The organism is Sphingobacterium sp. MAE (genome assembly GCF_056711605.1).
Genome location: NZ_CM160044.1, coordinates 2,997,419 through 3,055,089, shown reverse-complemented (window position 1 = coordinate 3,055,089; position 57,671 = coordinate 2,997,419). Strand labels below are relative to the sequence as shown.

The following is a 57,671-nucleotide window of genomic DNA, read 5'->3' as shown; positions in this document are numbered from 1 at the left end:
ATGGATTTAATCACTGTCAAAGTTGAAGTGTTGCATACAGGTTTATAGATTAAAATTACACGATTTTGCTGCGAAAAAAAATACTGCCAACCAGATGAGTCCTTTAATTAGGAAAAAAAGGAAAGCACCTATTCCTACATTTTTGATCCATTGTCTATTTTTATTTTGCATAGTTGATTTATTTGTTTAATGTAATTTTATTCAACCTCTGTTTTATTTTCTTTTACTAATATAGATAGCTGTATGGTGAATTGAGCCAATAGGAATACTGATTTCTTTTTGATCTAATAATTCTAAGTTATTTAATTTTATCGGATCACCAAAATGCTTTTTTTCTTTACATATACAGTGCTATGTACTTTTCTTAAATACCAAAAATTAGTGGAGTCGAAAATCTTTAAGTGATCAAGATAAATAAGTGATAGTAAGTGGTGTTATAAGTAAACTTTATCTGGTGTAATTTATGTGCTTGATCTAATATGGACTGCTACTATTGGGTTGTTTTTGTATATAATTGTTCTGCTGAGTTATTTTTGAATACGGAAAGATCACCCTTTTATGTTTGAAAAATAATTATGATCAGCGGATTAAAAGGTGATCTAAGTATGTACATGATGATCTATGTATGGATAAATAATCAAGATCAATTTATTCAATTTCCTTTGCAATAAGTTTGTTGTATTAATTTTGTTATCAAAAAAAATGGCAAATTTTGTTATTTTTATCATGCATTAATATGAATTGATGATGTATATCAAAATGGTTATGAACATATGTTTGAATTATTTGCCATATATCACTTGGTAACTATTGTTCTATTAAGAGGTGCAACTAAAATTAGTTTCAGAAAACGGATTGTTTAAAATATGCTGAAATTTTATAACAATGTGGTCATTGATGCGTTTTAAAGAAGAAATTGATTAGTCATATTTATATTCAATAGTTTATGTATAAACCCGTTCAAGTTAATCGGAAAGATATTTATTTTAGACCTGATACGAAACGTGTTCTCGCCCGTTTTTTTTCATTAGGTGATGAGCGGTCGGTTAAAGTTATCCATCGTGTATTGCAATTGTCCGATGAAAAACAAAAGGAAGTTTTTGGACAAGTATTGCGTAGTTATTCGCAAAGACATCGCAGTATTGTTAAAGTTTTTGAGCGGAATTTTGATCGCGTACGTCATTTATTAGAGCGATTAGATACGCCAACGGATAAAATATCAATGACCGCAAAATTATTAATCGGCTCATATTTTACGATGGAATATTCAATTGAATCGGCTGCACTATTTAATCCTTCTATTGTTGAGCATCCGGATCAGAGTGAGCTTTTTAAAGGTGAGAAACGAGTCATTATTAGTTTTAGAGCTACAGGTGAGGGTCATGTATCATCTATTGTTTTTCGATCTGGATATATAGATGTTGAAAATAACATTCATCTGGATGTGATGGGAACGCTATTGGATAAGCCTATTAATATCAAGAATCACCGGTACAATAAGAGTAGTTTTATATCAAAGCTTATGGAGTTACATCCTAATGGAGCGTTGGCTATGGAGAAGCTCACCCAAAATTTAACTGAAACTTTTACTTATGAAGAACTGAAACGTTATGTCGAGGAGATAAGAGCAGGAATTGAGTATACAGCAGATAATGATGGGATCTTGAAGCAGGCTATATGGTTGGCTTCATCACACTATGAGATGACATTCTCCTTGGATACGGCTATATCGGAAAGGGTTATCTTTCCAATTTCTGATACGGAGAAAAGGGGTATTGAAGACGCCCGCTTTGTTCGATTTATAACACCAAAAGGAGAAGTTATTTATTATGCTACCTATACTGCATACGATGGATTTAGTATTTTACCGAAATTATTGACGACAAAGGATTTTTATCATTTTACGGTGAAGCCTATTCACGGTGAAATTGCTAATAAAGGTGCGGCTATTTTCCCAAGAAAAATCAAGGGTAAATATGCGATGCTATGTCGTATAGATGGTGAAAATAATTATATCGCTTATTCCGATTATATCAATATATGGAATGAAGCAATTCATTTGGTTCAAGAGCCTTCGAGTCCATATGAATTTATACAGATAGGAAACTGTGGTTCCCCGATTGAAACCACAGCTGGATGGTTGATCATTACTCACGCAGTTGGTCCTATGCGTGAATATGTGATCGGTGCTTCTTTATTAGATTTAGAGAACCCACATATTGAAATAGGCCGCTTAAGTCTCCCAATTTTAACACCTAATGATATGGAGCGGGAGGGTTATGTGCCTAATGTAGTGTATTCTTGTGGTGCAATCGTTCATAATGATCAATTGATCATGCCCTACGCTATGTCTGATTATGCATCGACTTATGCAACGATCAACTTGAACGATTTAATTCAAGCTATTCTTCAACCTGAAGTTTAATCTTTAATTCTTTATAAATAGTTATATAGGATATAAAATAACATAATGTACTTTCAGCTCCTTGATTTCGATTAATACCATAGGTCTCTAGCCCATCGCAACAACCTTTCGTATGATGATCGTAAAGAGGGAGCTTAAGGTCATTTTCACCTAAGAACCATTCGAAAGAACGAATCATTTTTTCAAAATATTCGTCGTTTTTGGTGATTTCAAAAACCTCTCTGAATAGGAGTACAGTGGCTGTGACATCAATAGGTTGTTGACCAAATTTACTCATATTTTGATTTTGTTTAGCCCATTTTTGATTTCCGATGATGGATAAAAATCCGTTTTGCATAATGATATTTTCCAAAAAGTAAAAAGTCGTAAATCCGATTTCTTTCAGTTTATCATCGTTTAAAAATTTATTAGACATGAGTATAGCTAAAGGTATAATAGCATTGTCATAGGCAAGTACAGGTTCAAACCATTTCCAGTCTTCATCAGCGCTGGCTTCATATTCATGTACTAATTTGAACGCTAATTTACGAAGTAGCTCGGTGATCCGTTCATCATTGGGTTGTTGTTTTAGATATTCAGATATACCCATCATCGTATAGGCAATTGCACGAATTGATTTTAAATTTTCAAAATGCGGTACTGCTTTAAAAAAAATGAGTGAACCTAATTGATAAAAATCATTGTATGGTGCTGTATTGAAAAGATAACCTAATGCCCAAATAGCTCGACCAAAGGAGTCTTCCGATCCAGTCTCTTCTAAAAACTCATTTTGAAAATTCATGAAATTATGAAAGAGACCATCTTCTCTTTGCGCATAATAAATATAACTTAGATAAGTCGAAATTCTTTTCTTTGTTGCTTTCTCTCCAAATGCATCATGTTGCATTAAACTTACGAGAAGTGCTCTAGCATTATCATCTAAACAATACCCTTCTCTGTAATTTGGAGTTGCAAAGGTAGCGTGTTGAATAATGCCGACATGGTTTGTCAATCGATCTAGATGATCCCATCTAAATTTTGGAAAACTTTCCAGGCGATCTATTTTTGTTTTGGTATCGGGACTCAAAGGTGCTAAAAATAGATTTTGGAATAATTTGGTATAGGAATGCCCTAATTTATTCCAAGTCGTCTTTTCGCCATGATGGCGAGCTTTAATTCTAAGATCTTCAAGTTTTTTTGGATTGTCAAATAGATCAATGAGAATATTTTTTAATTCTTTATAATTTTTAAAATCAAATAAAATACCTCTTCCATCAGCCAATAAATCTTTAGCATGCCAGTAAGGTGTGGATAATACTGCAGCTCCAGCTCCCACCGCGAATGAAAGTGTACCACTTGTTATTTGGGCCTCATTAATATAAGGTGTGATGTAAATATCACAGGCTGTCAAGTAAGTTGTCAATGCCTCAGTACTAACAAAATCATTAACAAAAAGGACATGCTGCTCTAGCCCTTTTTCTTTTATGAGTTCGATGAGATATTCTCGATATTCTTCGCCAGATTCCAACAGGACATTAGGATGTGTTTTGCCTACTATAAGGTAGATCGTCTCAGGGTATTCTTGAACTACTTTAGGAAGTGCTTGGATAACGGTTTCAATTCCTTTATTACGGGCTATAAAGCCGAATGTTAGGATAATTTTTTTGTTAGCTAATTGAAGTTGCTCTTTTGCTATATCTTGTTTGTAATCGAAAGCTGGGACTCCATGGGGTATCAATCTAATTTTGTTTTCATGTACATGATAGATTTTCTGAAGTAAATCTATCGCATATGAACTCATCACGACAATGATAGATGCTCGTTTGGCAATTTCTATCAGAATTGCTCTTTCGTCGATATTTGGTTTTTCTAGTATGGTGTGTAAATTCACTAATAAGGGCATGTGAAGCTGATTTATTAATGAGAGAATATAAACGCCACTATTTCCTCCGAATATGCCATATTCATGCTCCAATACCACGCAGTCGTATTTGTTTTCATTTATGAAATGAGCAGCTTGAATATAATCTAATTGCTGATGAGTATTAATTTGGAATACGACTTCCTCTGGATAGGAGTATGGTTGATCGGAAAGTGCGATAACGTGCTGCGTGATCGCTGAATCTTGGTGGTCTATGGATTGTATTAAATCATTTGTAAAAGTTGCTATTCCACATTGTTTCGGCAAATAAGTACTAATGTAAGCTATTTTCATGTTTATTTTGTAAATTTTATTGTGAAATTAAATTGTCTTGTATGATGATCTTAAGGATACTATTTTCTGTGATAAGTTCTATGATCAATGGAAGCGTGTATTATACTAATGCTTATTTTTTGTATAATACTAATGCTTATTTTTTTTAAATTTATTTTGAATAGTGAAAATTGTGACTAACAAAATGATGATTGTCTTTGATCCGATTAGTAAACAATTAGATAGGGTGAAAGTTTTTGAATTGGTTCAAGATACTGCTTTTAATTTAACATTAGCAATATCATTGTAAATCGTTAATTATAGTTTGTGAACTGAATTATTTTATATTACCTGAAAACAATTTCATCGTTTGTATGTTATTTAGATAGTACTTAATTTAAAAAAGGAGATTTTATTATGAGCGAATTAACATGGAAAGGTCGTTGGAACGAACTAAAAGGAAAAGTTAAACAGCAGTATGCGGATCTAACAGACGATGATTTATTGTATGCTGAAGGAAAAGAAGATGAGTTATTAGGTAAGCTTCAAAAGAAAACTGGTAAGACTAAGGAAGAAGTTGAAGATTGGTTGGACAAATTGAAATAGTAAAAAGAAAAATAATTTTTTGACATATAAAATAGGCTGTGTAGTATATATACAGCCTATTTTATGTGATCTATTTTTAATACAAAATCAGTGTTTTAACAACAAATTACATGTTTAACCATGAATAATCGCATGTAATTGAGCGTGTTAAATAAATTATCTACAAGATCTTTTAAAAAAAAATAGCTTAATATTCAATAAGTTACATTTGACTATTAAAATTTTCCCTCATTTGTGAAAAAAAACTTTTATCTTCGTATAGCCCATCCCAAAAGGGCATGTTTTTCATAGGTAGATGAAAAAGTCGAGTTTTCCTAACTCGACTTTTTTTTGTTATACTCCTTACATGTTTTCTGATTCTGTTGCTGCGATGAGAGGTACAATTTTCATTGATTTTTTAGATGACTGTAATAACTGTTTTTTCAAAAATTGGCTATCGACATTTAAATTGCTAAAGCTGTATGAAATTTTTAATATTCGAAATTATTGAAAACAGAAAAGCCTCACTAGAAGTGAGGCTTTATTAAGCAATTAAGCAGTGCTCCCAACTGGGCTCGAACCAGTGACCAAAAGATTATGAGTCTTCTACTCTAACCAACTGAGCTATAGGAGCGGTTAATTTTTTTTGTCAAAATGCAACGTTTAGCGCGTTTTGACGATGCAAATATTGATATTTGTATTGATATTTCAAAATAAAAAGATGAAAAAAATTAAAAATATTATCCTGGATTATGGTGATGTGATCTTTATGATCGATTTTTTGAAGATGGAAGCAGCCTTTAGTGAGTTGGGTATCAAAAATGTACGTGACTATTATGGACATCGTTCGCAAACAAAACTTTTTGATGAATTTGAACAGGGGAAAATTTCATCTCAGGACTTTAGAGAAGGGATTCGCACTATATCAGGTATTTTTTCATTGACAGATCATCAAATTGATTCAGCTTGGAATGCCATGTTGTTGGGTGTACCTGATGGAAATCATGATTTACTGTTAGCATTGAAAAATAAATATAGGTTATTTTTGCTGAGTAATAATAATGAGATCCATTATAATTGGATTATGAACCATCTGAAAAGTAAGTTTGGTCTGGAGAATAATACCAAATTTTTTGAAAAGGATTATTATTCACACTTAATGGGTATGCGTAAGCCCAATGCCGATATTTTTGAATACGTATTATCGAAACACGAATTAAACCCAGATGAAACGGTATTTATTGATGATAGTCCACAACATTTAAAAACGGCTCAAGGATTGGGGATACAAACTTATTTGTTGACAAAACCAGATACTTTGCAAGCGCTAGTTTATAGAGAGGGATTATTAGAAAAATAGTAAAATATATATTTGAAATTACCAATCATAGTTGTACCTTTGCAACACTTTAAAATTAAAAGGCTACGAAAGGAGGTATATACAGAGCATGATTATCGTAAATGTAAAAGAAGGAGAATCTTTAGATAGAGCATTAAAACGTTTTAAAAAGAAATTCGAGAAAACTGGAGTTTTAAGAGAACTACGTTCACGCCAAGCTTACGAGAAGAGATCTGTAACTCGTCGTATTCAAGTTAAGAAAGCGATTTACAAACAAGGATTAAACCAAGAGGTTTCAATCTAAGGTTTCTTAGAAGATATAAAAAAGGGGAAAGTTTACTTTTCCCTTTTTTTATGCGCTTTATTTTGCTAAATTGGATACAAATAGAATGAAGTATGTATTTGAAGGAGTTTGAGCGATATTTGCAATTTGAAAGACGGTATTCAAAGCATACCTTAATTGCTTATATCCATGAGGTCAATTTATTTTTAACCTTTCTCGAAAATGAAGATTTGATTTTTGAGCAGGTTAATCATCGTGATATGCGCCACTACTTTTCATTGATGGCAGAAGCGAAAAAATCGGCTACTACTGTCAATCGAAGTATTTCTTCTTTACGTACTTACTACAAATTTTTACAGCGGGAGGGGATCGTGAAAGGCAGTCCTATACAGGTGAAAGCTTTAAAGACACCTAAAAAGCTTCCTGTCGTTGTTGAGAAAGATAAGTTACTGCTTTTATTAGATCAAATGGAAGTGAACGTTCATGATTTTGAAAGTAGGCGAGATAAATTGGTGGTTGAATTACTTTTTGGGACAGGTATTCGACTTACTGAATTATTACAAATTCAAGATCGAGATATCGACTATTATAATAAAAATATCCTTATATTCGGTAAAAGGAATAAAGAAAGGCTTGTCCCGATCAACGAAACGTTAATAAAGGAGTTACAACTTTATTTGCAAGCTAAAAGTTTGTATATTGAAAATAATAAATCAAGTTTCTTAATCGTTACTAAAGAGGGAAAACCAGCATACGAGAAATTGATCTATAGAATAGTGCATAAATATCTATCGATGGTTTCTTCACAAAAGAAGAGAAGTCCGCATATATTAAGGCATACTTTTGCAACTGCATTGTTGAACAATGGAGCTGATCTTAATGCAATAAAAGAGCTCCTCGGGCATGCTGGGCTTGCAGCAACGCAAGTATATACGCATAATTCTGTGGAGCGGTTAAAGTCTATTTATAAACAAGCTCATCCAAAAGCTTAAAAAAAGGAGGAAAAATGAACATTACTGTGCAATCAATTAAATTTAATGCTGATCAAAAGCTAATTGAGTTTATCCAAAGAAAAACAGGTAAATTGAATCAGTTTTTAGACTCAATCATTGGTGGAGAATGTTATTTGCGTTTAGAAAATGTAGATGATGAAGCTAATAAGGTATCGGAAATAAAAATAAATATACCCGGAAGTCAACTTTTTGCGAAAGGACAAGCTAAAAGTTTTGAAGAAGCAACTGATATTGCAGTAGAATCCTTAAGAAGACAAATTAATAAACATAAGACCAAAACAAAGACACAAGCAAGTAATCATAAAGAAATTTTGACTACTGAGGAAGAAGAGTATTAATGAAGTAAATATTAAAGAGAAAGGACTAATCGACGAGGTTAGTCCTTTTTGTGTTTAGATTGTTTTAAAAATTTGGTATGCTACTACCTGCTCACAGTAATTGCTATTTATAATTATTAAAAATAATTCATCAGTTACTTGGATTGATTATAAATAATGGCTATTTTTGTCTCATCATAATAAATAAGGAAATGATCGATACAATCTGTCCATTAGCACATGTAGAAGAGGTTTTTAAAACTGAAACTGGAGCGATATATCAATGTAGTCGTAAAAATTGTTATTGGATGGAATTTGCTGGTTCGACTACTTCATTTTCTGTTTCTGATTTTTTAAAATTTAAAAAATTTATTGATCAAATTGATATTGAAAAAATGTTAATTGATACTGCAAGGTCTTCGGATTTTACTTTGGTGATGCCTTATCGTACAGAACGATGCTTTCTACTGGCTGTCCAAGATATTTTAAATTTAAGAGAACTGTTGGATGGTGCTAAGTTTATGATTGAATTAAATAGTGTCATTAAGGCTTGTTTACGAAGTTCCTTAGTCTCCGTATTGGCATAAAAACCTTACTTATAATTATACTGATTCTAAACTATTTAAGTTTTTTACCGCTAATTTAGACTTAATTTGTATTGTATATTTTTTATACAAAAATCAGTTTCCAGCCGTATATTTGTATTGTTCAAGTAGGTCAGGTATTATCAAACTTGATCTTTAATATTGGAATTAAAACTTACAGATATGAAAGATTTATTAAAACTAAAATCTTCTTTAACAGAGGAAATTGAAAATATATTAAATGCTCAAATTAAAGTTGAAGCACACTCTTCCTCCTTATATTTAGCAATGTCATCATGGTGTGACGACCAAGGTTTGGAAAATGCTGCTGAATTTTTTGCTAAGCAATCCAATGAGGAAAGAGAGCATATGTTGAAAATATTTAATTATATCAACAATAGAGGCGGACGTGCAATATCTCCTGAAGTGACAGGTATACCTTCTGATTTTGATTCTTTTCGAGGAATTTTTGAATCTGCATTAGAGCAAGAGATGTTTGTAACTGAGCAATTTAATAACATCGCTGATAGATGTATGAAAGCAAAGGATTATGTTACTTTCAACTTTTTACAGTGGTTCTTATCGGAACAAGTTGAAGAAGAGTTTGTTGCAAGAAGAATTTTAGAATTGTTTGATGTAATAGGTGAAGAGGGTACTGGTCGTTGGGAAATTGACAAACACTTACTCAAGGTTACTTTTTCAGGTGAATAATTAATATATTCTAGTAAAAATAAAAAAAGGTGGTTTATTTATAATAAACCACCTTTTTTTATACAATAATTCAATATTGCTCGTTATGGTTGTGCGAAATATTGTGTATATTAACATACTAATAGAATAAGTTGTTTTGATGTCGGATAAATTCGAAATATCAGGTAGTAATCATAAGATCATTTTATTTATCATTCTTTTTTTTGTTGTAAATAGGGTTGAGGCTCAAATGCAAAAAAAGGAAGTGTATGGCTTTGTTGTGGACAGTGAGGGTCAGCCGCTTGCAGGTGTAAATGTTCGATTGACAACTTCGCTGGATACTATTGTGGCAATCACTTCTAAAACAGGATTCTATAAGTTTTTCCAAGTGAAGGGTAGTAATATCCGGTTGAACTATAGTTCACTTGGACTGCAGATCGTAGATCGATCTTATCCTCAATACAATACGACTGATCGGGTAGTCGCGGAGACGATCATACTAAAACCTCAAACCTCTGTTTTAAAAGAGATTGTTATTAAGAAATATAAGCCTATCACCTTTAAAGAGGATACTGTACAATTTAATATGGCAGCATTCCAATTTGATCGGCGAACGTTATTAGAAGATGCGTTAAAGCAAATTCCAAATTTTCAAGTTTCAAGAGATGGTTCTGTATATGCTTTTGGAAAACCGATTACTTCTGTACAAGTAGATGGTAAGAAGTTTTTTGGTGGTGATGTACTGACTGCTACCCGAAATCTTCCTGCAGATTTTATCAAAAATATTCAAGTAATTGACTTTTATGGAGATGAGGCTAATGCAAAAGGAACAAAAAGCGCAAATTCAGAGAAGATTTTAAATATTATTTTAAAAGACGATAAAAAGAAAATCACTTTTGGGCAGGTAACAGGAGGATTGGGCAACCAGGAACGCTATCTTGCTAGTGCGGGTATTAATAAATTTAATGATGGACAAGAATTATCTTTTGTCGGTTCTATTAATAATACTAATACTAATTTATTTTCTTTTGGATCTCCAAATGGTGGTGGTTCTCGTGATCGGGTTATGGGTGAATTGGCCGACTTTGCAGATCCTACCGATGGATTTAATAATGTTGGATCTTTGGGAACTAGCTTTTCAAGTAATCTAAGTGATAAAATTTCGGCTTTTGGACGTTATAGCTTTACAAATACGAAAAATACTACTAAAGGAAATTCCTATCTACAATCGGTTTATGGTTATAATACCATCAGTAATCTGGAAGATTACGTCACTAAGACTGTCGACAATACTCACCATATGAACTGGGGGTTTGATATTAAACTATCTGAATCGGATATGTTAAAAATATCCCCAACATTTTCTTGGAATAAATCGAAAGGTGATGAAATCCGTGATCGCCATATTAAAAATAGATTGATTACGAACAAAGGTGAATATGCCTCTGAAAATAATAGTACAAGTCCTAATGCAGAAATAGATATCTTGTATGCTAAAGTCTTTAAGAAACCAGGTAGAAAGGTAGTATATAACTTGCATCTGGGTTATAATTCTCTTGAAAAAAATGAAAACATCGTTGATAAAAATACAATTATCGATAGTACATTTAATGAGATAAATACGAAGAATACTTTTTTAAATCAATTTGTTAAGAGTAATAATCAAAATCAAGATATAAAAAGTTCACTATCGATCATAGAACCTGTGGATAAAGGGGGAGTATTGGAATTAAATTATGATTTTAATTATACCGCAATTGATGCAAGGCGTTTGGTTCATGAACGGAGTAATGAACAAAATGAATTATTTCGTATTGATTCGCTTAGTTTAAGCTATGATTATGCATTTTCATCCAATAGGGTTGGAATGAAATATCAACAAGATATTTTCTCTAAATTTAAATATAATATTGGATTTGCTGTGCAACCTACTGAGCTGACAGGATATTCACGTGATAAATCTATTAAAACATCATATAGTAATGTAAACTTAATACCTGCAGCAGGCATCAAGTGGAAATTTAATGAAAATACTGACCTATCTATTGATTATTTGGGAAAAAACAATCAACCCAATTTCTATCAGATCCAACCGATAGTAGATAATACAAATTCTCAAAATATCATTGAAGGAAATCCCGATTTAAGAGCTGAATTTGCCAATCGTATTTTAGCAAAATATCGTAAATCGATTGTTACCAAGGGACAGTATTTTGAGGGTAGTCTTGCATATAATTTTGTATCTGATAAAATTGTTTCTAACCGGACTACCGTTCTGAATTCTACAGTACAAAAGACTACTTTTTTAAATACTTCTGGTTATTACGATGTGAAGGCCTACTATCTATTTACTGCGGCTCTGTTTAATGATAATATACAAATGAGTCTGAATGGTAATGCAGATTATTATAATAATGTGACTTATATCAATGATAGGCGCAATGATGGCGGGCATTTCTTATATTCGCAATCCCTTCAATTCCGCTATATGTTTAATGATTTATTTGAAGCAGAACTCAATGGTAATTACTCTTTAAATAAGGCTTCATATAAACTGCCTTTTAATGATCAAATCATAGCACATACTGGTGTTCTAGGTTTAGGTTCTAAGTGCTATGTAAGTGAACATAGTTCTTTTGGTGTAGAAGTATCTCAAAGATTAAATGCAGGATATTCATCTTCGTCTTGGACAAATATTAATCCGACAATTATTAATGCTTACTTTGAGTATACGTTTATGCGCAACAACTTAGCTATGCTTCGAATTCAGGGTTTTGATTTACTAAATCAAAATTCAGGAATTACGAGAGATGTAATAGGGAATGATATTTTGGATGTCCAAAATGAAAGATTGTCACGTTATTTTATGGTTTCTCTAAATTTCCGTTTACAAAAATACCCTAAAAAATCATAATGAAAGCAGTTGTTATAACAAAATTTGGTGGGCCTGAGGTTTTAGAGGTGCAAGAGGTCGATAAGCCAACGTGTACTGGGTACGAGGTTTTAATCGAAGTGAAGGCGGCGGGAATGAATCGGCCAGACGTTTTTCAAAGGAAGGGAAATTATAGAGCTCCTGATGGTGCTCCTGCTGATATTCCAGGCTTAGAAGTAGCTGGAGAAATTGTGGGAATAGGAGATTTGGTACGTGAATGGAAGATTGGAGATCAGGTTTGTGCGCTTTTATCTGGAGGTGGCTATGCTGAATATGTCTCTGTTGATCAGGGGCAATGTCTACCTATACCTAAAGGGTTTAGTTATGCGGAGGCAGCTGCTTTGCCCGAAACCTTATTTACAGTTTACCACAATGTATTTAAGAGAGGCACTTTGAAATCTGGTGATAATTTTTTAGTGCATGGAGGAAGCGGTGGTATTGGATCTATGGCAATACAGTTGGCAAAATTGTCTGGAGCAAAAGTATTTGTTACGGTAGGATCAGATGCTAAAGCATCATACTGTAAACGAATAGGTGCAGATGTTGCGATTAACTATAAAAAAGAAGATTTTGAGGAAATCATTGGTAAAAATCAAATTGATGTTGTGCTAGATAGTATCGGTGGTGATTACTTTGCTAAAAATATAGAAATATTGAAGGAGGATGGTCACTTAATTTATATCAATGCGATGCAAGGTGCAAAAGTAGAATTGAATCTTTTTAAATTGATGCAAAAACGTATTTATATATCTGGCAGTCTCTTAAGAAGTAGAAGTATTGCGTTTAAGAAGGAGGTGCGTAATGAAATTATTGATCATGTTTTTCCATTGTTACAACTAGGGTTATTTAAAACCAATATATACAGAGTATTTGAACTTGAAAATGCACAAACAGCTCACACGATATTGGATTCTGGAGATTTTACGGGGAAGTTAGTTTTTGTTTTTTAATAGTTTCTCGAAATCTCTCTTTGATATTGCAAAGGGGTAAAGCCAGTTGCATCTTTAAAGTACTTATGGAAACTTACAAAGTTTTGAAATCCGCTTTCAAAGCAAATCTGTTTGACATTCAGTGTCCGCTCGGCCAATAATCGGCAAGCATATCCAATACGCATCTCAATAAGATACTGAAATAGGGTCTTTCCAGATTTGGCTTTAAAATAACGACAAAAAGAATTGGTTGTCATACCGGTCATGGAAGCAATATCTTCAAGTCGAATGTGTGTTCTATAGTGTTGCGTAATGTATTCCATAATTACGTTCATTCTTCCAAAATCAAGATCTTGTCTATCAATAGGGTAGTTTTCACTGGATAATAAATGATATTCTTCTGACTCTGAAATTAAAGTTAAAACTTCTATTAATGCTATTATTTTAGTTGAATTTTGACTTTTTAAAAGTTTTTCTATAAGTGATTGTGCTGATTTTAATATTGATTTATTTAATTGAATTCCTCTTTTGGATTTTTTGAATAAGTTCTTAATTTTATGATTTTCAGGTAGATTAAAAAATTGCTCGCCTAAGAAATTTTCTTTAAAATGTGCTACTCTAATATCTGCTGGTTCGGGATTTGGACCATCCAAATAATGACTATCAAATAGCCAATAATGTGGTAAATTGGGACCAACCAAAACAATATCTCCACTTGAAAAATTGTTAACACTGTCACCAATAAATTGTGTACCAGCTCCTTTCTCAAAATGTATTAATTCCAATTCTTCATGATAGTGCCACAGATTATGATTCTGTGGTACGATATCATTTCTTACGCTGAAAGATTGTACATTGCTGTTATTGACTTTTAATAGCTGAGGCTTCATTTATTAATAAATATATGCACATTTTTTTGATTTATCGGCATGATGAATGATAATATAGTTTATTAATTGGGTAAAATACTTAAATTTTGTTCCATTATTTATTCTTTATTTTACATAAACCAATGATAAATTATATTCTATATGTCGATCAGTAAAAGTAATAAACTAGCAATTGTTCTTGTAACGTCCTTATTCTTTTTTTGGGGATTTGTTCATAATCTAGACCCTATTTTAATTCCACATCTGCGCAATGCTTTTAGTTTAACGCATTTACAGGCTTCTTTAGTAGATTCGGCAGTTTTTATTGCATATTTTTTACTGGCTATCCCTGCTGGTATAATCATGAAGAAATATGGTTATAAATCAGGGATTTTAATCGGCTTGATACTTTTTGCCGTAGGTTGTTTTCTTTTTATACCTGCGGCTAATCAGATTAGTTATATTTTCTTTTTAGGGGCTTTATTTATAGTTGCTTGTGGCTTAACAATCTTAGAAACTGCCGCAAATCCATATGTAACAGTATTAGGGGATCCTAGTAAGGCAACTCAACGTTTAAATTTTGCTCAATCTTTTAACGGTTTGGCGGCATTTATTGCTCCAATTCTTGGTGGTAAATTTATTTTAGCAGAACAACCTAAATCCGATACGGAGATAGCTGCTATGACTGAACAGGTTAAAATTGCTTATATTCAAGCAGAGACTGCAACAGTTAAAGGGCCTTATTTGATTTTAGGTTTAATTATATTGATTGTAGCGGCTATTCTTTTTTTTACAAAACTTCCTGATATAAAAGATGACGAAGGAGAGCAAAAGTCAGGCTTTTTTCATGCGTTCAGACATCTGAATGTAAGATGGGCTGTGATTGGTCAATTTTTTTATGTTGGTGCTCAAGTTTGTGTATTAAGTTTTATGGTATTATATGCCACAGATGTGGCCGGCATATCTCCATTAAATGCTTCAAAATATGCGAGTTTTGCTGGTTTGGCGTTTATGTTAGGTCGATTTGTCGGGACATTTTTTATGAAATATATTAAGCCATTGACATTATTGATGATATACTCTGTAATTTGTATTTTATTGTCATTCATTGTGATATATGGTTCAGGTGAAGTGACAGTGTATGCTTTAATTGCGGTTGCTTTTTTTATGTCAATTATGTTTCCAACTATATTTGCAGTAGGTGTTGAAGGTATTGGAGCAGATACAAAGTCTGCGTCGAGTCTAATCATTATGTCAATTGTAGGCGGAGCAGCGCTACCTCCAATATTGGGGTTAATTTCAGATAAAACCGGAGATCTCCAGCTTGGATACTGGGTGCCCTTAATCTGTTTTGTCGTGGTATTGTTATTTGCATTAGCAAATAGAAAATCAAATAATCAAATTGTAAATTCTACTCATGAATAATATTAGTAATATCAAACAGTATACGTTTGCTTTGGATTTAGTCAATGATCCAAAGCTTATAATGGAATATGAAAACTATCACCGTGCCGTATGGCCGGAAATTGAACGATCGATATTAGAGGCTGGAGTCACAAAAATGCAAATCTTTAGATTTGAGAATCGATTATTTATGATTATGGAGGTAGATGACTCTTTTTCTTTTGAGAAAAAAGCACATATGGATACGAATAATCCCAAGGTGCAGGAATGGGAGCAATTAATGTGGAAATATCAAAGTGCTATTCCAGGTGGAAAAGAAAATGAAAAATGGGTATTAATGAATAAGATATTCGAATTGAAAAAATAAGATGATAAAGGATAAGAAAACGTATTTGCAGATTCATCCAAGTGATAATGTGTTGGTGGCTTTACAAGATTTGCCTCAAGGCACAGTGATTGAATGGGATAATAAAAGTTTCGCATTATTGGAGCATGTTGCTGCTAAACATAAGTTTACCATTCATCCATTGTTTAAGGATGATGATATCTATATGTATGGGGTATTGGTAGGAAAGGTAAATTGTGATTTAAAAACAGGATCATTAATATCAACGTTGAATTTAAGACATGCTGCAGATGATTTTAAATTAAGTAAAAGAAACACTTCTTGGAATAAACCAGATGTTAGTGTTTTTAAAGATCGGACTTTCAATGGTTTTCATCGTTCTAATGGAGCTGTTGGTACTGCTAATTATTGGGTAGTGATTCCATTGGTTTTTTGTGAAAATAGAAATGTTTTGACTTTAAAAAGCGCTTTTGAAGAAAAGCTCGGATATAAAATTAAAGCTAATGATTATAGTGCGGAGGTGGACGAGTTGATACGCTTGTATCAGTCGGGTGCTGATGTATCGCAAATTATCGCTCAAGATTTGAGCGCTTCGGTTGATCAAACTAGCGATCAAAGACTATTTGCAAATGTAGATGGTATTAAATTTTTAAATCATGAAATGGGATGTGGTGGTACAAGAATGGATTCAGATGCACTATGTGGACTGCTAGCGGGTTATGTGACGCATCCAAACGTAGCTGGAGCTACTATTCTGAGCTTAGGCTGTCAACATGCTCAAGCTTCGATTTTGCAAGCTGAAATCGCAAAAAGAGATCCACAGTTCGACAAGCCTTTGTATATTTTTGAACAACAAAAAGAAGGTACTGAAAAGGAGCTAATGCAAAAAGCTGTTAAATCAACTTTTGCAGGAATGATGGAAGCGAATAAATATTCACGTAAGCCTGCTTCTTTGGATAAATTATGTATTGGATTAGAGTGTGGGGGATCAGATGGTTTTTCTGGTATATCTGCTAATCCAGCTTTAGGTTATCTTTCTGATATGTTGGTGACATTGGGCGGGTCTGTTATTTTAGCGGAATTCCCTGAGCTCTGTGGTGTAGAGCAAGAGCTTAGTGATCGTTGTATAGATGAAGCTACTGCGGACAAATTTATGCAGTTGATGCGCGTATATAATGCAAAAGCAGAAGCAGATGGATCTGGTTTTTATATGAATCCTTCTCCCGGAAATATACGAGATGGACTTATTACCGATGCTATAAAATCTGCTGGGGCAGCAAAGAAAGGTGGAACATCTCCTGTAACAGCAGTAATTGATTATCCCGAATTGGCCAATAAACCAGGTTTAAATCTTTTATGCACTCCGGGCAATGATGTTGAGAGTACTACGGCAGAAGTCGCTGCTGGTGCTAATATTGTTCTATTTACGACCGGATTGGGTACACCAACTGGAAATCCTATTACTCCAGTAGTAAAATTATCTACAAATACTAAAACATTTGAGAAAATGTCTGATATCATAGATCTGAATTGTGGAACAATTATCGAAGGAGATGAGTCCATTGAGGAAGCTGCTCATCGCATTTTAGATTATGTGATTCAAGTAGCGAGTGGTGAGGTAACTCCTAAAGCAGTTCTCTTGGGTCAGGATGATTTTATTCCATGGAGGAGGGGTGTATCTTTATAAGATAGGATGAGCTATCAGATTGCCTTATATGTAATATACAATTTGAAATTTTAAAAAAGATACCATTTGAAAAGTTATATTTTCGAGCAGCAATTTTTTCCTGATTGAAAATTATTATGATAAACACAACAATATGTCAAAATTAAAAAATAAGGTCGCTATAATAACTGGTGGTGGAAGTGGAATTGGACGTGCCATAAGTTTGCTCTTTGCTGCAGAAGGTGCTACCGTTCATATCTTGGATCTAAATGTGGAAGGAGCACAAGAAGTTGTTGCTGAGATATTATCTGGTGGAGGACAAGGATTTGTCCATAGTTGTAATGTAAGTATTCAAGAAGACGTTTTAGCCATAGTAGATAGCATAGGTAAAATTGATATCTTAGTCAATAACGCAGGCATAGCACATGTAGGAAAATTAGAAAATTGTACAACAGCAGATTTTGAAAGAGTATTTAATGTAAATGTTAAAGGTGCTTATAATGTGCTCTATGCAGTTGTTCCAAAGATGAAAGAAAATGGGGGTGGAGCTATTTTGAATTTAGCATCGATTGCTGCTTGGGTAGGTATTAGCGATCGTTTTGCTTATTCAATGAGCAAGGGTGCCATTTTTGCCATGTCACTTTCTGTTGCACGTGATTATATGGCTGATGGAATTCGTTGCAATAGTATTTCTCCTGCCCGTGTGCATACACCATTTGTAGATGGGTTCATTAGTAAAAATTATCCAGGGCAGGAAGCTGAAATTTTTGAAAAATTATCAAAGAGCCAACCGATAGGCCGGATGGCACAACCAGAAGAAATTGCAAAGTTGGCTTTGTTTTTATGTAGCGATGATGCCGGCTTTATCACTGGAAATGATTATCCCATTGATGGTGGTTTTATTAAATTGAATAATTAAGATTAAAATAATGGAGAGGCTTTTGAAGTCAGGGTTTATAATAAAAGTTTAAAGATATGAAATTAATACGTTTTGGAGAGCAAGGGAAAGAGAAGATAGGTGTGCAAATCGATGGTATAAATTACGATACCTCGGCTTTTGGTGGTGATTATAACGAGTCATTTTTTGAAAATGACGGTTTAGCTTCTTTAGAGGAATTTGTAAAAGCAAATTCAGGTAAATTAATTCCTGTAGCTGATACAGAAAGAATTGGAGCTCCCTTTGCAAGACCTTCAAAAATCGTTTGTATTGGATTAAATTATAAAGATCATGCAGAAGAGACTGGTGCAGCAATACCTGCAGAACCTATCATCTTTATGAAATCGACTACTTCTTTATCAGGTCCTTACGATCAGGTGATGATACCACGGGGTTCTGTAAAAACTGATTGGGAAGTAGAGTTTGGTATTGTGATAGGTAAAAAAGCTTCGTATGTAGATGAATCTGATGGTCTAGATTATATAGCAGGTTATGTGCTTCACAACGATGTTTCGGAACGTGAATATCAATTAGAGCGCGGTGGGACATGGGACAAAGGAAAAGGTTGTGATACATTTGCACCTATGGGACCATATTTGGCTACTAAAGATGAAATTAAGGATATTAATAATGTCAATATCTGGTTGAAAGTTAACGGTCAGATGTATCAAAATGGCAGTACAAAAAATTTAATTTTTTCTGTTCCATTTATTGTGAGTTATGTATCTCAATTTATGACATTATTACCAGGAGACGTAATTTCTACAGGAACACCAGCAGGTGTTGGCCTAGGCTTTAATCCTCCTATATATCTAAAGGCTGGTGACATCATTGAATTGGGGGCTGATGGGTTAGGGGAATCGCGCCAAGAAGTCATCGCTTATTCTCGTCATTAATCTCATTTTTATGCGTATAGATGCTCATCAACATTTTTGGCAATATGACCCCAGTCGTCATAGTTGGATTACGAATAAAATGCAGGTTTTAAAAAAGGATTTTCTTCCATTAGATCTAAAATTTATTTTAGAAAAAAAATGAATTTGACGGTTGTATTGCTGTACAAGCAGATCAATCCGATCAAGAAACTAAGTTTTTAGTACAACAAGCAAAACAATATCCATTTATTAAAGGTGTGATTGGTTGGGTGGACTTACGTGCGGGTAATATTGATGAGCGATTGCATCAATATAAAGATGAATCACTTATTAAGGGTTTTAGACACGTTGTGGAAGGAGAAGAGGATCCCGACTTTCTAATACGGGATCATTTTCTTAAAGGCATTGAATTTTTATCAAAGTATGGTTATACTTATGATCTATTAATCAGACCTCGTCATTATGATGCTGCTTTAAGATGTGTTCAAAGTAATCCAGATCAAGTATTTATTTTGGATCATATCGCTAAACCTCCAATAAAATCACGCGAATTTGAAGAGTGGGCATTATTCATTGAAGAGTTAGCTGCTTTTTCAAATGTGAGTTGTAAAGTTTCAGGTTTGGCGACTGAGGCCGATTGGTCAAGTTGGCGTTTGGATGACTTTAGCCAATATTTAGGTCATGTATTTGATACTTTTGGTAAGCATCGTATTATGTTTGGTTCAGATTGGCCGGTATGCTTATTAGCTGCTTCTTATGAAGAAAGTGTTGCCATTGTGGAATCTAAATTAGAAGCATTTACTACAGTTGAACAAGAAGCGTTTTGGGGAATGAACGCATTTACAATTTATAATTTATAATATGAATCTAAATCTAAAAGATAAAGTTATCATAGTTACAGGAGGAGCAAAGGGGATTGGTAAGGCAATTGTTTTGGGTCTAGCTCAAGAAGGTGCTATCCCTGTGATTGTTGGCCGTCGACAAGTGGATAATAATCTGGTTAAACAAGAAGTAGAGGCTCTTGGTCAGCAGGCATATGCGGTGCAAGCTGAACTCTCTGATCCAAAAGATTGTGAAATTGCAGTTGCAGAAACACTTGATCGTTTTGGCCGCATTGATGGTTTGGTCAATAATGCAGGTGTGAATGATGGGGTAGGTTTGGCATCTGGAAATTACGAGAAATTTGTTTCCTCTTTACATAAAAATCTTATTCATTATTATTTAATGGCTCATCATGCTTTGGATGCTTTGATCGTATCTAAAGGAAGTATTGTCAATATTACTTCAAAGACTGCTGAGACAGGTCAAGGAAATACATCTGCATATGCCGCTTCTAATGGAGGTCGGAATGCATTAACGCGAGAATGGGCAGTCGAACTGCTTCCATATCAAATTCGTGTCAATGCCGTAGTGGTTGCAGAATGTGCTACACCACAATATGATACATGGATACAAACTTTAGACAATCCTGTAGAGACTTTAAAGAAAATTACTGATCGTATACCTTTGGAGCACAGAATGACTACCGCAGAAGAAATTGCACATACTGCATTATTTCTTTTGTCTGATAAATCAAGTCATACGACAGGGCAATTGATACATGTAGATGGTGGTTATGTCCATCTTGATCGATCAATTATAGCCGAAAAATAAGAAAATAATAGAAAAGGGCTTTTAATAATTATTAAAAGCCCTTTTCTATTGTGTTATTCAGGATTAACCTAATTTACCTACTTCTTGAACCAAGTCAACAATTTTGTTTGAATAACCCCACTCATTGTCATACCAAGATACAACTTTCACAAAGTGATCATTCAATGAAATTCCAGCTTTAGCATCAAAGATAGATGTACGTGCATCACCTAAGAAGTCAGATGAAACAACTTCATCTTCAGTATAACCTAAGATACCTTTTAATTCACCTTCTGAAGCTTCTTTCATAGCAGCTTTAATATCTTCATAAGAGGCAGCTTTTTCTAAACGTACTGTTAAATCAACAACAGAAACGTCTGCAGTAGGAACACGTAAAGACATACCTGTTAATTTACCTTTTAATTCAGGTAAAACCAAACCTACTGCTTTAGCAGCACCTGTAGATGAAGGGATGATGTTTTGGTAAGCACCACGTCCACCTCTCCAGTCTTTTGCTGATGGACCGTCAACTGTTTTTTGAGTTGCAGTTACAGCATGTACAGTTGTCATTAGACCTTCTACAATTCCAAATTTGTCATTTAACACTTTAGCAACCGGTGCTAAACAGTTTGTAGTACAAGAAGCATTAGAAACGATGTGTTGGTCTGCTTTTAATTCTTTATGGTTAACGCCCATTACAAAAGTAGGTGTATCATCTTTTGCAGGAGCTGACATAACTACTTTTTTAGCACCAGCATCAATGTGTTTTTGAGCTAATTCTTGTGTTAAGAAGAAACCAGTTGACTCGATAATAACTTCTGCACCAACTTCATTCCACTTTAAGTTTGCTGGATCTTTTTCTGCAGTAACACGAATTGTTTTTCCGTTAACAACTAAGTTTCCGTTAACAACTTCTACAGTACCATCAAATTTACCATGTGTTGAATCGTATTTCAACATATACGCCATATAATCTGGCTCGACTAAGTCATTGATACCAACAACTTCAACATCTGGACGATTTACCGCAGCTCTGAATGCTAAACGACCAATACGGCCAAATCCGTTAATTCCAATTTTCATATTATTAATTTTTATTGATATAATACTTGATAAGATTATGAATAGGTTCTTTAATAATTGTTCCTATTGATATATTAAATTCTTCTGTTGCAACCTCTTTTAAAAGGTCTTCAAAATTTGCAGCTACAGAGCCTGTAAAATTGATGTCATTATCAGGATGTTCTTTATATAGCGGCTTGATGAAAGTTTTCAGAAATAAGCGAAATCCATTTTTCACAATCTGAATGATGAAAGGATGATTTTTATTTTCTAAAACAAAGTCGGAGAATGAATTAAGAAAAATAGTCGGTTGTGGAGAATTGTACACCTTCTCTAAAATTATTTTTCTATCAATGGCAAATTTATTCAACAGTTTGTCTTGTAAATCCTGAGGAAGGGTATCTGTTAAATAGTGTTTAAGTAATAACCTGGAAGTCCAATTTGTCGATCCTTCATCAGCTAAAATATAACCCAGACCATAGTTATTAGGGATTACTTTTTTTCCCGTGTAGAAAGCAGCATTTGAACCACTTCCAATAATGCCAATGATTCCTTTTTCATCACCAAAAGTTGAAATTGCCGATGCGATCACATCATGTTCAACTTTTACTTTAGCATTGATAAAGAATTTTTCGAATACAGCCTTGATTTTATTTTTACGTTCAGGAGAAGATGACCCTGCGCCAAAAAAATAGATACGTTTAATTTTTTCAGCATTATTAATAAGATTGGTATTCTTATTTAGAAGCTGTGCAATATATCTTTCATCCTGTAAATAGGGGTTAATACCACTAGTCCGAAAACCAGTGATCACCCGACCTTTGTCGGCTAACCTCCAATCTGCAAATTTTGAACCACTGTAGACTACTGCAATCATCTGAATTCGTTTCTTTAGTCTAGATAGCCAATACTTGAACAAGTTCTAGCATATCAGCACTTAATTTGTATTCTTTATTATTAATAGCTTCTTCTAAAGGTGTGGTAACGATTTCGTTTCCCCTGACACCAACTGTAATGCGATTGTTTCCTTTCAATAACTCTTTTACAGCAGCAAAACCTAAACGGCTAGCCAATACCCGATCAAAACTTGAAGGAGAACCACCGCGTTGCAAGTGCCCTAAGATACTAACTTTTGTGTCATAATAATCAAATTTTTCTTTGACTTTTTTCGCAACGTTGTATGCACCACCATTATGATCACCTTCTGCAACAATCACAATGGAGGAAGATTTTTTGCCGCGTCCATCAGCAGCAGATAAATGATCAATTAATTCATCAATGGCAGTTTCTTTTTCAGGTAGTAAGATTGCTTCTGCACCACCTGCTATGCCAGCATTCAAAGCTATACAACCTGAATCGCGCCCCATTACTTCGATGAAGAATAACCTTTCATGAGAAGCAGCTGTATCTCTAATCTTATCGATCGCTTCAATTACTGTGTTGGTAGCCGTATCATAACCTAGTGTAAAATCAGACCCATATAGATCATTATCGATTGTTCCCGGTATACCAATCACGGGGATATCATATTCTTTTGAGAAATATTCAGCACCTGTAAAAGTACCATCGCCACCAATAGCTACTAGAGCATCAATACCTGCAGCTTTGATATTTTCATATGCTTTTGCTCTTCCTTCTTTGGTTTTGAATTCTAGACATCTTGCTGTTTTCAAGATCGTGCCTCCTAATTGAATGATATTACTTACGGAGCGAGATGTCATTTCTGTAAAATTACTGTCTAACATACCTTGATATCCTTGGTATATTCCAGTAACACTTAATTTTTCGTATAATGCTGTGCGGACTACTGCTCGAATGCAAGCATTCATGCCTGGAGCGTCTCCGCCTGATGTAAAAACTCCGATTCTTTTAATATTCACCACTGTCAAAAATTTTAGGTTTTACGAATATAGTGTATTTTTTACACTATTGAAATTATTTTTTATTTTTTTGTTTTGATAAAATTGAGGTAATATTATTAACTTTATGGCATAAGCTACATATTCAACTCATTGGTTTAAGTAAATATAATAAATTAGAAAAGTTTTGTATACTACATTTACAGTCGATTGTGTCATTTTTGGTTTTTATGAAGGGGAACTTCATGTTTTACTAACAGAGAGAAATGAATATCCTTTTAAGGATTGGTGGGCGCTTCCTGGATTTTTTGTTAATAATGATGAGGAAATGGAAGATGCCGTGAAGCGAATACTGTATGAAAACACCGGCCTTAAGGATGTGTTTTTGGATCAATTATATGCCTTCGCAGGTCTAAAAAGACACCCGCAAGGAAGGATATTAACCGTAGCTTACTATGCTCTCCTCCAACTTGATAAGACAAAAATTAAGTTAAAGCCCGTGACCTCGTATATGAGACAGGCAAAGTGGTTTCCATTAAACAAAGTGCCTGATCTTGCGTTTGATCATAGCACTATTTTAAAGCAAAGTGTTGAAAAGTTACGTCGGCGAATCGCGAATACACCTATTGCTTTTGAACTTTTGCCAGATAAATTTACCCTAACTCAGTTACAATTAGTCTATGAAAGTATTTTAGGGAGGGAATTGGATAAAAGAAATTTTAGAAAAAAGATGATTAATTATGGTTTTCTAAAGGAATTAGATGAAGTCCAAAAAGGAGTTGCTTATCGTGCTGCTAGACTTTATAAATTAGATAAACGTAAATTTTTAAAGCAATTCCAAAATAGTATTACATTCTAATTCGGAAAATTTAAATAACGGAAAGTGTATGTCATAAGGTGTACACTTTTTTTATTTTATAAAATTGACGATGTACTGACAAATTAATTGCAAAAAATTTTACCTTTTTGTATATTTGACCAAATTTTATATAAAGTCAAAAGTTTAGAATCAAATATGTCGTCAAACACTGATAATAAAAAAGACCTGATTATTGCCGCGGCTATACGAAGATTTGCGCACTATGGTTTTTCAAAAACCACTATGAATGAGATAGCAGAGGATGTCAAGATTACAAAAGCAAATCTTTATTATTATTACCCCGAAAAAACGGCTTTGATTCATGATGTTATACTAGCTGTTACAGATGATTTCAGAAAATTGGAGCAAGAATTGATTGAGAAGTCTACTTCATCAATTATTGATCTTGTTTTAGCCCTATTGGAATTAAAATCATCTTTCATTGAGCAGCATTACATGTTGCATATGAATGAAAATATGGAATGGATAAAAGGCGCTTCATTACAAACTTTGATGCGTGAAATTCATGAAAAAGAAATTGTCCAAGTAGCTAAATTATTTCAAAAAGGAGTGGATAATAAGGAAGTAGCAGTTGAAGATGTAAATAAGGCAAGTGAAATATATGTATACATTATGAAGAGTATTGGGCTAGTGGGTATACTGTGCGATGTATTTACTGGTATTCCAACACAATGTAATGTTGGTGATGTTCTGCAAAAACAAAAAGAGGCAACTTTGTTAATATTCAATGGTTTAAAAGTTAAATAAGATTTCGAACAATTATAAAAAATGAAAAAGATAAGAATAGTAGGGGTGCTATTAGCAGCTTTGTTTTCAGTTAATTTCTTGCATGCGCAAGAAATTTTAACGCTGAATCAGGCACTTAAATATGCGCTTGAAAACAAAGCGGAGGCAAAAAAATCGACACTTGATTTGGAAAATGCCCAATATAAGATTGATGAAGTTCGAGCAGGCGCTTTACCGCAGATCACGGGATCCGGAGCTTTAACTTATAATCCTATGATTCAGGAAAATGCAATTGCTATGACTCAGGCGGATGGTACTTCGTCATTAATGTTTATAAAGTTTGGCCAACCATGGCAAGCTACTTCTACACTTAATGTAAGCCAACAATTATTTAATCAATCTTTATTTACAGGATTAAAAGCAGCGAAGACCACTAAAGAATTTTATGTTATTAATAAAGACTTATCGGATGAACAATTAATCGAGAAGGTTGCAAATGCCTACTACGATGTTTTTCAATCCCAACTGCAGCTTCAAACAGTGGATAATAATCTAAATAGTACGATCAAAACAAGGGATGTAATCGCTGGTTTAGTGGAAGCCGGCTTAGGAAAGAAGATCGATTTAGATCGAACTAGTGTCGCTGTCAACAATTTAAAAGCAAATCGCCAAATTTTGGTCAATGCTTTAGAATTGAAAGAAAATGCCTTAAAGTTTGCTATTGGTATGCCAATGGAACAAGATATTAAACTTCCTAATGAAACATTTGAGATCAATCCTGCAACAGCAGATTTGGCTGCTTCAAATTTATCATCAAGAACAGAAGTACGTTTATTGGAAAAGCAGAATCAACTTCTAGAACTAAATCGTGATGCCATGAAAGCTGCATATTATCCCAATCTTTCATTTTCGGGTAATATAGGTTATATGGGAATCGGAGAAAGACTACCTCTTTTTGGTAACGCGACAAGTAAATCTGGTTTTTCAGCTCTAGGCTTAAACCTATCAATTCCAATATTTAACGGTGGAGAAACTAAAGCTAAAATTAATCAAGCTACTATTCAATTGAAACAAGCTCAAGTGGATTTAGAGGATACTAAGTTAGCTTTGAGCTTAGCGAATGAAAATGCGAGATCGCAAATTACAAATAGTCTACTAACAATAAATAGTAATCGAGCAAACGTAAAACTGGCAAAAGAAGTTTTGGATAACACTCAAAACAACTACAAAAATGGACTAGCAACACTTACAGATTTATTGGATGCAGAGAATGCTTATGCTGATGCACAGAATAATTTGAGTACTTCATTGTTAAATTATAAAGTTGCAGAGATACAGCTTGTTAAAGCAAAAGGGGAATTAAACACATTATTAAATAGCAAATAGTAACCAACATATATGAAAAAGATATTAATAACGGGAGTCATAATTATTGCTGCATTAGCAGGTATTATGTACGTGTTGAAAAAGAATAAAAAAGAAAATGAATCACAAACGGCTGTTGTAGCACAAAAGAATGCGGCTGTTGCAGTTCGTATTGCTGAGGCTGGTTTTAAAGATGTTAATACGGTATATGTAACGAACGGTACTTTTCTTCCCAAGCAAGAGGTGAAACTTTCTTCAGAAGTTGCAGGACAAGTTGCTCGTGTACTTGTGGATGAGGGGGCTTACGTTAAGGTTGGACAAACGTTAGCAGTTATCGTCGGAGATAAACAAAATGTAAGTGTTAGCAATGCAAAAGCAGTATATGAAAATGCAAAGAATGAAGTGGCTCGATTTGAAAGCGCATATGCTACTGGCGGTGTTACGAAACAACAGTTAGATCAAATGAAATTGCAACTTGAAAATGCAAAAAACAATTTGCGATCTTCACAGATCACAGCCTCTGATGTTAACGTAAAAGCTTCTTTTGCGGGTATCGTCAATAAAAGAAGTATAGAACCTGGTTCATATGTAAGCCCAGGAAATGAAATGTTTGAAATTGTCAATGTATCTTCTTTGAAATTGAAGGTAAATGTAGATGAGAAAAACATCGGGTTTGTGAAATTAGGACAAAGTATAAAGGTAGAGTCTGCGGTTTTATCCAATAAAACATTTCAGGGTAAAGTTACATTTATTGCCCCTAAGGCAGACGGAAGCCTAAATTTCCCTGTAGAGCTGGAAATTAATAATAATGCGGCAAATGATTTAAAAGCGGGTATGTACGGTACTGCATATTTTGGAGATGAACAAACCGCTAATGCTTTAGTTGTTCCAAGAGATGCTTTCGTCGGTAGTGTGAGTTCAAATCAAGTTTTTGTGGTCAAAGATGGTAAAGCTGTTTTAACTAAAGTGACTTCGGGAAGAGTATTTGGAGATCAAGTCGAAATCATTTCAGGTATTGAAAGTGGTGCGCAAGTCATTACGACAGGACAGATCAATTTATTGGATGGTACTGCTGTAGAAATCATTAAATAATTAACGCAAGTTTTAAATGAAAATTTCTGAAATATCTATAAAGCGGCCGAGTATTATCATAGTCATATTCTTATTATTGACTATTGGTGGTATCGGATCGTATTTGAATTTAGGGTACGAATTAGTTCCTAAATTTGATGTGAATGTGATCACAGTACAGACCGTTTATCCAGGTGCTGCACCATCAGAAGTGGAAACTTCTGTGTCAAAAGTAATAGAAGATGCGGTATCATCTTTGGAAAATGTGAAAAAGATCGAAACAAAATCGATGGAAAGCGTTTCGGTCGTGATGATTACTTTAAACACTGGGGCAGATGTCAATTTTCTTTTGACTGATGCGCAACGTAAGATTAATGCGGTTATTAACGATTTACCCGAAGATGCAAAAACTCCATCTTTGAGTAAGTTCTCTCTAGACGATGTGGCGATTATGAACCTTTCCGTAACATCCAGTCTTTCAGAAAAAGAATTGTATGATCTATTAGATCAAAAAATTCAACCTGTTTTTGCCCGCATTTTAGGTGTTGCAAAAGTAGATCTAACAGGGGGAGAAGAACGTGAAATTCAAGTAAGTGCAAATCCTGAAAAATTAGAAGGATATGGATTGACAATAAGTGATGTTCAAAAAATCATAGCATCTTCTAATTTAGATTTCCCAACTGGTAGTATCAAGTCTAGAGACAATCAGACAACCATACGCCTCTCAGGTAAATTTACATCCTTAGATCAAATGCGCAATCTTCCGATAACAACTCCTTCTGGTGTATCAATTCGTTTGAGTGATGTCGCTGATGTGCAAGATGGTATAAAAGATATTGAGAAAATAGCCCGTATCGATCAAAAGAACACAATTTTGATGCAAGTCTTTAAACAATCTGACGCCAATGCGGTTGCAGTATCTAAACTTGTTAGAGAGACTCTTGGCGTTATTGAAAAAGACTATAAGGAACAAAATATTAAAATTGACGTAGCGAGTGATTCAACAGAATATACGATTAATGCAGCAAGTAATGTCATGCACGATTTAATGATTGCTGTGGCATTAGTAGGTTTTATCATGTTATTTTTCTTACATAGTTTACGTGATGCCTTTATCGCTGTTGTGGCCATTCCTCTTTCCTTGGTTGCTACTTTTATTGGACTTTATGTGATGGGATATACCCTTAATTTAATGTCTTTATTAGGCTTGTCATTAGTGGTAGGTATTTTGGTGGATGATGCGATTGTTGTTATTGAAAATATTCACCGTCATATGCAGATGGGCAAAAGTAAAATCCGTGCCGCATATGATGGAGCCGCAGAGATTGGCTTTACTGTAACCGCAATTACATTGGTTATTGTAGTTGTATTTTTACCAATCGCGCTATCATCGGGTTTAGTATCCGATATTCTTCGCCAGTTTTGTGTAACCGTGATATTTGCGACCTTAATATCATTATTGGTATCCTTTACAGTGGTACCTTGGTTGTATTCGCGTTTCGGAAAATTATCACATATCAGTAACGCGACTTTCTTTGGTCGAATTTTAGAAAAATTTGAAGCAGGCTTACAGAAATTGACCCATTGGATTTCTGGAATTTTAGAGTGGTCGTTAAAAAATAGATGGAATAAAGTTGTTACGCTCGTTGTGACGATTATTATGTTTGCCGCATCAATTAGTTTATTGGTGATGGGTTATATCGGAACTGATTTCTTTCCAGGTAATGATAAGGGAGAATTTTATCTGCAGCTGGAGCTTAATAAAGATGCTTCGGTCGAACAGACAAATTTTATGACTCAAAAGGCAGAATCATACTTAGCTGGAAGACCAGAAATTGAACGTGTGATTACTACAGTAGGGCAGGCCTCCGATGGTATGATGGCAGGTACATCTGGAACAAAATATAAGTCTGAAATGCAAATCTATTTGAAGGATGGTCATAATAAATTGGAGCCTACAAAAGTGTATGCCGCGAAATTAAAGAGAGAAATGGAAAATCATCTCGTTGGTGCCAAAGTGAAAACAGTTTCTATCGGTATCATGGGAGCTGAGCAAGCCCCATTAAACTTAACAGTTATAGCCTCATCGCAAAAAGACGCTTTAGAATTTGCTGATAAAGCTGCTGCATTGTTACGCAATGTCTCTGGAGCGACAGAAGTGAAGTTGACTTCCGAAGATGGTAATCCAGAAATTAATGTACAGTTGAACCGTGATAAAATGAATGCTTTAGGATTAAATGTTGCTACTGTGGGTGCAACTATGCAAACGGCATTTTCGGGTAATACGGATACAAAATACCGTGCTGGCGATACCGAGTATGATATTAACATTCGTTATGATGAATCGGGTAGAACGAGTATGGACAATGTTAAAAACTTGAAGTTTATAAATGCTAAAGGAGAATCAATCACATTAGAGCAGTTTGCCGATATCGAATATGGTTCAGGACCGACTTTATTAGAACGTCGAGATAAGTCACCTTCTGTTTCTGTTCAAGCTCAAGTAGTAGGAAAGCCCGCTGGTACTATTGCAACAGAGTGGGAAACTGAATTTAAAAAACTAAAATTGAAACCGGGTGTATCTTTCAAGTGGGGAGGTAACATGGAGAATCAACAAGAAGGATTTGGTACTTTAGGAATCGCATTATTAGCATCTATTATCTTAGTGTACTTTGTTATGGTAGCCTTATATGATAGTTTTGCAACACCATTTATTGTCTTATTCTCGATTCCATTATCATTCATTGGAGCATTCTTATTGTTAGCATTGACAAATCAGACTTTAAATATCTTTACGATTTTAGGTATTATTATGTTAATCGGTCTAGTAGCTAAAAATGCCATCATGTTGGTTGATTTTGCCAATCATAAAAAAGATGCAGGGTTTACAACCTATGAATCACTAATTGCGGCAAATCATGCTCGTTTACGTCCGATATTAATGACGACAATTGCGATGGTTATCGGTATGGTTCCTATTGCTATGGCACAAGGAGACGGTGCTGATATGAACCGGGGTATTGCCATTGTCATTATCGGTGGATTATTATCATCATTATTTTTAACGTTGATTATTGTGCCAGTGGTGTATTCAATTTTTGATGGAATTCAAAGAAGATTAGGAAACCATGAGAAAATAGATTATGAAGCAGAGATGGTCGCTGATTACATTCCTAGTGACGATTATGTAGATGAAATGTCTACGAAGCACTAGTTATAAATAACTTTCATTAAAATGGAAAGGCCCTGCATGCAGGGCCTTTCCATTTTAATATTATTCACATTCCATTAATGTTAAATTTTCATAAAATTATTTGAAACAATCGATTGCATGAAAAATAATGCTAATTTTGAACCAATCATTTTAATATTAACTTAAATAATAAATTATGTGTGGAATAGTTGGTTATACAGGTCCTCGTCAAGCATTTTCAATCGTTCTTGACGGACTTAAAAGGCTTGAATATCGTGGGTACGATAGTGCTGGAATAGCAATCGTGCAACAAAATAAACTTCATGTTTTTAAAAAAGCAGGAAAGGTAGCAAACTTAGAAGCCGTTGTAGCCGACCATGATGTGAGTTCACATACAGCTATTGGACATACCAGATGGGCTACGCATGGAGAACCTTCGGATAAGAATGCTCACCCACATTACACTCCAGATGGCCAAATAGCCATGATTCACAATGGTATCATAGAAAATTATCAAACGATTAAAAATGAATTGTTAAGTAAGGGATACGAATTTAAAAGTGATACGGATACTGAGGTGTTATTATATTTTATTGCTGAAATAAAGAAAAATAATGCATGTAGCTTAGAAGAAGCTGTCCGAATTGCTTTAAAGCGAGTTGTAGGAGCATACGTCATCTTATTGATAGAACCCGAACATCCTGAAACGATTATAGCAGCAAGAAAGGGAAGCCCATTGGTAATTGGTATTGGAAAAGGTGAGCATTTTCTTGGTTCTGATGCTTCACCAATGTTAGCATATACCAATGAAGTTGTTTATATCAATGATTATGAGTTGGCAATTGTGAAACCTGATGAGCTTATACTTAAAAATATAGGAAATGAGCGTGTCACACCATATGTACAAAAATTAGACTTGGAGTTAGCTGCTATTGAAAAAGGAGGATACGATCACTTTATGCTAAAGGAGATCATGGAACAACCTCAAGCTATTTTTGATTCTATGCGTGGTCGATTAGATTTAGATAAATTGACGATTACATTAAGTGGTATTGAACAGTATGCAGAACAAATATGTAAAGCTAACCGTATAGTCATTGTTTCTTGTGGTACAAGCTGGCATGCTGGTTTAGTCGCTGAATATTTAATTGAAGAACTTTGCAGAATCAATGTTGAAGTGGAGTATGCTTCAGAGTTTCGTTATAGAAATCCAATAATTAACGAAGGGGATGTTATTTTAGCCATATCACAAAGTGGTGAAACTGCAGATACATTAGTCGCTTTGGAAAATGCAAAAAGTAAAGGGGCAATTATCTTAGGTGTAGTCAATGTAGTGGGATCATCTATCGCTCGATTATCTCATGCAGGTGCTTATACACATGCGGGACCTGAAATAGGAGTTGCAAGTACCAAAGCGTTTACAGCACAGTTGACAGTTTTAGAGTTAATCGCTCTTAAAATAGCACATATCAAAAAGTCTATTGACGACGATCAGTATGCACATCTTTTAAATGAATTAAATGCTGTTCCTGATAAAGTACAAGCGATTTTAGATAGCCAAATTCCAAAGATTAGAGAAATAGCTCGCAAATATAAAGATGCTCGTGATTTTCTATACTTAGGAAGAGGCTATAATTTTCCGATAGCTTTGGAAGGTGCTTTAAAATTAAAAGAGATTACGTATATCCATGCCGAGGGATATCCTGCTGCTGAAATGAAACATGGACCTATTGCATTGGTAGACGAAAATTTGCCTGTTGTTTTTGTTGCAACTAAGGATCGCTATCATGAAAAAATTGTCAGCAATATCCAAGAAGTAAAGGCAAGAAAAGGACATGTGATTGCTGTTATTACAGAAGGAGATGAAGTGTCTAAACAATTAGCGGAAGATTATATCGAAATTCCTGAAGCCGATGAGATTGTAGCACCTATACTGTCTGTGATTCCTTTACAATTACTTTCTTATTATATTGGAGTAGAACGAAATCAAGATGTAGATAAGCCTAGAAATTTGGCGAAATCAGTGACCGTTGAATAAAAAATATGAGTCAAATAAAAAAAGGTAATATTGTTCGCCTAGGTTTTGATTTCATTCCCCCAGCTTTTATTCCTAAAGGAAAGGATGAAAATCATCAGCGGTTTGAGCAAAATGCGAGATCTGATTATAGAAGCTTAACATTAGAAGAGATTGTTGTTTTAATCGAAAATGGCAACAGAGCGGATAGTTGGGAACATATATTGGTCTGTGATCCATTTATACCCCATCAGATTAGGCATAATAATTTCTTTGGATTAGTTCGTATCGGTGCTATGGAACCGATTTATTTGGAATATCGCAATTTAAAGTTAGAGTCAGGAATATACAATAGTACGATCGTGAGTTGTGATATAGGTGATGCCGTAGCTATCCACCATGTCCGATATATGTCACACTTTATCATTGGAAATGATGTTATTTTAAGTAACATCAGTGAGATGGAGACTAGCAGTACAGCAAAGTTTGGAAATGGTATTTTGAGAGAAGGAGAGTCTGAAGACCTAAGAATTGCACTGGAATTATGCAATGAAAATGGTGTGAGATCTATTTTGCCCTTTGACGGTATGCAGGCAGCTGATGCTTATCTTTGGACGCGTAATAGGCAAGATTTGCAATTGCAAAATAGATTTAAAGAAATTACAGAAAAAAGATTTTCAAAAACAAGAGGTTCCTATAGTGTCATTGGTGACAGATGTATCATTAAAAATTCACAGAATATAAAAAATGTGAATATAGGCTCCGATGCCTATATTAAGGGTATCAATAAACTGAAAAATGTTACCATTAATTCTTCTCCCGACGCCTTTACTCAAATAGGAGAAGGTTGTGAGCTGGTTAATGGTATTGTCGGTTATGGTTGTCGTATTTTTTACGGAGTTAAAGCTGTACGTTTTATTTTGTCATCTTTTTCACAATTGAAATATGGTGCAAGACTTATTAATTCATTTTTGGGAGATAATTCCACCATTTCATGCTGTGAGGTGCTTAATTCTTTAATTTTTCCCGCACATGAGCAGCACCACAATAATTCCTTCCTTTGTGCAGCTGTGGTTATGGGGCAAAGTAATATGGCTGCAGGGGCAACAGTTGGATCAAACCATAATTCACGAGCAGCCGATGGAGAAATTATAGCAGGAAGAGGATTTTGGCCAGGCTTATGTGTCAGTTTAAAACATAATTCAAGATTTGCGTCCTATACACTTTTAGTTAAAGGAGATTTCCCCCATGAATTAGATATTCAGATTCCTTTTTCTTTAATCAATAATGATGTTAAAAATGACAAATTGATCATCATTCCAGGTTATTGGTTTATGTATAATATGTATGCGCTAATCCGCAATGGTAATAAATACGAGAGTAGAGATAAGCGCTTGTTGAAAAATCAATATCTGGAGTATGATATACTTGCTCCTGATACGGTGAATGAATTGTTTAATTCGTTACGTATAATAGAATTTGCTGTCGGCTCACATCATAATGCGAGATTGAGTGATGTAACTCATGAACAAATTCTTATTGACGGTAAGGCAAAATTAACTGGTGATAGTCATGAAATACCATCATCAATTGAGGTAAGTGGATTTGAGCATTCAAAGCGAAAAGTAGAGCTAGTGAAGGTCGGACAGGCCTATTCGCTTTTTAAACGTTTTATTCAATATTATGGATCCATTCATATCATTGACTTTCTCAAGAATAATTCTTTCGAACAATTAAAAGATAAAATGAAAGATAGTCAACGTTTGGAGTGGGAAAATATTGGAGGGCAATTGATCGAAAAAGATGCCATTGAACAGTTGATGTCCGAAATCAAATCAGGTAAAATTGATGAGTGGGAAGATGTCCATAAATATTATCATGACTTGAGTAAATCTTATTTAGAATCCAAAAGATCACATGCTTTTGCTTCTATATTGGAAATAACTGGTGAAACTTGGGAAACAATAACTATTGAAACGTTAAAAAGCTGGTTACACGAAGCAATTTTACATCGCACTTGGATGGTCAATGAAATATTTGCAAGTAGAGCAAAAGATTATGTCAATCCATTTCGGAATATGGTCTATAATAGTGATGAGGAAAGGGATATAGTGGTAGGTAAGTTAGACGAGAATAGCTTTATTTTGCAGCAACGTGAAGAACTTGAAGTTTTCGAAAATGGTGTTCAAGATCTCCTGATTAGCTTGTCCAGGTAGTTGATAAGTTTGATAATAATTACATATAAGGTTAATTTAAAAAAGATGAATCATTCGTTTTTTTTATCTTGATGGCTATATATATTTATATATAGTCATTATATTTTAATCGTCAGATGGATTGAATTTAAGCTATAGCTAATGGGTTCTTCTAGTTTTTACGAAAACCTTAAATAATAAAACGATATTTAATAACTTTAAATATCGTTTTATTATTTATATTTGCCTAGCCAATTCTTAATAAAATGCCATATAAGTAATTATTATTACCTCTTGTGATGTTATTGATCACGACGGTTCATTGTGTTCAAGCACAAAAAAATCAAAAACTTGAATATAAATTTGGGAAAATTCTACCACAAGATTTTTTGATTAATGCATCAGGAATAGATTCAGCAGCATCAGCAATTAAATTATTTGATATCGAAAATTGTTACTATGAGATAAGTCCTATATCTAAATCATTTGTTTATGTTTATGAAAGGCACATCCGTTATAAAACATTGACGAAATTAATTTTGAATTACCAAGCGGATATCAAGTTGATTTTATACCAAAAGATATTACAATAGACTCTGAATTTGGAACCTATGCGGCTACATTTACTTTCAAGGATGGTGTTATCCTTTACAAGAGAACACAGAAAATGAACGATAAAACTTATCCACCGGAAAAATATAATGAGTATGTTGACTTTTATAAAAAAATAGTTCAGGCAGATAAGCAGAAAGCCGTAATCACAAAATCGATGTAAAATTTAAATTTGTTTAAAGAGCGTAATTTTGGAAGTCCCGTTAGTTAATCATCTAAATCTGCCATATAGATATCATGTACAACAAATTTAACATGTTTTTCGGGCGTAAACATGTCCAAAACATCTTCTGAGTCAATTGGGTATAAGGTTTCGGTATCTGCATCTAACATTTCAGAGTCAGGAATAAGTTCAAAGAATGTAATCCCATTCGTTTGTGATAATTCTTCAACTTTTATACAGATTACATCTTGAGATTTCCAATTAGACCAAATTGTTTTGTTGAACAATTGATAGGGGTTTTTTTCAGTTTCAGACATAGTTACAAACATAAGTATTCGTACACCGATAGCAAAATTTCAATCGATATAAATTAATCAGGAGATTGGGATAGGGCTGCGTGATCATTTATATCGTCAACATGCGTGGATAGATTGACTGAGCAAAGTTCCAATTGTTCCATACGTGCTAATCTCATGTTTTTAAAATCATATCTGAGCAACTTGAACCGGAGATCACCCGAGGTCATCAAAGCGCTTAATCGTTTGAAGATCTTCCATAATATATCTCCATAGTAATTAATATCATAGTAAAATATAGCTCACGAATCATTATCTTTAGCATATGGTAGCAATTGTTATTGGTGGAAGCGGAGCGACAGGTAGAGAACTTGTTCGACAATTATTAGTGGACCCTCGATTTAGTAAAGTTCGGGTATTATTGCGACGTCCTTATTTTGAATATCATGATAAATTAGAAGAGATTATTGTTGACTTTGATAAGCTATTCTCTTTTCAAGATCGGGTAAGGGGAGATGTCGCCTTTTCTTGTTTAGGAACCACATTAAAAGATGCAGGAAGCAAAGAAGCCCAGTGGCATATTGACTATGACTATCCTTTTCATTTTGCGAAAATGTCTTTTGAAAATGGAGTTACTCATTTCGTTTTACTATCTGCAGCCGGAGTAAATGCAAAATCGCGAATCTTTTACAATCGAATGAAAGGATCTTTAGAAGATGCAATCAAAAACATTGGCTTTCAACAACTCACTATCTTGCGTCCAGGATTTATTGAGCGACCTCATTCAGATCGTTTAGGTGAAAAGATCGGCTTAAAAATCATTACCACTCTTAATAAAGTCGGCATTTTTAAACAATATGCCCCAATTAAAACTAAACTACTTGCAAAAGCGATGTTGGAAAGTGTTTTTACATATAAAAAAGCTAGACAGGTATTAGAATTGAAAGATATAAAAGCAATCATCAAATAGTCTGCACATCTGTTTTCCATTTAATAGGATATAGGGCATTTTATTTTCATTTAATTCAGTCGAGCCAATATTTTACTTTCAAGCGTCATAATTCAACCTTTTGTGGCGATTTAAATTTCATTTTCTTATCTTTAGGCGAATTTTGAAGCAACCTAACCGTTCGTTTTAATTTCAATTTTGTTTAAGCAAGTTAAAAGATTTCAATAAAAAAATTATGTCATCTAAAATCATTTATACCAAGACAGATGAAGCGCCATTATTGGCGACTTATTCATTCTTACCTATTGTACAAGCATTCGCTAAAACAGCTAATATCGATGTTGAATTAAGAGATATTTCTCTTGCAGGTCGTATTTTGGCGAACTTTTCAGATGTACTAAGCGAAGATCAGAAAGTAGCTGATGCTTTAGCTGAATTAGGACAGTTGGCAACCACTCCAGAAGCTAACATTATTAAGTTACCCAATATTTCAGCTTCTATTCCTCAATTAAAAGGCGCAATTGCTGAATTACAGGCTGCAGGCTATGCAATTCCTAATTTTCCTGACAATCCAGAAACTGCGGAAGAAAATGAAATCAAAGCGAAGTATGCCAAAGTATTGGGTTCTGCAGTAAATCCAGTTTTACGTGAAGGAAACTCTGATCGTCGTGCACCGAAGGCGGTTAAGAATTATGCTAAAGCAAATCCACATTCGATGGGTGAGTGGTCTGCAGATTCAAAAACTCGCGTAGCTTCAATGGCTCATGGCGATTTCTATGAAACCGAGCAATCAGTTACGGTACAAAATCAAGGACAATTCAAAATAGAGTTTGTAAATACCGATGGTTCTATTTCTGAATTAAAAGGTTTATCTCCATTAAAAGCAGGAGAAGTAATCGATTCATCAGTAATGAGCTTATCCGCTTTAAAAGGTTTTGTTGCAGATACAATTGCAGCAGCCAAAGCTGATGGTGTTTTGTTGTCTGCTCACTTAAAAGCAACAATGATGAAAGTTTCAGATCCTATTATTTTTGGTGCGATCGTAGAAGTTTACTTTAAAGATGTATTTGCTAAGTATGGTGAATTGTTCAATTCTTTAGGAATTAATAAAAATAATGGTTTAGGTGAAGTATTGGCTAAAATTGTAGGCAATCCACAGGAATCAGAAGTTAAAGCAGCTATTGATGCCGCTATTGCTAATGGTCCGGATTTAGCAATGGTCAACTCTGATAAAGGAATTACAAATTTACATGTGCCTTCAGACGTTATTGTTGATGCATCTATGCCAGCTATGATCCGTACTTCGGGACAAATGTGGAATAAAGAAGGAAAGTCTCAGGATACGATTGCCATCATTCCAGACCGTTGTTATGCAGGCGTGTATGAAGCAACGATTGAAGATTGTAAAGAGCATGGTGCTTTAGATCCTACCACTATGGGTTCAGTTCCTAACGTTGGTTTAATGGCTCAAAAAGCAGAAGAATATGGATCTCATGATAAAACCTTCCAAGCTACTGCAAATGGTACGATACGTGTCGTAGACAATGAAGGAAATATTTTAATGGCGCAAACGGTTGAAACAGGTGATATCTTTCGCATGTGTCAAACAAAAGATGCACCAATCCAAGACTGGGTCAAATTGGCTGTTAACCGTGCTCGTTTGTCTGCTACACCAGCAGTATTCTGGTTAGATGAAAACCGTGCTCATGATAGAGAGATTATCAAAAAAGTAGAAAAATACTTAGGTGATTTTGATACAAATGGATTGGATATTTTTGTTATGAATCCAGTAGAGGCAACTAAATTTTCTTTAGATCGCATTCGCGAAGGTTTAGACACTATTTCTGTTACGGGTAACGTATTACGTGATTACTTAACCGATCTATTCCCTATTTTAGAAGTAGGTACATCTGCAAAGATGCTTTCTATTGTCCCTTTAATGAATGGTGGAGGTCTATTTGAGACTGGTGCTGGGGGTTCTGCTCCAAAACATATTGAGCAATTTTTGCACGAAGGATACCTGCGTTGGGATTCTTTAGGTGAATTCTTAGCTTTAGGTGCTTCTTTAGAACACTTGTCGCAAACTCAAAATAATGCAAAAGCATTAGTCTTGGCTGAAACATTGGATGTAGCTACAGAAAAATTCTTAGCAAATGATAAGTCTCCTGCACGTAAAGTGGGTCAGATCGATAACCGTGGGTCTCATTATTATTTAACAGCTTATTGGGCAGAAGCTTTAGCAGCGCAAACCAAAGATGCTGAATTAGCTGCAAAATTTGCACCTTTAGCTAAGGCATTAGCTGAAAATGAAAAGCAGATCAATGATGAGTTGATTGCTGCTCAAGGTAAAGCTCAAAATATCGGTGGTTATTATTTCCCTAATGATGATTTAGCTACTAAAGCAATGCGTCCTTCGGAAACATTGAATAATGCAATCGCATCTTTATAAGAAGATTTTGCAATAAAATAAAAAACTCCATTCATTATGAATGGAGTTTTTTTTATGAAATAGCATCACTAAGTAATCATTCTCTGCTAATTTTTGTTCTTAAGTAAATTCATCTCTAATAGGACTTGTTCTAAAGCATCTGGTTTGACAATCGGCGTTACCAATAGTTCAATGTGGTTTGAAGTTAATTGGTTTTTTCCAAGTGCACCTTCTTGTACTTTTACAAAGGGGTGAGAGGATACTTCTGGAGAACATCTATATGCATAGATACTAGTGTGTTCTCTGTTTTTGTTTCGGAATGGATGCATAATGATTCGATTATGTCTACAAATGGTATTAACAATTTACACATAATTTATTTAAAGTTCAAAATATATTATCCAAAATACCCATTTATTAAAAAGACTCAACTTAAATCTGTAATAAATGTTTTGCTCTTGTGAGATCGATTTGTTGATGTTCAGGTAGGTGTAAAAAATATAATTTTTGCCAATCTTTGGTTTTCTGCGCTTGTTTATTTTCAACGACATCCCAGTTTGGATAAACTCGAAAACCCCGCTTCCCTTCTTTGCCATTTCCAGAAAGTATGCCTTTTTGAAATAAAATAGCTTTTGGGAATATGAAAATTCCGAAATTAGATTCTTTTCGCACTGCTATGATATAAAAGTCTATAGGATCATTAATTTCGAATGGAGCGATGATCCCAGCAGTCGTTCGCTGCCACAAAGTGACAAATTGCCCAGTCTTTGTTGGTGTTATTTTGGCTGTTCTATATTTAAATTTTCGATTTATCAATTCAAAATTCTGAGCAGCATATTCTTGACTTTCAAGTTCTCGTGTTAAGTTTGCTATTGCTAAACTGCAAGCCCGAAAGACATATTGATCTATTTTTTGTAAGTTAGGATCGACAATTTGAGTATATACCAAGAGAATAAATTTAATTTATACTTTATTTGAAAAAATTAGTTTTCGATACAGGTTGACTGTAAGAGCTGATGGGAGCCATCACAGGAAGGCATGCGTTTTGATAAACCACAGATACAGTCATTTAAGCCTTTTCCCTTCAAGATGCGTGGAATATATTTTTCAATACGTGCTTGGATAGTCTTAGATTGTTTAGGCGCTGCGAAATGAAGTAAATATGCTCGTTGTCTGCCTGGAGTTAAGGCCTGAAAGGCAGCGGTCAATATGGGATCTGCTTTTAATTTTTGTTCAAATTCTAAAGGAACTAAAAAATCGGAAGTCTCTTTTAATACAACTTTCAATCCACTTTTTTCAACTTCTATAGCTTCAAAAATATATGCTTTAATTTGAGGCTCTTTCTCCAATATATCTGCAACATTTGTAAACTTAATACTTCTTGAAGATTGAGAGTTCTCACCATGTTGCATCAGCAGTGAGTACGTATCACTTAATAGCGCACCTTTAAAAAAGCCAAGTTCGCAATAGGATTTAAAACGATTGATCAGAACAACATTTTTATTGTTGTATGTATAGCAAGGTGTTTTCCACTTAAACGTTTCCATGAGTTGACAGTCAAGTACAATGCTACGCAAAAGTTTCATTTCTTCTTGCCATGTCTTGCTATTATTTAAATATTCATCTACTTGAGGATTCATGATAGAAACAGATGCTAATTTTATAATTGTAATGATACAAATATAAATAGACTTTACCAGAGCTTAATATAATTGTAAAAAAAAAGATCTTCCTATCGTTTTGATTTAAAAGTAGATTTTTTTCTAAAAAAAATGATACAGTATATTTCTACACTGTATCATCTTCAAAATATTAATTCGGTTCCGTTATACTAATAATTGATTTGTCCCTTTATGGACAATTTCTTTTGATCCTGTAGCGTAGTCATTATTGTCGCCTGAACTTTATTATCTTTCAAATTTTTAAATATAGATAACTTCCATTCTTCTGGCCATGTCTCAAAATCTATAAAACAATAAAAAGGATATAATGTGGGTCTGCTCTCAATCTGATTGATCAAATTATCAGAAGTTGTCTGTAACAAATATTGGCCGGCTTTCATTTTATGGAATTGATAAAACATATTATTCGGAAGTGATTCTTCCAGTGATTTGTTATATTTCCAAGCCTGTATGATATGAGGTACACGCAGCTCTTGGATCTTTTTTGCTTCAACAGCATTAAAATCCTCATCGTATTCGTAAGTAATTGAAGTATCCCTTTGAGTGATAGGATTAGCTTTTACTTGTAAATCAAAGTAATTAGAATAATCATCAGCTAACTGTGCTTCACTAAGTCCAGTATACTTGTTCATTACATGCGCAAGTATAGGAATATCCTTCAGATGAACCAGACTCCAGAAAGCAAGCGTCTGATCTGTGGTGTCCATAGCTCTGATTTGCAATTCCTGATCTATATCATGAGATAGTAACCATTCACCATCAATTTCTGTTTTATTTTTTCCAATTGATGCTTCAATTTTTAAGCTTTTGTCTTTCTGTACATAGTTAATATGCTTTTTTGACAGTACGTGCTCAAATCCTTTCAAATCACCGATCTGTGTCCATGTATGACTATGTTGTAATAAAGATTCTAGATCTGCATTTTCTGAACTGTTATCTAAAGCTATCTTATAGATAAAATGATTTCGATCAAATAGTATTTGGATATATTTTCCTATTATAACACTGACTATACCCTTTTCTTTATTTATGAATTTTATTCCTTTGGGATAATGGTTGGCGAAAAAAGAAAAGCAATCTTCATAGTTCTTTATAGCCAAAATACCGTAAAATTGATTTTTATGAGCGGCAGTATTGAATAAAAAAATTCGGGCTGGAATTGAAATTCCAGCATCCAAAATAAGGCTTTTTATCCATGTTTTCTTACTCTTTACATCAGGAGATTGATCACCCTTTGAAAGCAGGGAGGAAATATTATCCAATAACAAATCATCAACTGCGATAGATAAGACAGAAGCACTTTCTTTACTTACATATTGCTTCTCAATGTTGTTTTTTCGAACCATATAGACTGTCCACCCAAGTGCACATATTAAAAACAATAAGGAGCTGATGATTATTGCAATTCTTTTCATCTATAATTAGTTTTTGATATTATGATCTAAATTTTTCATAACATGCTTCAATATATATTGAAGTGCATTTTTATCTTGTTTTGGTAACTCCACAGAAAATTCTCCCGAAAAGCGATTTTTATGAAGATTTGATTTAATTTGAACATCTCCATAAGCAGAAAGATCTTTTAATGTTTGTTCCAGAGATGCGGTAACAGGAATTTCGAGTTTATTGACAACTTCAGGTATGGCATTGGTATGAACAACCATATTAAAAGGATTAGTAGACATGTCTTTTTTTACTTTCATATTTCTACTTGTTTTAAAACGATTTTGTTCAATGGAAGTTAACTGTTCCAAATCACTTCCTACAAATACAATATCATGCTTAAAAAGAATATAGATTGGTTCTAATTTTTTCTGTTCAGAAATTTTATAAATACCATTTTCCAAACTTACCTCTTGTTTCTTTACTGCAAATTCAAGGATTTTTTTATATAACCGTTGATCCTGAGAAGTAAACATCCAAAGGAAATTAGGCACATATTCATCTTTTGTTTTTGTTATTTCTTTATAATTATAATCATCATCATATTCATAGGTAACATAATCTTTTGTTACTTTCTGTAGATCGTTTAGAAAGAAAGCATGATCACCCTTCATTACTTTACCGATAGACTTTTCATCTAATCCGATTTCTAAAGCGGTCGCAGCTATAGTTACCACATCAGCATATTCTCCTGCCAACGGTGCGTACCAACGAGATATTAATGCTGGTAATTGCTTTAGATAACCCTCTGTACTGATATTCATAGAGGCATATGCTAAGTGATTTTCAGGAATATATTGACTGAATTTTTTATTAATTTTATTATTATAGAGCGTTTTGAAAATTTTAGCCATTTCTGCATCTACACCTACTGTTCCAGTCAATTTTAGCGTATGTTGATCTTGGATCAAATCAAATGTAGCATCTTCATAGCCGTATTTGAAATTTTTCAAATCAACACCGTAAGCCATTTTTAAGACGTCGTAAGGCAAGGCATCCTGATATAATTTATCCAGATTTGGTATCCATACCCTTAGTAGATGTTTTTGATCAGCGATCTTGACTGCTTTATGTTGTCCCAGATTATTTTTAGGATCTAAATAATGGTTAAAATCATTAGTAAGCCAAGTGCCAAATAGTTTATTTTTAAGAGAATCATTCTTAGCTTCTCTGATTTGGCTGAGAAGGTATAATGAATCAGATTCAACATCGTAACTATCCATTTCAACCGTATCAATATCATCATTCCAATCTTCATCAGATATGACAGCAGATGTATCAGCATAAGCTATTTCAGCTTCAGCGGTAGCTTCACTAATTTCCTCTAAGATATTTACGGTATCAGGTAATACCTCTTCAGTAGCAATAGCTTCAACTGCTACAGCAGTATCTGCGGCACTTAATGTGTCATCATATAGCCAAGTATCACTACTGCCACCATATAGACCAAGATCTAAGCCATAGCGATCGGCCACCTCTTTCATTTGAAAGTAATTGCGATGTAGATCACCTGTCAAAACAAATAAGGTTTCTTGATTCCATGCGACCTGTGTCTTTCCGTCTTTTGAAACCCTTCTTTCATAGCCATTATACATAGGAAGCAAATCAAATTGTGAAAACATACGCTCTTTGACTTTGTGGTTTGCTTTCAAGGGAATTAAAACACCAATATAGTATAAGCTATCCGTATTGGTCCGATAAACAAATGCTTGTTTATCTAAATCGAAATCTAATTCCTCCAAGCTTTTAATAGAAAAATCCAAGTTATTTGTTGACTTTTCAAAAGCTCCTAATTTCGTTAAGGTCTCATTCAGTAATTCCATAGAACTCTGTTCTACAATAGCTTTATTATTAATGGCAACAACAAAGTCAGCTTGAGACGGTATTTTGCTCGTCAACTCTTGAGCTGTAGCTTGCATGCTTGAAAAAGCAGCCAATGCTAACAAGGGTAAGTATTTTAAATTCATGTATTTATTTATTATTTAAGGTTATTATATTTGCTAGGGAGGCCTTTCCACTAGCAAGATCAGTTGCTTTTAGTTTTAGTAAGACTGCTTTAGCAGAACTTGATATTTTTGCCGAAGCATGTTGTTGTGATTTGACCGTTTTATCAAATCGTACGATTTGGGTATAATAAGCATCATTGAAATATTTTCGATCAGTTTCAGATATACGTGCATATTCTTTACTTAAAACCGGAGAGTGTGTATATGTTCTGGTGAAAGTACCTGTATGAGCATTATAAGCATAGCTATTATTGTTACCCAAAGCACTCTTAAAGTGAGTACTAAGTGCTTTACTAAAGTTATTTAATGCCGATACTGATGCAAAATGGCAAGACACAGTTGCGATATAATTATTAAAATCCAAACTATATTGTACCTGACTAATACCTGCTGTATTTTTTAATATACGAATCATATCTTCAGTTTCACTCTTTATCTTGTCCTTTGTAGGTATTTGAATACCATTAACACTTTTTAGTTTCATTAATGACGCTACCTTAGTACTGCTTTTGCTGAGATTAAGAGTAGCCTTTATGTTTCCAGATCCATTAGCATTCAGGTTAATATCTTCAATAAAATCAAAGCAACTCGTGAGTAAGCTGCAGCAACAGATTAAGATAAATAGTAGTGAGAACGATTTGAGTTTGATCATTTTTAATTATTTTTAGGATTTAACCAGATGTAATTCTTCAATAAAATAGCATCCGACACTTTGGTATATAATTTCATATAATATATTTATTAGTAAAAATAGTGTTTAACACACCTTTTCAGTATCCCTGATTATGGTGGTTTTTATACGAGATTAAGATTATTGACGTATGAGTCCATATTCAATGGCTAATTTGATAACTGAGCTTAGATTTTTTGAGCCAAATTTTTCAATGAGATTTTTTCGGTGACTTTCGACAGTATGCGGACTAATGAATAATTTTTCTCCGATTTGGCTAGTAGTTAGTCCAGATGCTGCTTCCAAAAGTACTTCTTTTTCTCTACGCGTCAATTTTGGAACTATTTTTAGTTCATCTTTAGTTTTCTTCTCTACAATAATTTTAGTTTGTGAACATAAAAATTTGTTTCCTTTTAATATTTGTTCTATCCCATTGATAATTTCTTCTACAGAAGCATTTTTTTGAATATATCCATGAGCACCTTCTTGTAGCACACTATTGATCACCGCATATTCATTGTGAACGCTGATAATTATAATGTGCATTTTAGGATATTTTATTCGAAGAGGTGCTATCAATTCTATACTATTTGCGTCAGGCAGATTGATGTCTAATAAAAGTACATCTACAGGTGTTTTAGTTAATGCAATATGCATCGTATTAGCATCTGGAAAACAACCCACCACCTCCAAAAGTTCTGATTTGGAGAGTATATTTTTAAGCCCCTCTAAGAGTAGGGGATGATCATCTGTAATCGCTATTTTAATCATTAATTTTTATTTTTTGGAAATAAAACCTCAACACTCGTTCCAAGATTTATTTCAGATTGAATACTGAATCTTCCTTTTAGAAAATCGATCCGAGATTGAATATTATAAAGTCCTGCTGATTGATTTCCTTTGATCTGTTTTATATCAAATCCAAGGCCATCATCTTCAACAGTGATGCAATAACTATCAGCTTCTTCTACAATCTGAATGATGATTTGTTTTGGATCTGCATGTTTTATTGAATTATTGACCAATTCTTGTACAATACGATAAACCAAGAGCTGCTGTTCTTTGGTTAGCTGATTTTTATAGTGTAAAAATTGTACATCAATATCTAGAAAATCATTGGACATACGGGCTGCATAATCTTGCAGTGCTTCCTGGAGTCCAAATCTATAAAGTAGATCAGGCATGAGATTATGAGCGACACGACGGAGTTCCTCCACAGCAGTATCCAATTGTTGTATGGACTTTTGCATGTCATCTTTCATGTTTAAATCTAACTTATCCGTTAATTGTGATAAGTTTATTTTAGTGCTGGATAATAAACCACCTAGTCCATCATGTAGATCTCTTGCTATACGTCCACGTTCTTGTTCTTGGCCTTCAAGCATAGCCGTCAAGTTAGATATTTTAGAGTTTTGACGTTCTTTGTCTAACGAAAAATTGTACAGTTCCTTATGCTGGCGCATACTCTTGGATCTCTGTTTATAAGCATAGAGAAGTAAACAGAAAAGCAGTAAGAAAACTAGCATTAAAACTACATAATATTTATTTATCTTTTCTTTATAAGAGATTTCATTTTTAAAACTTATGATATCATGAGTACGACTTTGAGTTTCAAGACGAGACAATTTTAATTCTTGAGTTCTTTTCTCGGATTCCAACTGTGTTAGCTCCAGTTCCTTTCTTTGATTTTCCTCATGCAGCTTTAAGTTTTCAAATGCTTGCTTTTGCTGTAGACCGATGGTCTGCATCAAATTAATTTGTTGTTCCTTCTTATCAGACTCCAACTGCATGGTGATCAGTTGTTGTTGCTGTCTTTCTTTGTCAAACTGAGCCTCTAATCGCTTACCTAGTTCTAATTGTTCTTGATTATAAATGGATTTAAATGTCTCCATATACGCTTTTTGGTAGCGAATAGCTTCAGTCAAATTTTGGTCTGATTCCGCGATTTCAGAAAGATTTTCATATATACTCAAGATGATATTTTGATCGGGTACACTACTTTTAGAGATCTCGACAAGAGCCGACAATAAATATGCTTTTGCTTCCTTAAAATTTTTATTTTTCAAGGCAATCTCTGCCATGATACCATAGGCAGAGGCAACGTGGGTGTACTGCTGCGTCTTTAGACCCTGCTTTTGAGCAAGTTTAGCATATTGAAGCGCTTGATTTTGAAAGCTTTCAGGGTAAGAAGTCAGATAAAGATGAGCCAAATTATTGGCAACAAAAGAAAGGTTTGAAGGGAATGGAATATTGTTCTTGTTTTGGCTATAGGTATTGATCGCTTGTAAATAGTATTTTTCAGCTTGATCCCGCAACTGTTGCTTAGTTTCATCAGCTCTATATCGTTGCTCATACATATAACCCATAAGCATATAAGCATCAAATATAGCAATCGGATCATCTTGCTGAATGGCTAGATTTAAAGCAAGTAAACTATATTTTTCTTGCAATTGGTATTCATTCCAATTCGCATATATTGAAGTAAGCTCTTTGTAAGTGGATGATTTTCGCGAGCTTAGAGTGGGAGAGGAATGGCACTGGTCAAAATAGTTAATAGCACGTAAAAAACTTCGTACAGCCTCACCCTCTTTATTATTACGCACATATAGCCAGCCTTCACAATAATAGACATAGCCTTTGATTTCTTGATTCTTAGATTTGTGAGCAAATTCCTTTGCTTTTGATAAACTATTTTGTGATTCCTTCAAACGCTCGGCAATGCGATTGTTCATTGCATCGATGGCATACAGATTCGCAGCATATTGACCATCCTGATAGCGAACTGCTATCTGAATATTTTCTTTCAGTATTTCGGCAGCTTGATCTTCTTGTTGATTAAAAAATAAGGCTCTTGCATATTTACCAGCTATATATAATCGTTCCGTATTCGAAGCAGGAGTATTTTCATATTGTTGCTTCAGCTTATCTAATATTTCTTGAGCAATAGCACCAGTCACGATTAAACACAACATCAGAATAAGTAGAATTTCTTTAAATTGTTGGCCAAAACCGATTATGCTCTTCTTCATTTGCATTCATTGTGGATCTTTCTATAAGAGACTAAGATATCATTTTTTATAAACATGTATCGATTAATTGCTCAAAATAGTATGACAGATGTCATTTGTAGATAAAATTGACCGCTCATTTTTATGGACATCATTAGGTGAATATTTAAAATTATTCAGCCTCGAGAGCCGGTATTTTTTCCCCTTTAGTATTAATATAATAAAAGTCTTCCCCAGCCTCATCTTCCGACACGATGGCCACACCATCTGAAAAGGCAATTGCAGTTGTAAATTTGAAAGGAATAGTTGTTTTACCCTTATCGTCAATAAAACCATATTTTCCGTTTTTCATAGCCAAGAACGTTGTTCCTTCATCTGGTAAAGCCATATAATCATAGCCGCTTGCGATTTTCTTATTATCTTTAATGCTGTATAATGCATAGTATTGACCTTGAGTTGAAATAAAGTAATGCTGATTACGTCCCATAATGTATTCATGCACCGCAGGGACGACTACTTGTTCTTTTTCATTAATATATCCACTTTTATTATTTTTGGTAAACTGCATTAGACCATGTTCAGGGAAATTAATCATATCATAATTAGCCTTAATTAATACTTTGCCATTTTCATCCAATAAACCGTACTTATCCTGTTGACCATAAAGGAATTTACGATCTTTTTCTGAATAGGTTAAAAAATCATATTGTAGAGGAATCACCTGTTGCCCCCTTAAATTGATCGCACCAAATTTGTCTGAAGAATTATTTACAACCGATATATCACCTACATATGGTGCTACAAATGCATATTTTGGTTGGACAATAATTGTTCCGTTTTGATCACGTACTCCATATCGCTCACCTGTTTCATCAGTAAAGGCGAAGCGGTCATCAGCTATCTGGGTATCACCAAATCCTTCTGCAGAATCGACCTCTATTTGAGTATAGTGGTCTGGAATTTCGAAGAGTTCTTGAGGTAATTCTTCATGTTCAATTTTTGTAGCAACGTAACCACTCCCAGAAACGGTTATGGATAATGGTGCTCCAGGTAAGACATGTAAAAAATTAAACTCTGACCAAAATAAATTAGGAATTTGTTCGGTATAGTAAACTTCCAATTTGATTTCTTCGTTAGTATCTTCATCAGTACCCAGATTTAAAACGGCAAGTTGGCAGGTATAACCGGCTATTTTCTTATCCTGGTCCTTTATATATTCAATCTCAATTTGTGTATAATCGTTTTTATCTCCATCATTAAGAATTAAATATTCTTCGTTTTGAGGAATTAATATAAATGATCTATAATTTTTTTTATCTGTGATTTCGATGTGGCTTTCATCGTGGGTATAGGATATGCGCATAAAATCCTGATTTACCCAAGCTCTTAATTGCGTATCACTTATTTCGTCATCTCCAGAGATCTCCGTATTTATTCCGTAATCAATACGAAGAACCTTTTTGGATTGTGCTAAAGCTGACCAGCTGGTTAAGCATGCGATCATCCATGCTAGTGTTAGTCTTTTCATATAATATTAAAGTATGATCACAAAGGTGATTAATGTGTATCACTTTTTTTATCCCTGATAGCAGCCATATTGGATATTGCTGCCATAGCATTTATTTTAGTTCTTCTTAATTTTTGTTTTTATCAAATTACTTAGGAGCGATATTTTAAGATAAGCGATCTGTCTGCAGTCACTCTATGCCACGTAATATATTAATTTAAGCTTGACTTTTTAGATTATGGGGATATAGAGACTTGCTTTGTAGTGATTAAATAATAAACTGTAAACAATAGCTCCATGTAGTTTGTTGAAAGTATATACAGTTGTATGCGATCCAAAGACGTTCCATATTATGCAAGTTTATATATTACTTTGTTCCATATTATTACTTTCGCAGCCTTGCTCAAATCAAGTCCAACGGATTTCAGAGGAAGAGTCGGCGCTTCGAGATATTGTATTTATGCGCACTGAAGGATTGTTGATGACACAAATGTTGGAGAAAAACTCCAAGAACAAAGATGTATTGAAGATTTGTAAACAAGTAAAAGTATATTATAAACAGACACAACCCCAGTTGTTGGCAGTCACGCAAGGAAAGGATCTCAAGTTGGATGAAAGTCAATTTGTAACTATCGCCAAAGAAGTAGAGAAAAAGTTTGAGAATTATAATGTCAATCGTGAAGACAAGTGGATCGACATGTATAAACTTCATATCCACAATAGTATACGCGTGTATAGTTTGTGTTTGCAAAGAAGAGAATGGGTAAGTGTTACCTATTTCTCTTTTAAAGCATTACCAGAATTGATCAATTTGGAATTAGAATTTAATAAGCTGGATATCAAATAAGGATATTTTAAAAAATTGATGTTTAGATTTGATCATTTTTACACCTATATTTAGTTCATATTTAGAATAAAATGAAAATTCTTTCTGCGGCGCAAATTGCTCAAATTGATGCTATAACTTGTGAGGAACAGCATATAGCGAGTTCAGATTTAATGGATCGTGCAGCTCACGCTGTTTTTTTAGAATTAAAGAAACGGTACCAGAACATGGCCAATCAACATTTTACTATTATCTGTGGTAAAGGAAATAATGGCGGCGATGGACTTGTGTTAGCACGCATCTTGGATGATAATTTAGCAGAGGTCAACATTTATTTAGTAAAGTCAGCAGATTATTCCAGTAATAATCTGATCAATCAAAAAAAGATTTCCGATAAAAGAATTCAATTTTTTTCTGAAACAGATGATTTAGCTTTTCCTAAAGATACCATTGTTTTAGATTGTCTTTTTGGGTCTGGTTTGCGTGAAGAATTAAATGAAAAATGGAACCATATCTGCAACCAGATCAATCAAGCTGATGTCGTGGTATATGCCATTGATATGCCTTCTGGTTTAGTGGCTGATCATCCTACCTCCCTTAAAGCTCCAGTTATTCACGCAGATTTAGTGTATACTTTTCAGGTTCCAAAACTCAGTTTGTTAATGCCACAAAATCAATGTTTTTATGATGACTTTCAAGTGCTGGATATTCAATTGAGTACACATGCTATTGAGCTTACAGACTCGAATATGAACTATGTCACAGAAGATATCATCTGGTCATGCTACAAAAAAAGAAAAAGGTTCGAGCATAAAGGCAATTTTGGGCATATCCTGATCATAGGTGGTAGCAAAGGGAAGATGGGAGCGGTTCAGTTTGCTTTAAAGGCCGCATTGCGTAGCGGCTGTGGTTTGGCCACAGCTTATACACCATCAAACGGGAATACCATCATACAAACGGCTGTCCCCGAAGCGATGTTGTTGTTGGACGATCACAGTAGCTACATCACCAATATACCCCAACTATCGTCTTATCAAGCAATAGGAATTGGAGTAGGTTTGGGGACTGCAGTAGAAACGGTTAAAGCATTTTCAAAATTTTTAAAAAGCATCAGTGATCAACCTATAGTAGTTGATGCTGATGCCTTGAATATATTAGCAATCAATTCTGAATGGTGGAGTGCCATACCGCCAAATAGTATTTTGACCCCACATCCAAAAGAATTGAGCAGGATCATTGGGACTTGGGCTGATGATTGGGATAAATTAGAAAAAGTGAAAAAATTTGCACATCAGTATCAATTGCATATTTTGGTCAAAGGTGCAAATAGCGCTATGGTCATGGCAGATGGAACGATTTTTTTTAATAGTACAGGGAATGTGGGTATGGCAACCGGCGGAAGCGGTGATGTTTTAACGGGTATATTAACCGCATTGCTAGGTCAAGGCTATCCACCACAGCAGGCATTAATATTGGGCGTCTACATACATGGTAGAGCAGCAGATATAGCAGTGCCATCTATTGGAAAGTATAGCCTCTTGCCATCTGACATCATATCTTTTTTACCTCATGCGTTTCTTGAGTTAGAAAAGAATGGATCTGTAATATCTAGATAAATAACAGGATTAACCGCAATTATTTAAGCTGTTTATACTACCAAATTATTAAGTAATAATTTCCGCTAATCGAATACGATTGTCCAATCAATATAATCGCCCATCTCCGAGCTGGTACACCGTAAAATGGATAACTTTTATACTTTCCCAAATATTAAGGGTGTTTTTTATAAAATTAGCTTGTATACCCGATGCTGATACCAGCAAGTTGATATATTCAGGACATTGATTATCATAAGCAATTTTATCTAAGAATAGACCCTTCCACAATTGCTTATTTTAAATATTAGTGATATATTAGAAAACAATAAATAGAACCTATCAAGGGACTATATTAATGAATATCCGCTAAAAATTAACCATTTATTGAAGATGAAGATTTATAAAACTTTTATTCCCTTATGTGCCGCACTCTTTTTGTCAGCCTGTTCTTCTAACTACTTAATGACTGTTAATAGTGTCAATAGTAAAAAAGATCAAGATCGTAGCACCTTTCTATATTCAAATGATACAATAGCTGTTCATTACTCTTTTGCAGGTAAAAACGGCGAGATTTACGTTAAAGTAGAAAATAAATCAAATAATCCGATCGTTTGGGATTTAAAAAACTCAGCTTTGGTGATTAATGGTAAAGCAAATAGCTATGCTGATGGTCGTATCAATATGAAAGGACAAGTGAATCAGATGAGTACTTTTAATGATGATTATACGTATGGATATTTTAAGGGAACAGCAACACTCCCTAAAGATGTATTATTGATACCTCCACATTCTTATGTTGACGGAAGTTATTTTGATTTGCGAAAGGATATTAAAGAATTCGTTACAATAGCTAAAAAACAAAAGGCAACCCGGTATGGGATGAATGGAAATCAATATCAGGTGAAAGAAGCTAAATTTAATGAAGATAACTCTCCGTATATATTAAGAAGCTTTTTGAGTTATTCCATTTTGAACAATAATGAAATGATCTTAAAGACGACAGAACAAAAATTTTATGCCCAAACATTGTTTCAAACAGGAGCTATGTCTTTAAATAATGTGTTCGAATATTATACCGAGAAAGGAGACATGATGGCTTATCGAAAAATAAAAGGTGAAAATGCACTATTGCTTGGCGGTGTTGCGGTATTAGGTGCAGCAGCCGTAGCGCTTGATGATAAAGAAGTTAAATAAGTTATCATCGATCGTAAGAGAATGCCCTATCGAGATAGATAGGATTTTTTTATGTTTTTTTTAGCTATAAAAGCAATTACTGACATACAGTTGTCAACACCCTACTTATTTTTGTGCCCAACAGAAATATCTTTATTAAACATAAACAAGGCATCACATTTTGAGATCATATGCTCAAATCATGTCACCTAGACCATAGACAAAATTTTAGTAACAGAAGTATGATTAAATTTAAGTACACCATTCTATATGTGTCCGATGTGACACGATCAATTCAATTTTATGAACAAGTATTTGGCTTTGTTAGAAAATTTATTACCCCAGAAAATGATTATGGTGAACTCATTACAGGGGAAACTACGATTTCATTTGCATCACATAAACTTGCTAATACAAATTTGACGGCAGGATATACAGCAAGTTCGCGTTTAGACAAACCCTTCGGGATAGAATTAGGTATCGTAACCGATAATGTGGAAGATCTAGTGGACAAAGTATGGGAGTTTAATGGCGTTATTGTTGAGCAACCCACCATTAAGCCATGGGGACAAACAGTTTCTTATGTACGAGATCTGGATGGTTTCTTGATTGAAATTTGTACCCCCATGCATGAATAAAAGAATCACGATATGAAAATTAATTTCTTCATTCATGTAAAAAATGACTTCATGAATGAGTTTTTATTCTTTGATCTACAACAGTCATCCTTCAATTAGTATTTTTTAAATAGCGCATTTATACATTTTTTTTTATAGTTTTAGCGATTTAGTATATTAAATTAAGAAATGGCGTTAACAAACTTGTCAGCACGAGTCGCTCTTGGAATAGATATCGGCGGAACCAACACTAAATTTGGAGTGGTAAATCATCGTGGGGAAGTTCTTGAAAAAGGATCCTTAAAAACAGATGAATATGAAAAAGTAGAAGATTTTATCGATGCATTATATCTTCAAATCTCTCCTTTAATCGAGAAATATGGAGCAGATAAAAATTTTGATGGTATTGGAGTAGGAGTACCTAATGGTAATTATTATACCGGCACTGTTGAACAAGCTCCCAATTTGCCTTGGAAAGGGGTGATACCTTTTGCCGAAATGATGCAAGATAAATTTAACATGGACTGTACCATTACCAATGATGCAAATGCGGCAGCCCTTGGAGAAATGCTTTTCGGAGCAGCTCGTGGTATGAAAGATTTCATCATGATTACTTTAGGTACTGGTGTAGGGAGCGGAATTGTTGCCAATGGAAATGTTATCTATGGACACGATGGCTTTGCGGGAGAATTAGGACATTCCATCGTAAAACCAGGAGGCAGAAAACACTGGAGCACAGGTTCAGAAGGAAGTTTAGAAGCTTATGCTTCAGCAACAGGTATTGCAATTACAGCAAAGAAAATGCGTGCTGAATTTCCGAGCTCGATGTTAAATCAATATCCTGAAGAGGCTATCAATTCCAAAACCGTTTATGAATGTGCTATAAAAGGTGATCCGATTGCGATTGAAGTTTTTAGATACACAGGGCAAAAACTGGGGGAAGCATTAGCAAATTTTGTAATGTTTTCATCACCAGAAGCGATTTTGCTATTTGGAGGAGTAATCAAGGCAGGAGATTTTATTTTAAAACCCGCTAAACTTCATATGGAAAGAAATCTTTTACCCATATTCAGGGACAAGGTAAGATTAGTTTTTAGTGAGCTACCAGAGGCTGATGCAGCTATTTTAGGTGCAAGCGCTTTAGTTTGGGAGCAATAGTATACTGTTACCATTCATTTCTAATAAGCATCTAAAGCTGATAAAATAAGACTTACCAGATGGTTGGTATCAATTAATCTGGTAAGTCTTATTTATTAACTTTTTTTATCGATGATACGATCCAATTGTTTTCAATTAGTGACCTTCAATACGGTTGACGTTTCTGAAAGTAAGGTTTATCCGAGGTAAAATATTTTTAGCGGTTTTAGGTACTTGGTGTTGCCAGCAACTATTAGTTGTTCCTGCCATCAGGAGAAAAGATCCATGGTGCAGGGGTATTTCCACTTGTTTTACGACCTTCAAAAATCGATGGCGAAGGCGAAATAGACGAGTTTCTCCAAAACTGACCGAAGCGATTACAGGATTGGGTCCTGACTGATCAATATGATCACTGTGCCATGCTACACCATCTTTTCCGTCCCGATACAGATTAAGTAAGACCGCATTAAAGCTTAATCCAGTTTCTTTTTCCACACGTTTCCGGATGGCCAATAGTTCAGGAGTCCAATCAGGACCATTTAGATTAGCACCACTATTATTTTTATTTTCATACCACGCAATCATACGTGGTGCTTTCACCGTTTTGTCAAAGATTTCCATCTCATATTCACGCCATATTGTATCCCTCAATAGCGTATTATAATAATAATCAGATTCTTCTTTTGTAAAGAAAGAATCGATCAGCATCAGATCGGTATCCGGGAGATCAAATCGGACTTTCCCCGCATTTCCCGTAGCAAATATTTCCGTATCATCAAATAAAGTCATCATCGTATCTTATGTTTATCAATTCAAGGGGCAATAATGCGATTCATCATGTCCCAAAATAATGAATCAAAAATACTAATTTTATTAGTTTATTGAAACTATAAATGTTAGTGTTTTTTTTAGAAAAAATAGATGGCAGGAAATTTACCATTGATAAACATTGAAATGATCCCTTACACAACCGTGATTGAACCTATTCTGATCAATTATATATTTCCATTCAAATTAAAATCGAATTAGCTTAGCCGTTCCACTTCCTAAAAAAAATACTTATGTTTACTCCACAGAACACAACTAAACGAATGAAACGAAGCATTTTACTCACCTTACTTTCTATATCCACTTTTACGCAGGGAGCTTTTGCACAGCAGGACTCCATTATGTTGGATAAGATCTATCATGAATCTTTTTATAATGGGCAGGCCTATGACAATCTGCACCATTTGACAAAACAAATCGGTCATCGTATAGCAGGATCACCACGCGCGGACAAGGCCGTAGCTTGGTCGAAAAGCATTATGGAAAAGCTTCCTTTTGACCGCGTGTATCTTCAAGATGTGAAAGTTCCATATTGGGATCGCGGACCTCAAGAAAAAGCTTACCTTGTTGGTTCTAACGAACCTTTGAGTGTATTGGCTTTAGGAGGATCTGTTTCCACCCCAGCTAAAGGCTTGGTCGCAGAAGTGATTGAAGTAGAACTGTTAAGTGATTTAAAGAAATATGGAGATCAGGTACGCGGGAAAATTGTTTTCATCAACAAACCCTGGGATGAGTCCATCGTAGAGACAGGTGTAGCATATGGTCTCAATTCAAGTCAAAGAAGCCGAGGTCCAGCAGAAGCGGCTAAGTTGGGTGCAGTAGCCTATCTATTCCGCTCACTATCTTCCTCTAAGACCGATGATTATCCACATACAGGAGGCACAGGTTATGTAAAAGGTATCGATAGTATACCCGCGATGGCGATATCAGCAACATCAGCTATTAAGTTGAGTGATGCGTTGAAAGCAAATCCACATACAAAAGTTTACTTAGAGCAGCATGCAGCATGGAAAGGAATAGTACATACGCATAATGTCATTGCAGAATGGAAAGGGCAGCAATCTCCAGATAAGATCATCACGATTGGTGGACACATCGATTCTTGGGATGTAGGCGAAGGAGCTCATGATAATGGTACCGGAACTATGGGGACTTTAGATGCTATTCGTACTCTGATGGCAGTTGGATATCAACCAAAGCACACCATCCGCTTGGTCTTTTATATGAACGAAGAAAATGGTGTTCATGGTGCATCAGCTTATGGGCAGATCGCAAAAGATAAACAAGAACAGATTATTGCCGCGATTGAAAGTGATGCCGGAGGATTCGCACCTCGAGGTTTTGATATCAAAGCCTCAGCCGAT

General features: G+C 34.5%; 47 protein-coding genes and 1 tRNA gene (1 of these 48 cut by a window edge). 32 read left to right on the top strand and 16 right to left on the bottom strand.

The annotated features are described in order from the left end of the window. Positions 1 to 946: 946 nt before the first annotated feature. Positions 947 to 2,425: a glycoside hydrolase family 130 protein gene (locus AC06G9_RS13095; RefSeq protein ID WP_045753952.1), complete on the top strand. Its 1,479-nt coding sequence runs from the start codon at positions 947 to 949 to the stop codon at positions 2,423 to 2,425. Here AC06G9_RS13095 and AC06G9_RS13090 read toward each other — a convergent pair. Continuing rightward, positions 2,403 to 4,619 carry a glycosyltransferase family 4 protein gene (locus tag AC06G9_RS13090; protein ID WP_248753457.1) on the bottom strand — a complete coding sequence of 739 codons (2,217 nt, stop codon included), beginning with the start codon at positions 4,617 to 4,619 and terminating at the stop codon, positions 2,403 to 2,405. The genes AC06G9_RS13095 and AC06G9_RS13090 overlap by 23 nt on opposite strands. A gap of 396 nt (positions 4,620 to 5,015) precedes the next feature. On the opposite strand from AC06G9_RS13090, the gene AC06G9_RS13085 reads away from it, so the two are divergent. Further along, entirely contained in the window at positions 5,016 to 5,204 is a 189-nt protein-coding gene (locus AC06G9_RS13085) for a CsbD family protein (protein WP_031289203.1), read from the top strand. 539 nt (positions 5,205 to 5,743) lie between these two features. Here AC06G9_RS13085 and AC06G9_RS13080 read toward each other — a convergent pair. Further along, a tRNA-Ile gene (locus AC06G9_RS13080) sits at positions 5,744 to 5,817 on the bottom strand. A gap of 87 nt (positions 5,818 to 5,904) precedes the next feature. Between AC06G9_RS13080 and AC06G9_RS13075 the strand changes: the two genes are divergently transcribed. From AC06G9_RS13075 to AC06G9_RS13040, 8 genes are all read left to right on the top strand, one after another. Next, entirely contained in the window at positions 5,905 to 6,543 is a 639-nt protein-coding gene (locus AC06G9_RS13075) for an HAD family hydrolase (protein ID WP_248753458.1), read from the top strand. An 88-nt stretch (positions 6,544 to 6,631) separates the two neighbouring features. Beyond that, entirely contained in the window at positions 6,632 to 6,826 is a 195-nt protein-coding gene (gene rpsU, locus AC06G9_RS13070) for a 30S ribosomal protein S21 (RefSeq protein WP_021190399.1), read from the top strand. Positions 6,827 to 6,918: 92 nt separating this feature from the next. Beyond that, a complete protein-coding gene (locus tag AC06G9_RS13065) occupies positions 6,919 to 7,797 on the top strand; it encodes a tyrosine-type recombinase/integrase (protein WP_045754593.1) in 879 nt (292 codons plus the stop codon). A gap of 14 nt (positions 7,798 to 7,811) precedes the next feature. Then, a complete protein-coding gene (hpf, locus tag AC06G9_RS13060; RefSeq protein ID WP_045754592.1) occupies positions 7,812 to 8,156 on the top strand; it encodes a ribosome hibernation-promoting factor, HPF/YfiA family in 345 nt (114 codons plus the stop codon). Between the two features lie 191 nt (positions 8,157 to 8,347). Then, a complete protein-coding gene (locus AC06G9_RS13055) occupies positions 8,348 to 8,722 on the top strand; it encodes a DUF6686 family protein (RefSeq protein WP_045754591.1) in 375 nt (124 codons plus the stop codon). 180 nt (positions 8,723 to 8,902) lie between these two features. Then, positions 8,903 to 9,430 (top strand): ferritin, encoded by a 528-nt coding sequence (locus tag AC06G9_RS13050; RefSeq protein ID WP_045754590.1) that lies wholly within the window; start codon positions 8,903 to 8,905, stop codon positions 9,428 to 9,430. Positions 9,431 to 9,659: 229 nt separating this feature from the next. Then, a complete protein-coding gene (locus AC06G9_RS13045; RefSeq protein WP_248753459.1) occupies positions 9,660 to 12,323 on the top strand; it encodes a TonB-dependent receptor in 2,664 nt (887 codons plus the stop codon). Next, complete coding sequence (locus AC06G9_RS13040) at positions 12,323 to 13,291, top strand: NAD(P)H-quinone oxidoreductase (protein WP_045754589.1); 969 nt, start codon at positions 12,323 to 12,325, stop codon at positions 13,289 to 13,291. Before AC06G9_RS13045 ends, AC06G9_RS13040 begins: the two co-directional genes overlap by 1 nt. Here the strand turns inward: AC06G9_RS13040 and AC06G9_RS13035 are convergent. Beyond that, positions 13,288 to 14,160 carry an AraC family transcriptional regulator gene (locus AC06G9_RS13035; RefSeq protein ID WP_045754588.1) on the bottom strand — a complete coding sequence of 291 codons (873 nt, stop codon included), beginning with the start codon at positions 14,158 to 14,160 and terminating at the stop codon, positions 13,288 to 13,290. The genes AC06G9_RS13040 and AC06G9_RS13035 overlap by 4 nt on opposite strands. Before the next feature lie 141 nt (positions 14,161 to 14,301). Here AC06G9_RS13035 and fucP point away from each other — a divergent pair, with 141 nt between their 5' ends. The 7 genes from fucP to AC06G9_RS13000 all read left to right on the top strand — a co-directional run bounded on the left by fucP (position 14,302) and on the right by AC06G9_RS13000 (position 21,020). Beyond that, positions 14,302 to 15,564 carry an L-fucose:H+ symporter permease gene (gene fucP, locus AC06G9_RS13030; protein ID WP_480956440.1) on the top strand — a complete coding sequence of 421 codons (1,263 nt, stop codon included), beginning with the start codon at positions 14,302 to 14,304 and terminating at the stop codon, positions 15,562 to 15,564. Further along, positions 15,557 to 15,910: an L-rhamnose mutarotase gene (locus AC06G9_RS13025; RefSeq protein ID WP_248753462.1), complete on the top strand. Its 354-nt coding sequence runs from the start codon at positions 15,557 to 15,559 to the stop codon at positions 15,908 to 15,910. The genes fucP and AC06G9_RS13025 overlap by 8 nt, the downstream gene beginning before the upstream one ends. 1 nt (position 15,911) lies before the next feature. Continuing rightward, complete coding sequence (locus AC06G9_RS13020) at positions 15,912 to 17,576, top strand: UxaA family hydrolase (protein WP_480956439.1); 1,665 nt, start codon at positions 15,912 to 15,914, stop codon at positions 17,574 to 17,576. A 133-nt stretch (positions 17,577 to 17,709) separates the two neighbouring features. Then, positions 17,710 to 18,474: an SDR family NAD(P)-dependent oxidoreductase gene (locus AC06G9_RS13015; RefSeq protein WP_094773660.1), complete on the top strand. Its 765-nt coding sequence runs from the start codon at positions 17,710 to 17,712 to the stop codon at positions 18,472 to 18,474. A gap of 56 nt (positions 18,475 to 18,530) precedes the next feature. Further along, on the top strand, positions 18,531 to 19,388 hold the full coding sequence (locus tag AC06G9_RS13010; RefSeq protein WP_480956438.1) for a fumarylacetoacetate hydrolase family protein: 858 nt from the start codon (positions 18,531 to 18,533) through the stop codon (positions 19,386 to 19,388). Positions 19,389 to 19,543: 155 nt separating this feature from the next. Further along, positions 19,544 to 20,227 (top strand): amidohydrolase family protein, encoded by a 684-nt coding sequence (locus tag AC06G9_RS13005; protein ID WP_480958184.1) that lies wholly within the window; start codon positions 19,544 to 19,546, stop codon positions 20,225 to 20,227. A 1-nt stretch (position 20,228) separates the two neighbouring features. Continuing rightward, positions 20,229 to 21,020, top strand: a complete 792-nt coding sequence (locus AC06G9_RS13000; protein WP_480956437.1) for an L-fucose dehydrogenase — start codon at positions 20,229 to 20,231, stop codon at positions 21,018 to 21,020. Between the two features lie 63 nt (positions 21,021 to 21,083). On the opposite strand, the gene gap is transcribed toward AC06G9_RS13000, so the two are convergent. The 3 genes from gap to pfkA are packed head-to-tail and all read right to left on the bottom strand — an operon-like array spanning position 21,084 to position 23,944. Beyond that, positions 21,084 to 22,082: a type I glyceraldehyde-3-phosphate dehydrogenase gene (gene gap, locus AC06G9_RS12995; protein ID WP_045754641.1), complete on the bottom strand. Its 999-nt coding sequence runs from the start codon at positions 22,080 to 22,082 to the stop codon at positions 21,084 to 21,086. A gap of 4 nt (positions 22,083 to 22,086) precedes the next feature. Further along, the gene (locus AC06G9_RS12990) at positions 22,087 to 22,938 is read right to left on the bottom strand and encodes a hypothetical protein (protein WP_045754642.1); all 852 of its coding nucleotides are present in this window, start codon (positions 22,936 to 22,938) and stop codon (positions 22,087 to 22,089) included. A gap of 19 nt (positions 22,939 to 22,957) precedes the next feature. Then, positions 22,958 to 23,944, bottom strand: a complete 987-nt coding sequence (gene pfkA, locus AC06G9_RS12985) for a 6-phosphofructokinase (protein WP_084405365.1) — start codon at positions 23,942 to 23,944, stop codon at positions 22,958 to 22,960. Between the two features lie 163 nt (positions 23,945 to 24,107). On the opposite strand from pfkA, the gene AC06G9_RS12980 reads away from it, so the two are divergent. The 7 genes from AC06G9_RS12980 (at position 24,108) to AC06G9_RS12950 (ending at position 35,385) form a co-directional block, all read left to right on the top strand. After that, positions 24,108 to 24,779: an NUDIX hydrolase gene (locus AC06G9_RS12980; RefSeq protein ID WP_084405366.1), complete on the top strand. Its 672-nt coding sequence runs from the start codon at positions 24,108 to 24,110 to the stop codon at positions 24,777 to 24,779. Between the two features lie 156 nt (positions 24,780 to 24,935). Then, the gene (locus AC06G9_RS12975) at positions 24,936 to 25,547 is read left to right on the top strand and encodes a TetR/AcrR family transcriptional regulator (protein WP_480956436.1); all 612 of its coding nucleotides are present in this window, start codon (positions 24,936 to 24,938) and stop codon (positions 25,545 to 25,547) included. Positions 25,548 to 25,568: 21 nt separating this feature from the next. Further along, positions 25,569 to 26,912, top strand: a complete 1,344-nt coding sequence (locus AC06G9_RS12970; protein ID WP_480956435.1) for a TolC family protein — start codon at positions 25,569 to 25,571, stop codon at positions 26,910 to 26,912. Between the two features lie 12 nt (positions 26,913 to 26,924). Beyond that, positions 26,925 to 27,983, top strand: a complete 1,059-nt coding sequence (locus AC06G9_RS12965) for an efflux RND transporter periplasmic adaptor subunit (protein WP_480956434.1) — start codon at positions 26,925 to 26,927, stop codon at positions 27,981 to 27,983. Between the two features lie 16 nt (positions 27,984 to 27,999). Beyond that, a complete protein-coding gene (locus AC06G9_RS12960; RefSeq protein ID WP_480956433.1) occupies positions 28,000 to 31,176 on the top strand; it encodes an efflux RND transporter permease subunit in 3,177 nt (1,058 codons plus the stop codon). A gap of 175 nt (positions 31,177 to 31,351) precedes the next feature. Next, positions 31,352 to 33,193: a glutamine--fructose-6-phosphate transaminase (isomerizing) gene (gene glmS, locus AC06G9_RS12955; RefSeq protein WP_248753471.1), complete on the top strand. Its 1,842-nt coding sequence runs from the start codon at positions 31,352 to 31,354 to the stop codon at positions 33,191 to 33,193. Between the two features lie 5 nt (positions 33,194 to 33,198). Next, positions 33,199 to 35,385 (top strand): DUF4954 family protein, encoded by a 2,187-nt coding sequence (locus AC06G9_RS12950; RefSeq protein ID WP_480956432.1) that lies wholly within the window; start codon positions 33,199 to 33,201, stop codon positions 35,383 to 35,385. Between the two features lie 798 nt (positions 35,386 to 36,183). Here the strand turns inward: AC06G9_RS12950 and AC06G9_RS12945 are convergent. After that, the gene (locus tag AC06G9_RS12945; protein WP_045754652.1) at positions 36,184 to 36,456 is read right to left on the bottom strand and encodes a hypothetical protein; all 273 of its coding nucleotides are present in this window, start codon (positions 36,454 to 36,456) and stop codon (positions 36,184 to 36,186) included. Between the two features lie 304 nt (positions 36,457 to 36,760). Here AC06G9_RS12945 and AC06G9_RS12940 point away from each other — a divergent pair, with 304 nt between their 5' ends. Both AC06G9_RS12940 and AC06G9_RS12935 read left to right on the top strand, forming a co-directional pair. Further along, the gene (locus tag AC06G9_RS12940) at positions 36,761 to 37,405 is read left to right on the top strand and encodes a Rossmann-fold NAD(P)-binding domain-containing protein (RefSeq protein WP_480956431.1); all 645 of its coding nucleotides are present in this window, start codon (positions 36,761 to 36,763) and stop codon (positions 37,403 to 37,405) included. 214 nt (positions 37,406 to 37,619) lie between these two features. Then, the gene (locus tag AC06G9_RS12935; protein ID WP_293929035.1) at positions 37,620 to 39,833 is read left to right on the top strand and encodes an NADP-dependent isocitrate dehydrogenase; all 2,214 of its coding nucleotides are present in this window, start codon (positions 37,620 to 37,622) and stop codon (positions 39,831 to 39,833) included. A 411-nt stretch (positions 39,834 to 40,244) separates the two neighbouring features. Here AC06G9_RS12935 and AC06G9_RS12930 read toward each other — a convergent pair whose 3' ends face one another. From AC06G9_RS12930 to AC06G9_RS12895, 8 genes are all read right to left on the bottom strand, one after another. Continuing rightward, positions 40,245 to 40,760, bottom strand: a complete 516-nt coding sequence (locus AC06G9_RS12930; protein ID WP_480956430.1) for a MepB family protein — start codon at positions 40,758 to 40,760, stop codon at positions 40,245 to 40,247. Between the two features lie 35 nt (positions 40,761 to 40,795). Then, positions 40,796 to 41,452 carry a YdeI/OmpD-associated family protein gene (locus tag AC06G9_RS12925; RefSeq protein WP_480956429.1) on the bottom strand — a complete coding sequence of 219 codons (657 nt, stop codon included), beginning with the start codon at positions 41,450 to 41,452 and terminating at the stop codon, positions 40,796 to 40,798. A gap of 191 nt (positions 41,453 to 41,643) precedes the next feature. Beyond that, entirely contained in the window at positions 41,644 to 42,909 is a 1,266-nt protein-coding gene (locus AC06G9_RS12920; RefSeq protein ID WP_480956428.1) for a hypothetical protein, read from the bottom strand. A gap of 6 nt (positions 42,910 to 42,915) precedes the next feature. Continuing rightward, positions 42,916 to 44,904 (bottom strand): hypothetical protein, encoded by a 1,989-nt coding sequence (locus AC06G9_RS12915; protein ID WP_480956427.1) that lies wholly within the window; start codon positions 44,902 to 44,904, stop codon positions 42,916 to 42,918. Between the two features lie 4 nt (positions 44,905 to 44,908). Continuing rightward, positions 44,909 to 45,595 (bottom strand): hypothetical protein, encoded by a 687-nt coding sequence (locus AC06G9_RS12910; RefSeq protein WP_480956426.1) that lies wholly within the window; start codon positions 45,593 to 45,595, stop codon positions 44,909 to 44,911. A 159-nt stretch (positions 45,596 to 45,754) separates the two neighbouring features. Beyond that, entirely contained in the window at positions 45,755 to 46,384 is a 630-nt protein-coding gene (locus AC06G9_RS12905; RefSeq protein WP_248753481.1) for a response regulator transcription factor, read from the bottom strand. Further along, a complete protein-coding gene (locus AC06G9_RS12900) occupies positions 46,384 to 48,642 on the bottom strand; it encodes an ATP-binding protein (protein WP_480956425.1) in 2,259 nt (752 codons plus the stop codon). Before AC06G9_RS12900 ends, AC06G9_RS12905 begins: the two co-directional genes overlap by 1 nt. Positions 48,643 to 48,793: 151 nt before the next feature. Then, positions 48,794 to 50,149 carry a WG repeat-containing protein gene (locus AC06G9_RS12895; protein ID WP_480956424.1) on the bottom strand — a complete coding sequence of 452 codons (1,356 nt, stop codon included), beginning with the start codon at positions 50,147 to 50,149 and terminating at the stop codon, positions 48,794 to 48,796. 331 nt (positions 50,150 to 50,480) lie between these two features. Here AC06G9_RS12895 and AC06G9_RS12890 point away from each other — a divergent pair, with 331 nt between their 5' ends. The 5 genes from AC06G9_RS12890 to AC06G9_RS12870 all read left to right on the top strand — a co-directional run bounded on the left by AC06G9_RS12890 (position 50,481) and on the right by AC06G9_RS12870 (position 55,500). Then, positions 50,481 to 50,975 (top strand): hypothetical protein, encoded by a 495-nt coding sequence (locus AC06G9_RS12890; protein ID WP_480956423.1) that lies wholly within the window; start codon positions 50,481 to 50,483, stop codon positions 50,973 to 50,975. Between the two features lie 71 nt (positions 50,976 to 51,046). Beyond that, positions 51,047 to 52,570, top strand: coding sequence for an NAD(P)H-hydrate dehydratase (locus tag AC06G9_RS12885; RefSeq protein WP_480956422.1), 1,524 nt, complete (start codon positions 51,047 to 51,049; stop codon positions 52,568 to 52,570). Positions 52,571 to 52,942: 372 nt separating this feature from the next. After that, on the top strand, positions 52,943 to 53,746 hold the full coding sequence (locus AC06G9_RS12880) for a hypothetical protein (RefSeq protein WP_480956421.1): 804 nt from the start codon (positions 52,943 to 52,945) through the stop codon (positions 53,744 to 53,746). A 221-nt stretch (positions 53,747 to 53,967) separates the two neighbouring features. Next, positions 53,968 to 54,363: a VOC family protein gene (locus AC06G9_RS12875; RefSeq protein WP_045754665.1), complete on the top strand. Its 396-nt coding sequence runs from the start codon at positions 53,968 to 53,970 to the stop codon at positions 54,361 to 54,363. 168 nt (positions 54,364 to 54,531) lie between these two features. Then, positions 54,532 to 55,500 carry an ROK family protein gene (locus AC06G9_RS12870; protein WP_094772669.1) on the top strand — a complete coding sequence of 323 codons (969 nt, stop codon included), beginning with the start codon at positions 54,532 to 54,534 and terminating at the stop codon, positions 55,498 to 55,500. A 135-nt stretch (positions 55,501 to 55,635) separates the two neighbouring features. On the opposite strand, the gene AC06G9_RS12865 is transcribed toward AC06G9_RS12870, so the two are convergent. Then, on the bottom strand, positions 55,636 to 56,271 hold the full coding sequence (locus AC06G9_RS12865) for an alpha-ketoglutarate-dependent dioxygenase AlkB family protein (RefSeq protein WP_480956420.1): 636 nt from the start codon (positions 56,269 to 56,271) through the stop codon (positions 55,636 to 55,638). Positions 56,272 to 56,570: 299 nt separating this feature from the next. Between AC06G9_RS12865 and AC06G9_RS12860 the strand changes: the two genes are divergently transcribed. After that, positions 56,571 to 57,671, top strand: the 5' portion of a protein-coding gene (locus tag AC06G9_RS12860; protein WP_480956419.1) for a M20/M25/M40 family metallo-hydrolase. The gene runs 282 nt beyond the window's last position; 1,101 of the gene's 1,383 nt are visible here — the first part of the coding sequence; the start codon lies at positions 56,571 to 56,573; the stop codon falls past the right edge of the window.

Coding starts and splice junctions, on each gene's coding strand:
- AC06G9_RS13095 (WP_045753952.1), top strand. CDS start 947: ATGTATAAACCCGTTCAAGTTAATCGGAAAGATATTTATTTTAGACCT.
- AC06G9_RS13090 (WP_248753457.1), bottom strand. CDS start 4,619: ATGAAAATAGCTTACATTAGTACTTATTTGCCGAAACAATGTGGAATA.
- AC06G9_RS13085 (WP_031289203.1), top strand. CDS start 5,016: ATGAGCGAATTAACATGGAAAGGTCGTTGGAACGAACTAAAAGGAAAA.
- AC06G9_RS13075 (WP_248753458.1), top strand. CDS start 5,905: ATGAAAAAAATTAAAAATATTATCCTGGATTATGGTGATGTGATCTTT.
- rpsU (WP_021190399.1), top strand. CDS start 6,632: ATGATTATCGTAAATGTAAAAGAAGGAGAATCTTTAGATAGAGCATTA.
- AC06G9_RS13065 (WP_045754593.1), top strand. CDS start 6,919: ATGTATTTGAAGGAGTTTGAGCGATATTTGCAATTTGAAAGACGGTAT.
- hpf (WP_045754592.1), top strand. CDS start 7,812: ATGAACATTACTGTGCAATCAATTAAATTTAATGCTGATCAAAAGCTA.
- AC06G9_RS13055 (WP_045754591.1), top strand. CDS start 8,348: ATGATCGATACAATCTGTCCATTAGCACATGTAGAAGAGGTTTTTAAA.
- AC06G9_RS13050 (WP_045754590.1), top strand. CDS start 8,903: ATGAAAGATTTATTAAAACTAAAATCTTCTTTAACAGAGGAAATTGAA.
- AC06G9_RS13045 (WP_248753459.1), top strand. CDS start 9,660: ATGCAAAAAAAGGAAGTGTATGGCTTTGTTGTGGACAGTGAGGGTCAG.
- AC06G9_RS13040 (WP_045754589.1), top strand. CDS start 12,323: ATGAAAGCAGTTGTTATAACAAAATTTGGTGGGCCTGAGGTTTTAGAG.
- AC06G9_RS13035 (WP_045754588.1), bottom strand. CDS start 14,160: ATGAAGCCTCAGCTATTAAAAGTCAATAACAGCAATGTACAATCTTTC.
- fucP (WP_480956440.1), top strand. CDS start 14,302: ATGTCGATCAGTAAAAGTAATAAACTAGCAATTGTTCTTGTAACGTCC.
- AC06G9_RS13025 (WP_248753462.1), top strand. CDS start 15,557: ATGAATAATATTAGTAATATCAAACAGTATACGTTTGCTTTGGATTTA.
- AC06G9_RS13020 (WP_480956439.1), top strand. CDS start 15,912: ATGATAAAGGATAAGAAAACGTATTTGCAGATTCATCCAAGTGATAAT.
- AC06G9_RS13015 (WP_094773660.1), top strand. CDS start 17,710: ATGTCAAAATTAAAAAATAAGGTCGCTATAATAACTGGTGGTGGAAGT.
- AC06G9_RS13010 (WP_480956438.1), top strand. CDS start 18,531: ATGAAATTAATACGTTTTGGAGAGCAAGGGAAAGAGAAGATAGGTGTG.
- AC06G9_RS13000 (WP_480956437.1), top strand. CDS start 20,229: ATGAATCTAAATCTAAAAGATAAAGTTATCATAGTTACAGGAGGAGCA.
- gap (WP_045754641.1), bottom strand. CDS start 22,082: ATGAAAATTGGAATTAACGGATTTGGCCGTATTGGTCGTTTAGCATTC.
- AC06G9_RS12990 (WP_045754642.1), bottom strand. CDS start 22,938: ATGATTGCAGTAGTCTACAGTGGTTCAAAATTTGCAGATTGGAGGTTA.
- AC06G9_RS12975 (WP_480956436.1), top strand. CDS start 24,936: ATGTCGTCAAACACTGATAATAAAAAAGACCTGATTATTGCCGCGGCT.
- AC06G9_RS12970 (WP_480956435.1), top strand. CDS start 25,569: ATGAAAAAGATAAGAATAGTAGGGGTGCTATTAGCAGCTTTGTTTTCA.
- AC06G9_RS12965 (WP_480956434.1), top strand. CDS start 26,925: ATGAAAAAGATATTAATAACGGGAGTCATAATTATTGCTGCATTAGCA.
- AC06G9_RS12960 (WP_480956433.1), top strand. CDS start 28,000: ATGAAAATTTCTGAAATATCTATAAAGCGGCCGAGTATTATCATAGTC.
- glmS (WP_248753471.1), top strand. CDS start 31,352: ATGTGTGGAATAGTTGGTTATACAGGTCCTCGTCAAGCATTTTCAATC.
- AC06G9_RS12950 (WP_480956432.1), top strand. CDS start 33,199: ATGAGTCAAATAAAAAAAGGTAATATTGTTCGCCTAGGTTTTGATTTC.
- AC06G9_RS12945 (WP_045754652.1), bottom strand. CDS start 36,456: ATGTCTGAAACTGAAAAAAACCCCTATCAATTGTTCAACAAAACAATT.
- AC06G9_RS12940 (WP_480956431.1), top strand. CDS start 36,761: ATGGTAGCAATTGTTATTGGTGGAAGCGGAGCGACAGGTAGAGAACTT.
- AC06G9_RS12935 (WP_293929035.1), top strand. CDS start 37,620: ATGTCATCTAAAATCATTTATACCAAGACAGATGAAGCGCCATTATTG.
- AC06G9_RS12925 (WP_480956429.1), bottom strand. CDS start 41,452: ATGAATCCTCAAGTAGATGAATATTTAAATAATAGCAAGACATGGCAA.
- AC06G9_RS12920 (WP_480956428.1), bottom strand. CDS start 42,909: ATGAAAAGAATTGCAATAATCATCAGCTCCTTATTGTTTTTAATATGT.
- AC06G9_RS12915 (WP_480956427.1), bottom strand. CDS start 44,904: ATGAATTTAAAATACTTACCCTTGTTAGCATTGGCTGCTTTTTCAAGC.
- AC06G9_RS12910 (WP_480956426.1), bottom strand. CDS start 45,595: ATGATCAAACTCAAATCGTTCTCACTACTATTTATCTTAATCTGTTGC.
- AC06G9_RS12905 (WP_248753481.1), bottom strand. CDS start 46,384: ATGATTAAAATAGCGATTACAGATGATCATCCCCTACTCTTAGAGGGG.
- AC06G9_RS12900 (WP_480956425.1), bottom strand. CDS start 48,642: ATGAAGAAGAGCATAATCGGTTTTGGCCAACAATTTAAAGAAATTCTA.
- AC06G9_RS12895 (WP_480956424.1), bottom strand. CDS start 50,149: ATGAAAAGACTAACACTAGCATGGATGATCGCATGCTTAACCAGCTGG.
- AC06G9_RS12890 (WP_480956423.1), top strand. CDS start 50,481: ATGCAAGTTTATATATTACTTTGTTCCATATTATTACTTTCGCAGCCT.
- AC06G9_RS12885 (WP_480956422.1), top strand. CDS start 51,047: ATGAAAATTCTTTCTGCGGCGCAAATTGCTCAAATTGATGCTATAACT.
- AC06G9_RS12880 (WP_480956421.1), top strand. CDS start 52,943: ATGAAGATTTATAAAACTTTTATTCCCTTATGTGCCGCACTCTTTTTG.
- AC06G9_RS12875 (WP_045754665.1), top strand. CDS start 53,968: ATGATTAAATTTAAGTACACCATTCTATATGTGTCCGATGTGACACGA.
- AC06G9_RS12870 (WP_094772669.1), top strand. CDS start 54,532: ATGGCGTTAACAAACTTGTCAGCACGAGTCGCTCTTGGAATAGATATC.
- AC06G9_RS12865 (WP_480956420.1), bottom strand. CDS start 56,271: ATGATGACTTTATTTGATGATACGGAAATATTTGCTACGGGAAATGCG.